Here is a 52581-nt window from a genome sequence, read left to right as displayed (position 1 = left end):
CCAAGAACATTTTTAGCACCTAGTATTCTATCTACAGAATTTGTCCCTCTAAAAATTTCATCAATTAAAAAGATAATCTTTTTATTTTCATTTGCAGCATCAATGATTCTCTTAATTCTAAGTAGTTCAGCATAAAAAGTTGATACTCCATTTTTCAAATCGTCTGTTACTCTCATAGATGTATATATATCCAATATTGGACAGGACATCTCACTAGCATATACGGGGCCTCCACTATATGCTAATACTAGATTTATACCTATAGTTCTTAAAAATGTTGTTTTCCCCGACATATTTGACCCAGTAATAATAAAAATACTATTATCCATTTCTATATTGTTTAATATCCTATCATTACTGCTTATAAGTGGATGTCCTAAACCTTCTGCCACTACTCTTAACTTTGAATTATCAATAGTTGGAAATGAAACTCCTTTATCTATTTGCATCAAAACACTTAAACTCATTAGAGCTTCAATTTCTCCTATGACTTCAATCCACTTCTTCACTTTTACCCCATATTTATTTTTCCAGTTTTCTAATAAAAAAACACATTCATAATCCCATAAGAATAGCCCATTAAATACTAGATATATTAAAGCATTGTTATGTCTTAAATTAATTTTTTCTGTAATCTTATCCAGCTCTTTTATTGCCAATATAGATGAATACTTTTCATTAAATAATACTTCTTTAATATCATTTAACTTTTTAGATTCAAACTTTTCCTTCTCCAATAGCTTGAGCATATCTACATAGGTTTCTAGATTATATCTAAAACTCCCTACTGGTCTTATGATCTCATTGATTTTTGCAAATCTTATCATCCATAATAAAATTTGAAGCAATATTAAAAACGGAATTAATATATATATTCTTTTAATTTTAAATATTATAATTATCCCTGATAATAGTATAAAAAATACTGGAAAAAAATGAATTAACGCTCTTATTTTTTGTGATTTTATCAAAACTTCTTTGTTTTCTGCATATTTTATTATCTTTTCTGGGTCTTGCAATTCTTTTTTATGCTTACCCCCTAAATATTCCAGTTCTTGACAGAAGTCTAGTTTTTTGCTAAGTTCTTTTATCGCTTCTTGTCTTAGATATATTTCATCTTTACCATATTTAGCTTCCAATAAAGTTTCTGCTAATACCTTTCTGCCGTTCCATGTATTAGCTATATTTATAAACTGAAACAAAGACTTTTTGTCTACTATATCTAAATCAAAAGAATATCTATGTTTCTTATTTATAAACTCTTCTCCAATATCATTAAAATCCACCCAATTTCCATCAATTCTAGCTAAATATTTATTATTTATATTTATAATTTCTTTTGAAAAATTTAATCTATCTTTAATTACATTGTGATATACGACCAACGCAATAAATAGCATTGCCAAAATAAAATCTATACTTACATAAATTGATTTATAACTAATTTTAATAATTATATAAGTAAGAAATATAATTCCTACAAATACTATAAATCTAGCAATGCTAATCAAATTAGATATTCTACTGTATTTTTTAATATTTTCATTTTGCTTCTGTATTCTCATTATAAATTTATCTTCAACCATTGAATTAACCTCTTCTTTTTATCTAGTTTCTAAATTTATATATAACTCATTAGTTATTTTTAGAATTTTTATCTCTAATATAAACACTCATTCTTTCTTCCCAGTCCTTTTCTTCCTCTCCTTTTTCAACTACATTATCATTCTTATAATCTTTAGCTTGTTGAAGCATATTTACCAAATCACCACTTTCAATATCCTCTGAAGTAACTCCATTAACCATTACAAGTATTTCATCATTTTCAATAAATAATCCATATTTTTTAAAATAACAGTTATTTTTTATAAAAGCCTTATGTGCATCAATTAAAATCCTTGCTATATCCTCTAAGGATGTATTCTCCGCATCAATATCAATAGTAACTTCTGTATCTATAGGTAATGATTTATCAAATTTCATATCAAGTTGCAAAGCATCTTTACCATTTTCATAAACAGTCTTATCATACATTACTCTCGTATTATTTTTTTCATATCCAAGCTCTTTGGCAATAATTCTTTTTGCAAGATCAGTATATTCATCTGAGAATCTTTCAATTGTATTGAACATTTTTAGAACAGAGCTTTCGTAATTATCATGATGTACCTTACCATTTCGATAATAAATATTAAACTTAGTATCTATACTTGTTCTTGATTTAGCTTTTGATATATATTCATTAAACTTAAAATTATAAATTGGCTTTTCTACTTCTAAATCAAGAAAAGAATAATTCTCTTTTACATATTGGTTGACTGTTTTTTCTGCAATCTTTGCAGATATCGGATTCCCCGCAAAAGCATTGGTAATAAAAAGTATTCCACTAATCAAAATTATAGCTATTAGTCCTGCAAATATTTTTAATATCCTCGTCTTTGTATTTTTCACTTTCTTCACCTCTCTTTCCTAAACGCAAATTCTAAAAGTACTGCAATGATTAATCCTAATCCTACTAAAACGGCATATATTGTGCTAAAGAATAATCCAGCATAAAGAATTTCCCAAACAAATTCACCAGATAGTATGCAGTCTATAATTTGCCATATATAACTTAAGATAAAGACTACAATTGGCATGAAATACCACTTTCTCCTTAGTGTTATAAATGAAACACCACCTATAATAGGCATTATTATAAAATTATAAAACATCCCCATCGAATTAGTAAGCCCCACTCCTACAACGGTACCCACTATCAAAATAATAATTTGAGTTACAACTATACTACGTTTTATAGCAAATATTATTTTTTTATCCTCTATTAATGATTGCTTAAACTTAATGGGTTCAAATATTTCAAACTCAGCTTTACAACTATTACAATATTTAAGATGTTCATTTACTATTTTTTCGCTATCCTCACTTGCTACACCATCTTTTACAAGTGGAATTAAATCTAGTATTATATCACAAGAAATATTTTTCAATATATTCCCTCCTTTTCTAAAACAGACTTAATCCATTTTTTAGTTCTAAAATCAATAACTCTTGCTGAGCTCTCTGATATTTTTACTTCCTCTGCAATTTCTATAAAACTATAACCCTCTAATCTCATGTTTATTATTTTTTGTGTTCGATTATCTTTTTCTAATAACAAGTTTCTTATCCTATTAGCTGCTTCTTTTGTAATCAATTTTTCATCTATTGTATCTGCTACGTATAATTCTAAAAGCTCGTTATATTCAACCATTGTTTTTTCTTTTCTAATATTTTGTAACCATAAATTTCTAGCTATGGAAAATAACCATGTTTTTATTGAAGAATGTCCTTTAAAGTTCACGATGGTTTTAATTGCATTTATAAAAGTTTCTGACAGCAAATCCTCTGAAAGGTCAGAATTATGAGTCAAAGAAAGTAGATATCTATAAATATCATCTTTATAAAGTCTATATAGTTTTTCTATTTCTCTCATCAAAATCCTCCTTTCATATAATTAGTCGCATTTTTTATGAGAATGTTACAGATATCCTAAAATAATTTTATATTTTATAAAAATAAATCCTTTACCCCCTATTTTTAAGTATACATTATAACGAAAATATATACTAAGCATGATTTATAAAATAAATTATATTGACAACCCCCTATATAAGGTATATTATATATGCATCATATATAATATACCTTATATGGTTATTTGAATATTAGTGAACATAAAAGGAGGCCTATAATATGGATGCTTTAGAATTTAAAAATCAATTGATGGATTTAATGAGAGATGTATCTGTAAACATGGGTACTACTTTCATTCCTATAATTAATAAATATGATTTAACTATTATACAAACTCGAATCCTTAGAGAAATAAAGGACAATAAAGATCATAGCATTGGTAGTTTAGCAAAGATTATGAGTATACAAAGTGGAAATACTTCATCTATGTGCAAACAATTAGAGAAAAAAGGATATCTACAAAGACATAGAGATAAATCAGATGAAAGAGTTGTAAAAATAGAGCTTACTGATAAAGGTTTATCTACTATTGATGAAATTGATAATACTTTAAAAGAAAGATATTCTCCCATATTTTCAAATGAAGACCCTGATAATCTCCACGCCATTATATCTGGTCTACAAGATTTAAAAGACTTGTTAATAAGAATGAATCAAGTATAAAAACTTTTAATTAGAAAGGTTGGAATGTTTATGAATAGAAAAAAAAATCCTAAAAAGCCTTTAATTTACTATTATACCATTGCGATGATAGTATTGATGCTTCTAAATACATTTGTATTTCCATCATTATTAAAGAAGCAAATAACTCAAGTTGATTATGGAACATTTTTAAAGCAGATAGAATCTGGAAATATTAAAGAAGTTGAGGTTCAACAAAATCAAATTGCCTTTATTGCACCAGATGATAAAGGAAAAGATAGTGTATTTATAACTGGTAAAATGGATGACCCTGATTTAGTAAATCGTTTGTATGAGCTTAATAAGCATAAAAAAATTGAATTCTCAAAGTTAATTCCAAAGGAAAGATCACCTCTTGCTAATTTCTTATTAACATGGATTATTCCTATATTATTTTTTATAGGAATTGGACAGTTATTTTCCCGTAATTTACAAGGAAAATTCGGAGGTAATTCTATGACCTTTGGCAAAAGTAATGCTAAGGTATATGTAGAAGCTCAAACTGGAAAAACTTTTGCTGATGTTGCTGGACAAAATGAAGCAAAAGAAGCTCTCACAGAAATCGTTGATTTTCTTCACAATCCAGAAAAGTATAAGGAAATCGGTGCACAACTTCCAAAGGGTGCTTTACTTGTAGGGCCTCCTGGAACTGGTAAAACCTTACTGGCTCAAGCAGTTGCAGGAGAAGCTCATGTTCCCTTCTTTTCCATATCTGGTTCTGAATTTGTTGAAATGTTTGTAGGGATGGGTGCTGCACGTGTACGTGATTTATTTAAACAAGCACAGGAAAAAGCTCCTTGTATAGTATTTATTGATGAGATTGATGCTATTGGTAAAAAACGCGATAATTCTGGTATGGGTGGTAATGATGAACGTGAACAGACACTTAATCAGTTACTTACTGAAATGGATGGATTCGATGGCAGTAAAGGCGTTGTCATACTTGCAGCAACTAACAGACCAGAAACTTTAGATAAAGCCCTTCTACGTCCTGGAAGATTTGATAGACGTATTCCAGTAGAACTTCCTGATTTAAAAGGTCGTGAAGATATTCTTAAAGTTCACTCTAAAAAGATTAAAGTAGAAAATAACATTGATTATAATGCTGTTGCTAGAGCTACTTCTGGTGCGTCAGGTGCAGAACTTGCCAATATCGCCAATGAAGCAGCACTACGTGCAGTAAAATGTAATCGTACTAAAGTAAATCAATCCGATTTTGACGAGTCAGTTGAAACAGTCATAGCCGGATATCAGAGAAAAGGTGCTGTAATATCTACTAAGGAAAAACTAATCATTTCTTATCATGAAATAGGACATGCTCTAGTTGCAGCAAAGCAGAAAAATTCTGCTCCTGTTCATAAAATCACTATTATTCCAAGGACTTCCGGTGCATTAGGATATACTATGCAAGTGGAAGAAGGAGAAAGATTTTTAATGTCCAAAGAAGAAATCTTCAATAAAATAGTTACTCTAACTGGTGGCCGTACTGCTGAAGAAATTATCTTCAATTCAATCACTACTGGTGCATCTAATGATATAGAACAAGCCACTAAAATGGCAAGAGCTATGGTAACTCGCTACGGAATGAGCGATACTTTCGACATGATGGCACTGGAAACAGTATCAAATCAATATTTAGGCGGAGATGCATCTCTAGCTTGTTCGGCTGAAATGTCATCTAGAATAGATGAAAAGGTTCTTCAAATAATCAAAGATGCTCATGAGAAAGCAAAAAGTATTCTTACTGAAAATATTGATAAACTTCATGAACTCTCTGAATATTTATTAGAACGTGAAACTATTACTGGTGAAGAATTTATGAGAATATTAAATGCACCTCCAAAACAATATAATAATTAATCTTTAAATTGAAAACAGGATACAATTATACAATTTATATAAATTGTATAACTGTATCTTTTTAATATAAATAATATTCATTAAAATTTAGTCGAATAGGGAAAGTTGTTCTAATTCTGAGGTCATAAGATTTGATGAAGTTATTCCAATTAATCTAATTTTACAATTTATTTCAATTTCATCTAAAAGCTCAAGAGCTATATCAAATATCTGAGAGAAATTGTTAATATATTCATTTAAAGTCTTACTTCTTGTTTGAACTGTAAAATTCTCATCTTTGATTTTTAAGGTAATTGTCCGCCCTTGTATACCTTTATTCTTTAAATCATATGATAATTCTTCTGAAAATTTTTCTATATATCCTACAAGTGTAGTTCTATCATTTGTGGCTTCTTGAAAAGTACGCTCTACCCCTAAAGACTTTCTCTCACGTGTAGTATTGATTTTTCTATAATCTATACCACGAATTCTACTATATATCTCCATACCAGCTTTTCCAAAAAGTTCTATAAGAAAATCCTCCGAAAGCTCCAGCAAGTCTTTAATGTTATAAATACCTATATCATTTAGTTTTTTGGCAGACTTTGGACCTATGCCATGAACTTTTCTTATATGTAATGGCAATAGTATTTCAGGTATCATATCCTCAGTTATTACCTTTATACCATTTGGTTTATTCCAGTCTGATGCAAGCTTAGCTAAAAATTTATTATATGAAATCCCTACAGACATGGTCAATCCTGTATTTAGCATTACTTTTTCTTTTATCTTCATAACTATTTCTATAGGTTCCATAGCTATCTTAGAAATATCTAAATAAGCCTCGTCTATGGATACCTGCTCAATTAAATCTATAAAATCATATAATATACTAAATACTTCTTTAGAAACGTCCCTATATCTTTTCATCCTTGGAGGAATAAAACATCCTTTAGGACATTTTTTCTTAGCCATAAATATAGGCATAGCAGAATGAACTCCATATTTTCTAGCTTCATAATTAGCAGTAGTGACAATACCGTGATTACTTAAACCTCCTACTATAACAGGTAATCCTTTAAGTCTAGGATTATCCTGTTCTTCTACCGATGCATAAAAGGCGTCCATATCCACATGAATAATATTCAGTTTTGTTCTATTCTTTGAGTCTTGTAAATTCATGATTTTATCACTTCTCTGTCTCAATTGTAATATTTGAAAATTGAACAGAATTAAATGCTCTTATTGGCTCAACACTATTTCCCAGACCACTATCAATATAAAGATTTATATCCTTTATTTTAAAAATTCCTTTATCGTACTTTGGAAAAAGTTCTTGCCCAGGAGCTACTATTGCCCCTATAAAAGGAATTCTAACTTGTCCTCCATGTGTATGTCCTGATAATATCAAATCTTCTTCTCCATTTAAAATTCCTTCTATATTATTAGGAGAATGTCTTAATAATATATTATAGCAATCTAAATTTAAGTCCTGTGTAGCTTCCTGATAATATATAATTTCTTCATCTTCTCTTGATTTAGGATAAAATTTAAGGCCTATAAGATTTATTTTCTGATCCTTTACTATAATTGTAGTAGAACTGTTTTCCAAAATGTTTATTTCTAATTTTTCCATTTCATTCTTTAAATCCTTATATAATTCCTGTCTAGCTTCATGATTGCCTTGCACAAAATAGATATCCTTATTTAATTCTAATAGAGTTTTAAATAGTTTAATTACAGTATCTAATTTTATATCATTATGATCTATAATATCACCAGTTAACACTATGAAATCTGGGTTAAACTCTCTTATCTCGTCTAGCATCTTTTCTAAATTAATTAAGTAATTAGAATGAAAATCAGATATCTGAGTTATTTTTAGACTATTTCTTAATTTTTTAGAAGTTATCCTTATATCTCTCACTCTAAATATACTTATCTGATTTAAATTATAAAAATATAGAAGTATTATAGCAGTTATAATAATAAATAAAATCTTCAATAATTTCACTTTTACCCTCCTATTACTAGAATAATATATCTATAATATATTGATTATGTCGTGAACTATTCATCACTTATAGAAGTGGATGCATTGGAACACCACTATATACATTTCTTTTATTATTTTTCTACAAACATATTATATCATAGAACTAGAGTTTGCTCAATGTATATATTACCTATCATGAAATTCATCATAATATAACAAGTTAATATATTACCTATTTTTTTATAATATTTTTAGCATTTATTACCTCTTTAGCATAATATGTAGTGACTATACTTTAGAAAGGAAATGTGATTATTATGAATGATGATTATCAAATAGAACAAGTATGTCCTCCTGGAAGTTTTCAATATACAATAATGGCAGGAGATACCTTATTTGCACTTTCTCAAAGGTTTAACGTAACTGTGCAAGCAATCATAAATGCTAATCCAGGAATTGATCCAAACAGATTGCAAATAGGTCAGATAATATGTATTCCTAGATCAACACCTCCATGTCCTAATGGATTTCTCTATACAGTAGTGGCAGGAGATACTTTAATAGGAATTGCTCAAAGATTTAATGTAAGCTTGCAGGCAATCATAAACGCAAATCCAGGAATTGATCCAAACTTTTTGCAAATAGGTCAGGTAATATGTATTCCTAGATCAATACCACCCACTCCTCCATGTCCTAATGGATTTTTGTATACAATAATGCCTGGAGATACTTTATTCTCACTTGCCCAAAAATTTAATGTAACTGTTCAAGCAATTATAAACGCGAATCCAGGGATAGATCCAAATAGGTTGCAAATAGGCCAAGTAATATGTATTCCTAGAAGATGTATTGTAGTTTGCTTTTAAGTACTTTTCAATAATATAATTCAAAAAACAAAAGCCCATTAATCTGAGCTTTTGTTTTTTATTGTAGAATTTTTTAAGATGGATAAATTACACCGCAAGCTATTCTCTTACCAGAGTTACCAGCTGGTTGTGATCTATAGTCATCTGGATTAAGATGTATAATTACGGATTTATCTATAACATCTTCAGGTTTGAATTTATTTGTAAAAAAACTCATTCTAGCATATCCATTATTTGAAAATAAAACAGGAAAATCTCCAGAGTGATTCCCATGAGGTTGATTTGTAGGATTGTAATGTCCTCCCGCAGATTCAAATGGATTATTTGGATCGGTAATTTGACATAATCCATTCTCATGTATATGGAATCCAAAGGGTCCTATTGGTTGTTGGTTATCCTCTGCTGGCTTATATGGAGGTAACCCCCATACCTCTACACTTACTTCTGTACCACCTTCCACATCATCAAAAAATACTACACCATGTAAATTTGGATATAAATTACCACCTTCTATTTTTGCATATGCCTTGGTTCTATTTTCAAAACACATACTATCCCTCCCTTCCAATATATAATATGAATGGAAGTTATAATAGGTGTGATATGGATATTTAAATTAAGTAAAAGGGACATATTGAAATTTTTAGGGTGTTTTTCAGTAGCCAAAAACTACTGGAGAAGATGAGAAACTAATAGACAATTTACTTTCTTGGAATCCAAAAGTCCAAGAAGTATGTAAAATCAAATAACTGAGATAGCTTAGGCAGTCAAATGGCTGCCATTATTGTATATACATGTGGTTATTAACCGGTTCTTTCCAACTTTAATTGATTTGATGGAATGATTCTAATAGGAGTAGTTGGTGTTCTTGTTGTTGCTGTAGCAGGTATTTCAACACGAGCAGGAAATAACCGAAACATATATTTTCCCACTGCCTCGGACAAGTTTTTTAAAAGATGAAATCGATCGCTGATTTGAACGGCTCCTGGATGAGCTTCTGTTATAGCCGAAGCATAAACCTGTGACCCATCTCTGGATACAATCTCAATACTTGGATAATTCCTTAACCATTCTATAACTGGCTCTTTATCTCTAGAATCAAGTATATCAATTATTCTATGGGAATCAAGATCAACCATAATAGTTCCATAAGAATATCGTTTTTTAAACGCAAAATCATCTATACAAACTCTAATGATACCATTTTTATCCATAGAGACAGGCATTTTTTTAAGCAGATTACATATTGTACCTTTACTTACTATGGTCATATCTGATTTTAATATTTGTGCTGCAGATACTGAGCTTACCATAGTAGATAGTCTTAGAATTTTCCCAATTAATCTATTAGTCTTTCGAGATTTAGGAGTAATAAAATTAAATTTTTCTGCAAAAGTCCTATAGCTACAGTCTTAATTATCGCAAAAGTATTTTTTATTGTTTAGTATAATAGTAACCTGTTTATCCTGTAAAGGCAAATCCTGAAATTTTCTTCGGTAAACAGAGTGAACCCTAGATGACTTCTTTCTACAATAGGGACATACTATCTCATGTCGGCTTGACTCTACAGTAATGATAATATTATGTTCATGTGTTTCATAAGTTAAATAATTGAGTGCAGGATATAATGATTTCACAAATTCATCCATATATAACACTTCCATCCTATCTATTTTATTAATTAGATATTAGTATTCTATATAAATCAATTTATATTCATCTAAAGTTGGAAAGAACCTATTAACCGCTTACGTTTTTACTTTGTCAACAGTCTAAAAAGTGTAAAAGTGCAAGAACTATTGTCCTTGCACTTTTATAATAAATTGTGACTATTTATTAGCTATTTCAAAACTAATTACAATTTTAAAATGTAGAAATTATTTATTTAATACTATAGAACAATAAATACTTATACATATTGACTCTTTTATATTGATTTTATTTAACATTAACATACCTTTTAATAATTATTCAAATACACTCATATCCCATGTGCCATTGCCATAGAAATAATATACATGATCCATTGCAGCATATACTCCAAGAAGTACATCTGAAGTTTCCCCTGTTAGTGAAAATCTAGCTGTAGAAGGATTCGGTTTATATGATCCTGTAACTCTAACCCTTCCCCAAGAACCATCATCATATATTGACCAAGCTTTACTTCCATCATTGTCCCAGTCAGCAACATTCTTATTAAAATCACATTTAAACTTTGCACGAGAGTAATAATATCCTATTACTTTTTCAGAAGCTTTTAAAGCATAAGTTTTTGATGTCTTAGTATACATCCAATCAGAATCTCTTCGCATTAAAAAAGAGTTAACATTGTCTATAGTATTTCCATTTTTATCTAATGCTTTAAACTCTCCTATAGGTATACCATCTTCATCCAATTTATTATTCAATTGTTCTGCAAATGTAGGCATATTAAATACACTTAATAATACTAATGAAAAACTAATGTTGTAATTAATATCTTCTTAATGTTTATCATTTTTCTCCTTCTTTATTAAATAAGAAATAGCTAATAATATATTTTATAAATTGTAATTGTAAATTAATGGATCTCCATATTTATACCACTTACCGTCATAAGTAAATTCTATATTTTTTATATTATTGTTTTTTAAAATTTTTAGTAGATCCTTATTTTTCACAATTTCGTTAAAAGTTACATCACTAATATTCTTTAATTTATTTTCATACTCTTCATCATTATAGTAATATACTTTTGTCTCAAATTTTAAAGTATCTTCTTCTAAACCTAATCTATTAATTTCATATTCAGATTTTTCATTTAGGGATGAAATATTTGATTTGAAAACTTCAAATATAGTTCTATCAAATAAATTTAATTCATCTTTTTGCTTTAATGATAAGCTTTTAACATCACTATCAGTTTCTATAAACTCAATACTATTATTTAAATCTGCAGATGAATAAACTATATCTATTAATCTCACCCTTGTCAGTTCAATTCTGTTTTTATTTGAAATAGTTTCTAATAGTTTTTGTTTAAATAAATCAGATATTTTTTCCTTTTCAACATCATCTAGTTCTTCATTAATATCTAAGTAAATTTTCACAGACATATTGTTCAACGATTTTTCATAACTATCTTTTTTTAATAATAACTTATCTTCATATAAAACTATTTTCTTTAAACTTAACTCATCAAATTCTTTTAAAGTAGACTCTACATTATCTGTCATATATTTTTCAACATCGACTAAAGATAAAGAATTAATGGCCTCTATTTTTTCAGAAAAAGTAGATTTATTAACTTCATTTCTTTCACAACTTGGCAGAATAACAATATTAATCATTGAGATAATTATTAATATTATTACTCTATTTTTATAGCAACACTTTAATCTAATCACATCTCCCACCCTTTCATATTGAAATAATTAATTACTATAATGACTCTTGAAACATTCTGATATTAATTTACTATAGAATACCATTTCTATAAAATCAAGCTAAATTGTAATATAGATTTTTATCTTGTACTAAGGTTATTATTTTTTAAAACTCCTAAATTGTTATTAAGTATAATATAAAATAAATATTCTAATTTATATGTCGATTTCTGAATATTTACTAAGCTTTTTATAACAATAATAGACTTTATTTTACATAAAAACAGATTAACTATTGGCTAAATCATAATTAACCATTGCCTGAATTTTTGCAGAAAATTCGCTTATCTCATTGAATAGAGTAATTTTAATAAAAGCAGATGGATATTTAATTTCTTGTTCTTTACTGCTTTCTATGACTTTATCAATTGCTGAAATAATTATATCATAATTAATATTTTGTAATTTGCTGATGCCATCAAATCTACTTATCTTTCTGCCTCTAATTTTAGTATCATCAAAATAATACATTTCATAAATAGCCTTTTTGACAGCTTCTATCCAAGCGTTATACAGATAATCATAACATTGTTTATTATCAAGTCCTAAATTATATAATAAATCTTTATAGGAAATAAATCCTTTATTTCTTATCTGCTCATCCATATCAATCATATCAATTAATCCATCTTTTTCATTTAATAAAAGATAATATTCTTATGCAAGATTTCTCTGCTGATATGAAAAATAAAATTTGAGTTAGTGACATAACATATATTCCTACTAAAGAAGGATTTCTATATCTGATGGCTTATATGGATTTATATACTCGTAAAATTGTAGGTTGGTCTATGGATAAAAATATGAGAGAACAATTAGTAATTGATGCGTTAGAGTCCGCTATATGAAATGAATCACCCCATGAAGGCCTTGTTGTGCATACCGAATGGAAAATCTCAATTTATTGGTAAGAGGTACCACATTGAAGTTGAAAAACATGGTATTATTCAAAGTATGAGCGATGCTGGTAATCCTTATGACAATGCCATCATGGAATCCTTTAATAAATCATTAAAACAATGCTAACAAAGTCTTTGCCACACGAGAAGAGGCTAAAAAAGCCATATTTGAATACATAGAACTTTTCTATAATAGAAAGTGAAGGCACTTCTTCCCCTTGATATTTATCTCCTTTAGAATATAAAAAACTGAACCTGAGCAAATAGGCTATTCATCAAGTCCGCCTAACCGGGTCTAGTCCATGATGTGTCTTATTTAATTTTTCTTATTTCTTCTATAATAGTCAGTGCACAATAGAATATTATAAAAATGATACCAACACTAAAACTTACTATAATTGAAAAATCTGATTGGAATATTAAACCCAAAATTAGGTTTATTCCAAACATAGTCAATAAAAATATAGAAAGAGTATATAAGACAGCTTTTAATACCTTCTTCATAAATCTATCATGATCTTCTAGTATTTTTTTGTCTTTATTATCCACAGAATTCTCTCCTTCCTATTGCCCATTTTATACCGATGTACATGTGAAATATTTAGAAAATTAATTTAGATAAGTAAAAATCACATTTATAGTTTCCTCAGAAAAATTAATAGGAAAAATATCATAGTAGTATTTCCTGTCCAAATGAAAATCATCTTTATTTAGTTGTTCAATTGCTATATTTTTATTAGATGTTATAATAATCCGGTCAATATATCCATTTTCTAATCTGTTTTCCTGATTATTTGAATTCTCATAATGAAATGACATCATATAATATGGACTATTATCACTTCTCATTCTTTCATAGTTTAAAAAATCAGTAGATATAATATTTTTAATCATAATTGAATTTAGTCCCATTGTAATTTTCTTCAGGTCTTCAGGTGATTTAATTTTAATATTTGTATTTAGATTTACTGAATTCTTTCCAGACCCATTAGCATAATATTTATGAATCGAAATATATTCAGGAACTTTAACACTATCAATGAATATATTCCTTGAAGGACGCATACGAAACAATATTAACTCATATACTAAAATGCTTATTATGAAAATAGTTATTAATAAATTTCCTAATATATACAAATTATTATACTTCTTCTCATTTAGCTTTCTTTCCCTATAGCTATTTACTAACTTCTCAATTAATAAAACAAGTATTATTAAACTAAAGGTACCAAAGCACACCCAATAAGTATACTTTAAATTATAATTATTTGACAAAAATATTTTATATAAACATACATTAAACACTACTATTAATCCTATTCTTATAGTAAGTATTGAGATAACTGATTTATTCTTTAAAATATCTACTTTTCTATATTCATTTATTGGAATTACTATAAATTGTACGAAAAGAACTATGCTAATATTTATATATTGCACCAACAGAGGAGCTTCTATTAATCCAAATATAAAAAACAGAATAAGATTTATTCCTAAAATGTAATAAGCTAAATTCTTTTTTATATTTGATATATTCATAGGTTTCCCTCCCCCCTTCCATATCTTTATATGAATTTTTTGTTTCGTAATATTATTCTACTAAAAATTACTTATATGGACAGTATAACATATTTACAATAAATATCTCCATTGTTTACCTACCTTCTGAATACCTTACTTTATTTTGAGGATAACTTACCTATATATTGATTCTCAATACTTTATATTATAATTAGAACCAAACCTATAAAATTTTATGCTCAATAATGTATTTGCTTAAAATTACCTTCCAAACATCAGAATTAATTGTATTATCAAATAGATCTGATGAGAATTTAGTATAATGTATTTTATCTTGATTCACTAATAGTTCCTTCTTTACATTCGATATTTTTCCTTCAGATAATATAATATCTATATCATCTCTATTCAAAATATCTAAGGCATCATGTAACTGTGGTATTTCATAAGGCTTTATTCCGCTACATAACATCTTTATTTCCCCAATTTCAAAGACCTTTAAATTTCTTTCATTTAATGTCCCTATGTCTATAATGTTAAAGTTATAATTTTCCATTGGAATATTGCCATTGAAAAAATAATCTACCCCATTTTGTGAAAAATATTCATCATTAATAGGGATATTGAAAAAGAAATAGGAATGAATTTTTTCAAGATGATTATTTCTATTTGCTTCTGTATATGATACCTTTGCCCCTATACTAGATAGATAAGATGCCATATTCATTGCTGTAGTAGTTCCCACTCTTGTTATAGCTCCTGCTATTATAATCTTTATGTTTTCTCCTGTGAATGAGTATTGTGTAATTGTTTCTATATCAAAATCCATACTTATATTCATGGATTTTAATAAATATTCCTTATTCATTCCCTGGGGACTTACACATATACGTATTTCTTCTATTATCTTTTCGATACTTTTAGCTGTTATTATATTATAAGTTTGGGTTTCATCTACGATTCTATTTAATGAAAATTCTCCTGAAAGCTTTTTTACAATTATATCTTTTTCCTTTGTGGGAGTATCCTCTTACGAGCCTTTGAATGAGTGATTAACTTATTCAAAGCTCTATTTTCGGGCTCATATCCGACACTTAAACAAAAATAAAAAAGAAGCTATATTCTTAGATTCTCATCATCTGGAGCAATATTTTCCTTATTGAAAAAACAACTAAATTACACACTTACCTATACGGATTTATATTTAATCTGTTTAATAAGTATTTAATATCATCATAGTCTTAGTCTGTTATTCCTGCTAGAAGTAATTTCATAGTCAATAGATGTTTTGATGCTACAGGAACAATCTTTAAACTATTAACAGATTTTGAGTCACTTGAAAGCAATGTCATTGCTGCTTTAGATCTTTTGTATAGCAACTTTCCTTCTTCGTCATTATTACCATGAATTATTAAAACTGGACAATTAACATCTTCTAATAATTTATTTTGATCAATCAATTCAAAATCTTTCAAAATCCTTTTATCAATTACAATCTCTTTCCGTATTTCTTGTGGCGTATATTCAGTTAAATATCCTTTTTCCTCCAGCTCTTTCATTTGTTTTTTTGTAAAAATTTCAGACCAGTTATGGTTCATTGAATCAGTTAAAGCACCTGATAAAACCATCGTTATTATTTCAGGAGTATAGCCATGACACATTACGATTATTGATTCAGAATCAACTGAATATAGATTTCCAACTAGAGTTAAATCCCTTGAGTTCTTAAATTTAACCTTTTCTATCATAATTCATCCTAACAATTGGATTCAAAGCTTACTCCTAATATAAATATATCTTATACCATTAAAGATTCATTGCAAATTTCGACATTAGATAGCCCTTACTCCAGATTAAAGTCTGCATTGATAAGTTTATTCTGTTAGCAAATACCACATATACAGCTATTATAGGATATCAGCAACTTCTATGCCTTATTAATCAATCTTTATTTGAGTACAAATTATTTTTACAATTTATGTATAATTGATTTTAATTCAATTAAATCATCAATAACATAGTCTGCTTTTGATAGTTCTTCTTCACGTGCAAAATCGAAATTACATCCTATGGATACTAATCCATTATCCTTCGCTGCATTTATATCCGAAATACGATCTCCCACAATTGCCCCTCTCTGAATATTATACTTTCTTAAAATAAACTCAACTAAATTAGATTTATCTAATGACTCAATCTCTTCTATGCTATAGAAGTCAAATATCCAGTTATCTAATTGATAAAAACTTACAATAGTTTTTAAGTATTCCTTTAATCCATTGCTAGCTATGAATATTGACCAATTATTATCCTTTAAATAACTTAAAATATCTTCTACATGTGGATATAAAGCACCTTTACCATTTTTTATATTCTCAATCAATACTTTAAGGAAAAATGAATCTGTAAATTTTCTCACCTCTTCTGAGTGATCTGGTAATAAAACTTCCCATACTTTTGGTAATGGGGCGCCCATTATCTCACGATATTTTTCAATTGGCATTTCTCCATCCCATTCATTAATTGATTCTAAATAATTAAAAGTTTCAAGTAATGATATTTCTAAAACTTTATTCGTCTGAAAAAGTGTTCCATCCATATCAAATATAATAGATTTTTTTATTGAATTCTGTTCATTATATATAATTTCTGTCATATTATCCTCCTATTTGCAATTTATATTTCTGCTTATTTCCTATAACGTTCGAGTATTGCCAAAGTTTCTAAAGGTTGGATAGCTATTATCTTAATATGATTTTGCCAACGGCTAGTCCAATATGAAATTTGTACATATTCAAAACTATTGTAGGATTACTATTTTTCAATCAGCAACATAGCTCTCAGGTATAAATTGATATACCTTTATAAAATTACTTAAGCTTCCATATGATCTTTTATTATATTCTCTTAAATATTTCTGTCATTTTAGCATAGTCACAATTAAAAGAAGTTATACTTGCATCTATCATTTCTTCTTGTGAAACATTGTAAAATCTAATATCATATCCTGCTGCTTGTGCTAAATGTTCCATCATCATTCTCTGTGTTATTACATTGCCTTCTCTAAAAGGATGTATCACATTAATTTCACTTAAATAGTATGTAAGACTTTCGGCTATTTTTTCTCATACTATCATGTGTTTTACTATATGGTTATCCTATGTTTATCTATTAATTTTCTCGTCATCTCATCAAAACTAATCTTTTCAGTAAGACATTCTCTAATTCTTCTTTTATCTTCCTTATTTAGAAGCATGCCTTCCATAGACATTTACACAATCAACTTTTCTTATAATCTCCTATATACCTTTTATATTTTAAATCCAAATAAATTTTTACTAAAAATACTTTTAATTTCTATTTCTCCTCAATATAAAAATACCATAAGATTCTTTTATAAATAATACGGTATTTCAATGGAATATTGAGTTTTAATAATCATGATATTTAACATATATAAAACTTTAACAAGAAACTAAATTTTCACTTCTGTAAAATCATCTTTTCTATTAATTCACCTTCTTCAATCTTACCTGTTTCCATAAACCATAATGATGCATAGAGTGATTTTGCTACAACCATTAAAATTATCAAATGTAACTTTCCGTAATTCTACCATAAATAGCTACCTTAGTTAATATAATCTTCATCTTAATTTTTGCCTTCGAATTTAGAACATCTATATTTTAACTTAATCTTAAATTAGTCTGATTTGCTACTCATCTCTTTATAAATTCGCTCTAAAGTAATTAAAGCTGGACTTAAAATTCCAACAATCAAAAATAAGGTTTCATAGAGTTCATTATTAAGTACTGCTCCTATAGCAATACCTATGTATCCTCCTAGTATTGAGAGTAAAACTAAAGCCATATTTTTTTACACCTCCCTAATAAAGCATTAGTAAGTCAATATCTTTCACTACTATATTATAAAATCTCATAATTATAACAGCATTATTTCCTATGCACTAATAGAAATTAATAAATTTGTATTCTTTATTTCTTTCTGTTCTTGAATTAACCAGTCCATATTTACCTCTTGATTCCCAATATGAAACATAAGAAAGTCCTGGTTTGAATTATATATTTCTAGAACTCTCTTAATATCTTCTTCTGCTATCTCTTTTATGGTCAATTTTTTTGTCTTTAATATCATCCTATATTCTCCTATTATTAATAATCCTATTTAACAAAAATAATATTTTAATATTTATTCTATAAAATATTATTCTATATTTTTATTATTCTATATTTTTTTCAAAATCCTTCTTTTTAAATTAAATATCTCCAAAAACATAAAGCAAGTAATTTGATTGATATCTTCTGAATAAATTTAATAGCTGTTTTAAAAGAATTATCATGAAAACAATTTATGGGATTTAACTTTTTAAAATATATAATATGAATACCTAGTAATTAATGACAAAGCCCTAAGAACCTATCATTCTTCTTTCTTAAATATCTCCCTATAGTTAATATACATTTCTAATATCTTCTTATTTTCATGAAAAAATTTATATAGAATCTCTAAATTATTAATCGTACTAGATGAAATATAATGCTCTATTAGTTCTGTTTGAATTAAAGTATTTTCTTTGCATCCTATAAAATGCAAAAACCTTTCTATGATATTATGTCTATTTAATAAAAATTCTCCTAATTTTTCCCCATCCTCTGTTAAGGTTACAATTCCATATTTCACATAATTAACTAATCTTAACTCCCCTAGTCTTCTTACCATCTTTGAAGCAGATGAGTCCTTTACATTCAATAGTCTTGCCAATGTATTTATTCGAATATATGGTTCTTCTAAGCTATTTCTATATATCATTTCAAGATAATCTTCTAATGCTGGAGTAAGTAAAGTCCTGCCATACTCATTTAACTCATATCCTCTTACTGTACGAAATTTGCTATTCAATATTATCACTCCTAAAATTTAACTAATAAATTATACACTATTATTATATATACGAGTAACACATAGAAAGTATTTTACATATTTTAGTGTAGGGAAAGTTTTTTTCCCAAGACTAAAATATATTTCTTAGGGGGTTTTTTATATGGATAATATTTATATTCCACTTAACTCATTATCAATTGGAGAAAAGTGTAAGGTTAAAAAATTAATGTCTGAGGGGTTAACAAGAAGGAGATTATTGGATTTAGGATTAATTGACAATACTATAGTAGAACCTTTACATCAAAGTCCTTCAGGTGACCCTATTGCTTATTTTATTAGGGGCGCTGTAATTGCCCTTCGTTCCGATGTGGCTTCTATGGTTTTAGTAGAAAAACTTTAAATTAGGAGGGGAAGTTTATGGGTTTAACTAGCACATCCACAGGAATAGGAATTTTAGAACAAGAACTTAAAATTGAAAAAAACTCATTTGATGATAAGGTTATAGCCTTAGGCGGAAATCCTAACGTAGGTAAGTCTACAGTTTTCAACAGTCTGACAGGGCTAAATCAACATACTGGTAACTGGCCAGGAAAAACAGTTACAAATGCACATGGAAATTACTTATATAAAGATAGTAATTTTATCTTAGTAGATATACCAGGCACCTATTCTTTAATGTCAAATTCTATAGAGGAAGAAGTTGCTAGAGATTTCATATGTTTTGGAAATCCAGATGCAACAGTAATTGTTGTAGATGCCACTTGCTTGGAGAGAAATCTCAATCTTGTATTACAAACCTTAGAAATTACTTCCAAAGCAGTAGTATGTGTTAATCTTATGGATGAAGCAAAAAGAAAAGGTATAAAAATAGACTTAGAAGAACTATCTAAAGAACTTGGTGTTCCTGTAGTAGGAACCAGCGCTATTAAAGGAAAAGGATTACAAGATTTGATGGATTCCGTTTATAATATAGCCTTTGATAAAATTAAATTAAATCCTATAAAAATTCAATATGAAGAATCAATTGAAAAAGCTATATCTAACATTGAAGCAATACTAAAGCCATTAATTGGAAATAGATTAAATACTCGATGGGTTGCACTAAAACTTATAGATGGAGATATTACGTTAATCAACTCTATAAATAAATATCTTGGATTTAATTTAATGGATAAAAAGGATCTAGTAGCTCAAATTCATAACTCAAGAAAATCTCTAAATGAAGAAGGAATTACTCATAATATACTTCGTGATAAAATAGTTAGTCATTTAGTCAATATTTCAGAAAACATTAGCAACAAAGTTGTTTCTTTTAAAAATGAAAACTATAATAATTTTGATAGAAAAATAGATAAATATCTTACATCAAAGAAAATAGGAATTCCTATTATGATTTGTCTTTTAGCCTTAGTTTTCTGGATAACTATTACTGGTGCTAATTACCCATCCGAAATGATTGCTAAAGGATTATTTTGGCTGGAAGATAAAATCACGTTACTTTTTATATGGATAGGTGCCCCCACTTGGTTACATGAAATGCTAGTTTTAGGAGTTTATCGAACTCTTGCCTGGGTAGTTTCTGTTATGCTCCCACCTATGGCTATATTTTTCCCATTATTCACATTGCTTGAAGATTTAGGTTACCTTCCTAGAGTTGCCTTCAATCTAGATAACTTTTTCAAAAAATCCTGTGCTTGTGGAAAGCAAGCTCTTACTATGTGCATGGGTTTTGGTTGCAATGCCGCAGGTATAATTGGCTGCAGAATAATTGACTCCCCACGTGAACGGCTAATAGCAATTATCACCAATAACTTTGTACCTTGTAATGGAAGATTTCCTATATTAATAGCCATCATTTCAATGTTCTTTGCTGGAGCTATAGGAGGTCCTTTTGAATCTATACTATTAACATTAATTCTTACTAGTGTTATAATTCTAGGTATTATAATGACATTGATAGTATCTAAAATATTATCCAATACAATACTTAAAGGAATCCCCTCAAATTTCACCTTAGAATTACCGCCTTATAGAAAACCACAGGTAGGTAAAATAATAGTACATTCAATCTTTGATAGAACCTTATTCGTTTTAGGTCGAGCAATCGTAGTAGCTATACCTGCTGGTCTAGTTATATGGATTATGGCAAATATTTATATTGGAAATTCAAGCATATTGACTCATTCTGCAAACTTTCTAGACCCATTTGGAAAATTAATTGGATTAGATGGTTATATATTAATGGCATTTATTTTAGGTTTTCCAGCAAATGAAATAGTTATCCCAATAATAATTATGAGTTACATGGCTACTGGTTCTCTACTTGAATTAGATAGTCTAGTACATTTAAAAGAACTTCTTATTTCTAATGGATGGACTTGGTTAACAGCTGTATGTGTAATGCTATTTTCATTAATGCATTGGCCTTGTGCTACTACATGTCTTACTATAAAGAAAGAAACTCAGAGCCTAAAATGGACTATTGTTTCTTTCCTTGTACCCACTATCACTGGAATTGTGATTTGTTTTTTAGTAGCAAATAGTATTAGATTAATTGGTTTAATTTAATTTTAGAGATATAAAACTAAGCTAAGAATTATCTTAGCTTAGTTTTATATTGCCATTTTATTACTCCATTTTCCACATCTATCCCCAAAACATCCAATATTACTATTATTCTCGTTGATTGTAACTACTTCACATCTATTTGCACATCCGTTACATTCAAAACTTTTAGAAATAAATTTATTTTCAGCAAGATTAAAGCCTTTAAAATTAGTTTTTCCATTTCTTTCAGCTGCTTCCCTCCCTATTATTGCTGCACCTATAGATCCCATAACATTATAATGCTCTGGAACAAATATCTCAAAGCCTAAAGCACTTTCAAATGCTGACCTTATCCCCTTATTTGCAGCAACTCCTCCTTGGAAAAACACCTTAGGCATGATTTCCTTGCCCTTCCCAATATTATTAAGATAATTTCTAACTAAAGCATCACAAAGTCCTCTTATTATGTCAGATTTATTATATCCTAACTGCTGTTTATGTATCATGTCTGACTCAGCAAAAACTGCACATCTTCCAGCAATTCTTACAGAGGTGTTTGATTGCAAGGCGTAATCTCCAAACTCTTCTATTGGAATATCAAGTCTTTCTGCCTGCCTATCAATAAATGAACCTGTACCAGCTGCACAAACAGTATTCATTCCAAAGTCAGATACTACTCCGTTTCTTAAGATAATAATCTTTGAGTCCTGCCCTCCAATTTCAATTATTGTTCTTACATACTTATCTATTTCAAGAGCTGCAACTGCGTGAGTTGTTATTTCATTCTTTATTGCATCGGCTCCTATTAATGTAGCAGCTATATGCCTGCCACTTCCCGTAGTACCTGCTGCTCCAATTTCAATATTACTATATTTATCTTTTAATATTTTCAGACCATCTTGTACGGCTTTTATTGGACTTCCTTTAGTTCGTAAATATATCTTTTCTATTACCTCCATTTTATTGTCCAAAATTACAAGATTCGTACTTACTGAACCTACATCAACTCCAAGATAATGCATATCTCCTTCTCCTTTCAAGCAAGTCTACAAATGCTTCAATCCTAGTAACAAGACCAGCCTCACCAGTCATTTCATCAACTACAAGGGACATTATAGGAAAATCTTTATCCTTTGATATTGTAGGAAGGATTGCTTTCGAAACAATTTCTGGCATACACCCCATTGGAAATATTTGAATAGCCCCATCAAACCCTTCCTCATAAGCCAAAACTGCCTCGCCGATACACTCCCTTGCATGACCTCCTATTCCAAGGTTAAGATATTCCTTTGCTCCCTTTTTTATATCAAGTGAATTTAATTTAGTAGGAACTAATATCATATCTTTAACCCACCAACTAGGAGTTAATTTTCTTGATGTTGTAACTCCATAATCCATCAACTTATCTTCAATATACAAGTTTGAAAATGGCTCAATTACAGTATAAATTTCACCAATTATAGCTATTTTTATGGGATTTTTATCTTTATCTATCTCTATACTCCTTAAACTATCTTTATAACCTTCTAGTAAATTAATCATTTCTTTAGGACTATTACATTTTAAAGCCTCTTTTTTACAGCTATTTAATATTCTTTTACATTGACCATTCACCTTTTCATATCCAGATAAATAATGAGCCTCTGATTCTATTTCATCAATTAGATTTATTACCTTCTTTGCATCAGTCAAAGCCTTTAACTTTTGATATTTTGACTTACTACTTTGGGAAGACAACTTATTTATTCTATTATATAACTCTTTAATTCCTATATCTCTTGGAGCATCAATTACTACAAAATCTAAATTATACTTAAGTTTTTTTAATAAATTTATTTGCAATTCACAGTATTCCCCAAATCTACATGGCCCACAACTTCCTGTAATTATTACTGTATCTGCTCCCTTTTCAATTGCTTGTATATAATTACCTATCATTATTTTAAATGGTAAACACATTTCTTCTGGAGAATATAAAGAACCAATTTCCAAGGCTTCTTTATTACTTAATGGGGGCATTATATAATCTATTTCCAGTCCATCAAATAATGCCTTCGCAGCTAAATATACATTCCCTAAATGTGGAGCTGTTATTTTCATCTTATTAACTCCTTTCCAACATATCTACAAAGGCTTCTATTCTTGTATCAAGACCTGCCTCACCAGTATGTTCATCTACCTTCAATATCATAAAAGGAAAATCCCCTATTTTGTCCCTAATAAGTTCAACTACTACAGAATCTATTCCACACGCAAAGGAAGATATATATATAATTCCATCTACCATCTTTTCTCTAGATACATTTGCTGTAAAACCATAGGAATTTCTTGCAAATGTCCAAAAAGGTTTTTTATATAAGTTTTTAACTTCCATATCTATTAATTTGTCATCAATAGATTCCTCTGTTATAACACCTACTCCTAACTCATTAAGCTTTTCTATTATATTCATATTGATAAATTTATCATAAATATTATATGGATGTCCTGCCAAAGCAACTCTCAATTTATAATTCTCATCTTTTATACCTTGTTTATGGTTTTTCTGCTCACTTAAAGCTATATTAAATGCTTTTCTTATTCTAGAGCTGTCTTCTGTTATTTTACTTCCTGCTTCTTCAGCCCAACTATATAGCCTTTTCTTTGATATAGCGTAAATAGGTTCTATAATTGTTTGGGGAATATCTGGTATACTATTTAAAACCATTTCAGGAAGTCCACAAAACTTTGGACATATATATTCTCTTTTCCTGACCTGCATTATTCTAGGAATTATAATAATATCAACCTTATCCTTCAATGAAGAAACATGTCCATGAAATACCTTAACTGGAAGGCAAGCTTCATCTACTGAATATTTAATACCCTCATTTAATATTTCAGTATTAGTATCAGGTGAAACAATTACTTCTGCTCCCAATTCAGAGAAAAATGTCTGTAAAAAAGGATGATATTTATAATATAACAATCCTTTAGGAATTCCTACCTTCATATTTACCTCCTCTATAAATTAAGATTACATCTGTATATTATTGGCATAATTCCAAAAAGTATTCAACTATACAAATGAATTCATAATTCTAAATAAAAAAATTATCTGCCGACGCATTATTAAGACAAATTTCTTTGAAACTCCTTTATAAAAATGTTTTAAAATAAAAAAACCTATAGACTCAATTCTTATAATTAGTCTATAGGTTTTATAAAATTATCCTTCAAGATAAGCCTTTTTAACTCTTTCATCTGCTACTAGCTTTTTTGCATTGCCTTCTATTTCAATTTCTCCATTTCTGATTATATAAGCTCTATCTGCAGCATTAAGTGCCATATTTGCATTTTGTTCTACTAATAAAATTGTAGTTCCATCTTCATTTATATTTTTTATAATAGAAAATATCTCCTTTACTATTATAGGAGCAAGCCCCATAGAAGGTTCATCTAATAAAAGTAATTTTGGTCTTGACATCAAGGCACGACCTATTGCAAGCATTTGCTGTTCTCCACCAGATAATGTTCCTGCCATTTGCTCTTTTCTTTCCAGAAGTCTAGGAAATAAGGAAAACACTTTATCAAAATCTTTCTTTATTTCTTCCTTATCATTTCTTATATAAGCTCCCATTTCCAAATTTTCCATTACACTCATTTTAGAAAATATTCTTCTTCCTTCTGGAACATGGGATATACCTAATTTAACAATATCTGGGGCATTTAAATCATTTAGATTTTCCCCATTTAGCTTTATTTCTCCACTTTTAGGTTTCTCCATTCCTGATATAGCTTTTAATGTTGTACTTTTACCAGCTCCATTTGCACCAATAAGCGTTACTATTTCTCCCTCTTCAATTTTTATACTTATATTTTTAAGTGCATGAATAGCTCCGTAATAAACATTTACATTTGAAAGTTCTAGCATTGTGCAGCCTCCTCACCTAGATAGGCCTTAATCACTCTTTCATTTTTTTGTATCTCTTTTGGTGTTCCACTTGCAACTAAATTTCCATAATCAAATACAAATATTCTTTCACAAATATTCATCACCAAAGACATATCATGCTCTATAAGAATTATCGTAAGATCAAAAGTTTCTCTTATCCATTTAATTAAAAAATTAAGCTCCTTTGTTTCTTTGGGATTCATTCCTGCTGCTGGCTCATCTAATAAAAGTATTTTAGGTTTTGCAGCTAAAGCTCTTGCAATTTCAAGTCTCCTTTGATCTCCATAAGGAAGATTCTTTGCAAATTCATCTTTCTTATCTAATAAATTAAACTTACTTAAAAGCTCTATTGCTTCATCATAAGTATTTCTTTCAGTTTTATAATATGAAGGCAGCTTAAATAAAGCTGAGGCTACTCCATATTTCAAACCATTATGAAACCCAATAAGTACATTATCAAGTACCGTCATATTTTGAAAAAGTCTTATGTTTTGAAAAGTTCTAGAGATTCCATAATGAGTAATTTTATGGGGTTTTAAATCTTTAGTAACTACTTTTTTCTCTAAATCATAAACTATTTCTCCTGATGTAGGAGTATATATTCCCGTTAATAAATTAAAAAATGTTGTCTTTCCAGCACCATTTGGCCCTATTAGACCAATGATTTCTCCCCTTTCTATGTCTAAACTCACATCGGATACTGCTTTAATACCACCAAAATTCTTCGATAGATTACTTACTTTCAATACTGACATTTTTTATTCCCCCCTTCTTTAATAACTTAAATTCTTCTTTGCCTAAAAGTCCTGTTGGTCTATAAATCATTATAGAAAATAGAATAAGTGAGTAAATTACCATTCTAAGTTCTGGTATTCTCTGAAGGAATAATGAAATCACAGATAAAGCGATTGCACCAACTATTGAACCTGCAATACTTCCCATTCCACCAAATACAACAATTACTAATATATCAATGGATTTCATAAAGCCAAAAGAATCAGGTTTTATGAAGTAAAAATAATTAGCATAAAGTGAGCCTGCTATTCCTGCAAAAAATGCTCCAACGGAAAAAGCTAATACTTTATAAAAAGTAGTATTAACACCCATAGCCTCAGCTGCTATTTCATCTTCTCTTATGGCTATACATGCTCTTCCATGATAGGAATTAATAAAATGTTTTATTAACATTATTGTAGCTACTGTCATAAAAAAAATCCAAGTCCAATTTGTATATTGTGGAATATCATTAAATCCAATAGCTCCACCTATATATTCAGTATTTAATGCTAAAATCCTAACTATCTCACCAAATCCAAGTGTAGCTATGGCAAGATAATCACCCTTTAATCTCAAAGTTGGAATTCCAATAATAACACCTGAAATTGCAGCTACAAATCCCGATGCTAATATAGCTAATATAAAAGGTTGCCCTAATTTAGCCGTAAGTATGGCCGATGTATATGCTCCTATTGACATAAAAGCTGCATGCCCTAATGAAAATTGACCTGTAAATCCAGTAATCAAATTTAAGCCAAGAGCCAAGATAATATTAATTCCAATAAGAAAAATATTTAATTGCAAATAAGAATCTATAATATTGAAATTTATTAAAATATTTACTAAAAAATAAATTGTTATTAATACACCAAAAGTTATAATATTTTTTTTGTTTAATTCTTTCATCTTTCTTCCTCCTATACCTTTTCTTTTACAGTCTTACCTAAAAGCCCATTAGGTTTTAATAATAAGACTATAATAAGTATTGAAAAGGCAACAGCATCTTTAAATACTGATCCTCCGTAAGCAGAAACAAGGGTTTCAGTCATGCCAAGAAAAAACCCTCCAAATACTGCACCAGGAATAATTCCTATTCCTCCTAATACTGCTGCAACAAATGCTTTTAATCCAGGGCCTGCCCCCATTAGAGGATTTATAGTATTGTAATAGACTCCCACAAGAACTCCTGCTGCTCCTGCTAATGCAGAACCAATAGCAAACGTAATTGATATAGTCTTATTTATATCTATCCCCATGAGCTCAGCAGCATCCTTATCAAGAGAAACCGCTCTCATGGCTTTGCCAACCTTTGTCTTGTGAACTATATATTGAAGACTCATCATCAATATTATAGTTATTAAAATAATGTATATATTTTTTATATCTATTATAATTTTGCCGTTAAACAAAGTAAGAATTCTACTCTTTAAGACTTCTGGAAACGTTCTTGTATCTGGTTTCACAAAATATACCATGATATATTGTAAAAATAAAGATACAGATATTGCAGTAATAAGGGCTGCAATCCTTGTTGAATTCCTTATAGGTTTATATGCTACTTTTTCTATTACTACTCCTAGAATACTACAAACTAACATAGAGATTAACAATGAAGGAAGAAAACCTAATTTTAGAAAGGTTGTTAAAGCAAATCCCACATATGCCCCCATCATATAAATATCTCCATGGGCAAAATTAATTAAATTTATTATCCCATATACCATGGTATAACCTAATGCTATTAGAGCATATATACTTCCTAGCGATATCCCATTTATTAATTGCTGTAATAGTTGTTTCATTTATAACTTCCTTTCTATAAAAGTATATAAGAACAATGTCTTTAAATTTTCAACCATTTAAAAACATTGTTCTTTATTCTTATTTTGGATCTAATTTTTTTAAGAATGTTGGAACTCCGTCTTTCATTTCTATAATAGTTACAGATTTTACTGGATTATGGTTTTCATCTATGGATATAGTTCCCGTTACTCCCTTAAAGTCTTTGGTTTCTGCAATAGCATCTTTTAATTTCTCTGAATTTGCTTCACCAGCTCTCTCTAAAGCATCTTTTAGAAAATAACCTAAATCATATCCTAAAGCATTAAATGCATCTGCATCTTTGCCATATTTCACTTTGAAATTTTCTTTAAATTTAACTACTTCTTCTGCATCGTCCATTGGAGAATAGTGGCTTGAGTAATACACCTGATTTAAAACATCTTTCCCTGCTATTTCAGTAAGCTTTGGAGACTCATATCCATCTCCTCCAAGTATTGGTACATTTAATCCTAATTCTCTTGCTTGCCTAACTATTAACCCTGTTTCTTCATAATAACCAGGAACAAATAATACTTCTGGGTTTAATCCCTTAAGATTTGTTAAAACTGCTTTAAAATCTGTATCCTTTGCTTGATAAGCTTCTTCTGCTAATATTGTTCCGCCTTGAGATGTAAAGGTTTCTTTAAACGCTTTTGAAAGTCCCTTTGCGTAATCAGAAGTATTATCAGCTAAAATTGCAGCATTTTTAAATCCTAAATCCTTTAAGGCAAACTCTGCCATCATAACTCCTTGAAAAGAATCACTAAAACAAGTTTTAAATATATATTCTCTAACTTTCCCATTGCTATCTACTGTAACATCATCAGCTGTAGCTGAAGCGGATATTAGAGGAATTTTATTTTGCATAGCTGCTGGTGAAGCAGCTTTTGTATTTCCAGATGTAGCTGGTCCAAGTAATACTACAACCTTATCTCTAGTAGCTAACCTAGTAGAAACATTGGCAGTTTCTGTATCTTCAGACTTATTATCAACTTTGATTGGCTCTATTTGTTTTCCAAGTACTCCTCCATCTTTATTTATTTGCTCAATAGCCAATAATACTCCATCACTTAAATTTTGACCGTAAGTTGCAACAACACCTGATAACTCATAATTTAATCCAACTTTTATTGTATCTCCACTAGTTTGATCACTTGAAGTTTTAGATGTACATCCAGCAACAAGACTTAATATAAGAACAAATGATAATACTCCTAATAATTTTTTATTCATTTAAAACACTCTCCTTGTAATTTTAATATTTTATTTTAGCCTAATACCATCTTCATCTATATTAATAATCATATAAAATAAACGCCTCCTTTAAAATTTCCATTAAAAAAGCCTCTACATGTATATTTAATACATGTAGAGGCCAATTATAGCGTTACCACTCTACCTTATAATTATCTCACGATAATTAACTCATTAGGTTCAATATTAAACCCTGACCTTTTAACGGGGTCTACCACCGATATAACTTACTTAGTTCAGCTATATAACTCCGAAGTGATTGTTCCCTATTATATCAATACTGGCTCTCATCCACCCCAGTTTTCTGTAATTGATGACTTTAATAGTTCACTCTTCATCTTAGTTTTATTATTTATTTTAATATTAGATTGCAATCTTTTTATATTTAAGAACTAATATAGCATGATAAAGTATAGCTGTCAATAAGATTTTGAAAAAATTTTTGAAAAAATTTCAATTAACCAAATTTTCAGCATTATTTTAAACCATAAATATTTATATTTTATATGCTTCCTAAGGCTTTGAATTAATTCGCTTTACATAAATTGGAACATAAGTCAATTTACCATCTTTTCTTGTACTTTCCATTATAGAAACTTTATCTACAATCATCTCCACCTTATGAATTTTAGCTAACTTTTCTATCTTATTGAGTTCTTCTGTAAGGATTATTTCTCTCCCTAAAGTTATATGTGGAACAAATCCTCTTTCTTCCTTTTGATATCCATAAATCTCCAATCTCTCTTCTAAATTGGAATATAGTAAATCTAATTCCTTATTGGATTGCAATCCTATCCAAATTATTTTTTTGTTTTTCCTAGTAAATTCTCCAAGCTGGTTAAAGACTAATTGAAAGCTTTCCTGATTTAATAATATATGATCAAGAACTTCTTTTAACTTGTTTAATTCATCATCCTTCACTTCACCAATAAATCGAAGTGTCAAGTGAAAATTTTCTTTATTAGTAAAATTACCTGTAGTGCTATGTTTTTTTACTATCTGTTGAATTTTATATAAATATTCCTTTATCTCTCCTGTAAATTCTATGGCTAAAAAAACACGCATATTTTCCCCTCCTAGTAAAAGATTATATTAATTATTATATGCAAAAATTTCAATTTTTTTAATTAATATAGTATTTTATTCTAATATCTTATATATCTATTTTATAATAAGTGCAACTCTTATATATAACCATATTGTAATCCCTTAGAAATCAGACTCAACTTATTTTTGAAATATTTCTATTAAATACAATGCTTTTTCTAAATTCCAGTTATATTTTCCCGACTACAATCTTAAATTCATGATTTAGTCTTTTTTCAAGAAAATCCAAAGATTAAAATTATTAAGCTTGATGTTTTATTTATTATTTGATAATATTAAATAATAAATATACCCTAGGGAGGTTTGTTTGTGAAAGAAAAATTTCTTAGTATATTGTCAATTTTTACAGCTTTTGGTGCAGCTTTTTGCTGAAGTGGAGGATTAATATTAGCATCCCTAGGTCTAGGGACAATAGGTACCGCTTATTTATCTAGTTTTACAAAATATAAGCCTATTTTTGTTATAGCCACTGCTGCTTTAATATATTGGTCCTATAGATTAATTGAAAAAAGAAATTCTAACAAAACAACTAAAATAATATTCTGGACTGCTACCATTATTTCAATTTTAATTTTATATTCTCCAACTATATTAAGATTGTTTTTTAATTATTAAAAAAGGTTTATTAAGTACTAATCACTTAATTTTAAGATACTATATTCTTATAACCATGATTAAATAACACTTTTAAGAATCATGTTTGAATTTGCCTTTTTCTTCTCTCTTATATATTTAGTAAATACATTTAAACAATAAACAGATGTTTTAAGAATTTAATTTGCTTATTAAATATCTTTGTGGTATTATTTTCATATAATCAAAATATTAAATAAATAGTTAGTCACTGGGAGTGCTGGAAAGGCCAGCTGAGAAAAAGACCCTATTAGTCTTTTATCCCCTAACCTGATCTGGATAATACCAGCGTAGGAAAGTGTACAAATACTTATAGAATTTATTTATATGTACATTAAGCACAAATCCTGCATTGGGATTTGTGCTTTTTTATTTTTTCACTAAGGGGGTGACAATGATGAATTTACGAAAGTTAACTCTATCATCTTTATTAACAGGAGTTGGTGTTATTAGTGCTCATATTATTTATATCCCTATAGGAATATCAAAGATTTTTCCAGTCCAACATGGAATTAACTTAATAATGGCTATATTACTTGGCCCTTGGTATGGAGTTGCAGTGGCATTTCTTATTTCATTAATAAGAAATATATTAGGAACTGGCTCATTTCTTGCCTTTCCTGGTAGTATGATTGGTGCATTTTTAGCTGGTATACTGTATAAAAAAACCAATAAATCAATTTATGCAATGGCAGGTGAAGTATTAGGCACTGGTATTATTGGCGCATTAATTTCATATCCAATAGCAAAATATTTTTTAGGAAAAGAAGCTACCTTGTTTTTCTTTGTAGGTCCTTTTATTCTAAGTTCTTTTGCTGGAACTATTATTGGATATTCTTTACTGAAGATAATCTCAAAAACAGGAATTTTAAATACTTATATTAATAAAAATGAGGTGAAATAAAATAAAAAAATTATTAACTATAGCAGGTTCAGATAGTTGCGGAGGAGCTGGAATACAAGCTGATTTAAAAACATTTTCAGCTCATAGAGTTTATGGAATGAGCGTTATTACAGCAGTAACAGCACAAAATTCTCAAGGTGTTTTTGCTGTACAAGATATTTCAGTTGATATTATTCAAAAACAAATAGAAGTAATTTTTGATGATATATTTGTAGATGCGACAAAAATTGGTATGGTTTCTAAAACTGAAACAATAAAGACAATAGCTGATACTCTCAATAAATATAAAATCAATAATTTAGTTGTTGACCCTGTAATGGTATCTAAAAGTGGATTTCATCTCTTACAACCTGATGCTAAAGAGGCTCTAATAAATCATTTGTTTCCTATAACAACAGTAGTCACACCTAATATTCCAGAGGCAGAGGTTATAACTGGGTTGGAAATACAGAATCTTAATGACGTTGAAAAAGCTGCTAAAATCATCTATAAAATGGGTCCTAGATATGTATTAGTTAAGGGTGGACATATGGAAGGTGAAGCTTTAGATATACTATATGATGGACAAAAGTTTACTCACTATAATTCACCTAGAATTAATAGAAAAAATACTCATGGAACAGGCTGTACATTATCATCTGCAATTGCTTCTAATCTTGGGAAAGGTCTTTCTGTTACAGAGTCTATAGCAAAAGCCAAAGCATATATAACTCTTGCTATAGAAAACTCTTTTCCCATAGGTAAAGGAGTTGGTCCTGTCCACCATTTTTATGAACTATATAAATAATTTTAATAGGTGAAAAATATGAACTGTTATAATGAAATATATAAAATTTTAGAAAAAATAAAAGAAAAAACTCCCCTTGTACATCATATAACTAATTATGTTACTGCCAATGATTGTGCAAATATTGTATTAGCTTTAGGGGGAAGTCCAGTTATGGCAGATGATCCAAAGGAAGTCGAAGAAATGGTATCAATAGCTTCTGCCTTAGTATTAAATACTGGTACATTAAATGAAAGAACTATAGAATCCTTTATAATAGCTGGAAAAAAAGCTAATAAATTAGGTATTCCCGTAGTATTGGATCCAGTAGGTGTAGGTGCTACTAACTTAAGAAATAAAACTGTAGAAAAAATTCTTAAAGAAGTAAAATTATCAGTTTTAAGAGGTAATATGTCAGAAATAAAAAATATTTACGGTCTAAATAGCTTAACTAAAGGGGTAGACTCTACAGATAATCCTCTAAATGGTGGAAAAGAAATATCTATAAGTTTAGCAAAGCAATTAAATTGCATAGTGGCAATAACAGGTTCCGTAGATATTATCTCTGATGGCAAAAAAGTTTTTTATATTAAAAACGGGCATGAAATATTATCAAAAATAACTGGTACTGGATGTATGAGTTCGTCTTTAATAGGACTTTGTTGTGGGACTGGGAAAAGTCCTTTGTATGGAGCTATCTCAGGAATAATGATAATGGGTATTGCTGGGGAAAAAGCAAATAAACGTTTAAAAAACTTTGAAGGCTTAGGAAGCTTTAAAGTTTACTTACTAGATGCTGTAAGTACATTTTCAAAAAATGATATTAAAGAAAGGGGAAATCTCTGTGAAATCCTATGAAAATATTAACTATAAACTTTATTTAGTAACTGATAGAGATGTTTTAAATGGGAGAGATTTTTTAAAAAGCTTAGAACAAGGAATATTAGGTGGAGTATCTGTTGTTCAACTTAGAGAAAAAAATACTAACTCACTCGAATTTTATAATCTTGCAATTGAAGTAAAAAAATTAACTGAAAAATATAATATTCCTTTAATCATTAATGATAGAGTAGATATTGCATTAGCAGTAGATGCTGATGGTGTTCACGTTGGACAAACCGATTTACCAGCTAATATTGTAAGAAAAATTATAGGTAAAAATAAGATTTTAGGTGTATCTACTGCCAACCTAGAAGAAGCCAAAAAAGCTGTAGATGATGGAGCTGATTATATTGGAGTAGGCGCTTTATTTCCAACAGTTACCAAAACAAATACTCGAAAGGTAACTTTAGATCAACTTAAGTATATTAAAGAAAATACTAATATTCCTATTGTTGGAATAGGTGGAATTAATGAAATTAATGTGAGATCTATAATAGAAACTGGTGTAGATGGGGCAGCCATAGCTTCTGCCATATTATCAAAGACAAATATAAAAGAAACGGCTGAAAGTTTATATAATGAGATTCAGTTAAGTTTTAAAAACAGAAGATAAATACTAAGATAAAGGGACTAATTAGTCCCTTTATTTTTTCCTAAAACTTTCGTCCTCCTCCACCATGAGTATTTCCACTAGAAGAAGTATGAGTTGTACTTCTTCCGCTGGAAGAATTGGAATTATCAGTAGGTTTTGGAATGATTCTATGTGTTACAAAAGTATCTATTAGTTTATCTTCATTCAAAGTTAAATTTACAAAACTATTCTTTTTATAGGCAAAAGAATTCCCTTTTCTTCGAGTTTTATTTCTTGATTTTGTCTTATATGTTGATTTTATGGTAAAGTAAAATATGCTGCTAATCAATAGCCCTCCCATTATACTATCTCCTATTAAATCAGTAAATATTAATTTCTTTTTAGGTTCTTCAGGTTTATTATATTGATTTGATGGGATTCCAGACTCAAGATAACCCTTAGTCCCTTTTAAAAATCCCATGGCAGCCCCATAGTAATCTCCATCACCTAAACCACTGTCAAATACATTATCTAGTATTTTTTCAATTCTTTTATCTGTTAAATATCTAATACCTATGCCAGAAGTAGATATATAAGCCTCCCTATTATCCATATCTATTAAAAATAATATTCCATCATGGTTGTCTCCTACTCCAAATCCTCCATAATCAAAAAAGTCATCTGCATATTCCCTAGATGTTTTCCCTTCAGTATCATTAGTGGTTACAATAACTATATCCATATTATAAGCATTAAATAAACTATTTGCCTCAGTTTCTAATTTAATTCTCTCATCTTCGCTAAATAGCACAGCGTCATCAAATACTAATGATTTTTCAGCCGATACAGTAACTGGATTAAAAATAAATATGGTTAATATTAAAGATAATATTAAACTCATTAATCTTTTAGCTATATTAGCCACATCAATATCCCTCCTATTAGACTAGCAATAACAGTTGCTATAAAAACTATTATACAGACATTAAATGCCTTTTTCTTACTAAATGGAAGTTCTCCAAAAGCTTTACCTGTCTGACCATTTACCGCATATACATAGGTCTTTCCCTCGTAAAGATAGGTCAATATCCACATAGGCAAAAGGGTATAGTTCCAATTTTTATAGTTTATCTTAGAATTATTTCTGACAACATTTACTCCATTAAATCCAGATATAGTTTCATTTATCAAAGATTTTGAATATTTATTAACTCTATCCTCTACTTTAGGACTAATATCTTCTTTTGGTATATCGTATTGCTCTGCAAAAAAACCCGAAAGATATGGCATAGAAAAATCTATAGCCTCATCTTCATTATATGGAGCTATTCCATCTAAGAGGTTATCATCTATTTTAGCAAATGCCAATTCGCCTACATTCCTTATATCTATCTGACCCTTTCTCACAATTTGATATTTCTTGGTTTCCGTAAATTCCATATCTCTGCTTCTCCATATTCTAATAGTTCTTCCTTCTCCCATATAATCTATATCAACTTCACAGTCAGCCCACCAATATGGCAAATATATTCCTGTTATCTTTTCCAATTGTGAATCACTATAAAAATCATTAGGAACAAATTTCTTGTTCCCAGCCCAATATAAAAACATCTTTTTCGCCTTATTTTTATCAACAGAAAATGGTATCAATTTATTTGGCTGAAAGTCACCTGTTAGCCTATCTGATATTATAACTGGATTATGACAATAATAACAAAATGTAGCAGTAGTAGTATCATCAGTGACTACTTTTGCACCACAACTATTACACTCATAGGATAATAGTTTGTCATTTTCCTTGTGGCTGTCATATGTTTCTTCATTTTCACTTTTATCTGTTTCTTTATATATATCTTCAATTTCTTCTTCAGTATATTCACTTAAACAAAAGTCACATTTAAATTTTTGCAATGCAGGTTTAAAATGTATGCCTGCACCACAACTTGGACATTTATAACTATAAGTCGCCATAGTCCACCTCTTTTCAAATTGCCGAATATTTAATTTTAATCCTATTAAAACTTATTTCCACACTCTGGACAAAACTTTGGATTTTCTCCTGTTGGCTTATATCCACAGTTGGAACATTGTGCTGGAGTTTCTCTCTTTGTTCCACATTCTGAGCAGAAATTACCTGAATTTTTTGCACCGCAATTTGTACAGAACCAATGACTTTTCGGCATATTTTGGGCTTGATTTTGTTGACTTTGCCCTTGAGCCATTTGATTGTAATTAGATGCCGATGCGGCACCCATAAAACCACCTGCCCCTTGAATTCCTATTCCCATACCCATAAAAGCAGTAGCAGATCCTCCTTCATTTGAACCAGCCGCTTCCAATCCTCTAGCAATAGATCCCTGTACATATCCTTCTCTCACAGCTGGTTCACCTAACATAGCTCCTTTATTTCTCATATTGATTAATTCTTTAGACTCATCATCATAAGAAATACTTGCTATACCTACAGATTGGATTTCCATTCCTCTCATTCTCTTCCAATCATCATCTAGAATATTTGCCATATATTGGCTTAACTCCCTACCTTTTGAAGGAACGTGGGATATACGGATTCCATCAACTGACATTTGATTCATTGCTGACTGTAACGCTTCTAAAAACTCTGATAAATATTGCTCATTAATATCTTCTATATCTACTTTATCCTTATTTCTTGGTATTGCTTCCATATAAAACAGTATTGGATCTGTTATTTTTATAGAATAAGTCCCAAAAGTTCTTAGAAATAACTCTGAATTATAAAAATTATCAAAATAATTTAAAGGATTAGGTGTCCCAAATTTTATTCCCTTTATCTCTTGTAAATTAATATAGTATACTTTTTGAGAAGTAGGTGTAACTCCACCGTATTTTACACGCTGGAAAGATTCTTTTAAAGAATCCTTGAAACTTCCATTAAATAAAGATGGTAAAGAAGAATTATCTACTTTATAATATCCTTCTTCAGCAGTATAATCTACTATTTTCCCTCCATCTACTAGAATCATAAGTTGATTTGAATATACATGAATTATTGATCCATTTGAAACTGTATTTTCTGTTGCTCTTTTATTGGATCCCCTTCTAGAATCTTTTCTAACAGTTATACCAGATGTAAATACAGTGCTGTCACTCATATCATTAGGTTCAATTACTTCTAACCATTGATCTGCAAGTGAGCCTCCAATGGCAGAACTAATTGCTTTTATTAATCCCATTTTCTTTACCTCCTCATAGAATATATTTAGTATTATACTATAGATTTTATACCCTTTGTATAATTTTTCAATTTAATATCCATACATTAATTATAAGATATAGAATATTATGGGATATGAAGACAAAAATATTTTTGAAAAAATCCTTGACAATTAGATTTATAATTCATATAATAGTCTTTAAATAAATATTTAGCTATGATGAGGACTAGTAAATAGAAAGATTCTAAAAGGAAGGAAGATCCACCGACTGAAAGATCTTCTAAGATTATTTCTTTTGAACCCACCCTCTAGGCTGCAAATGATAAAATTTGTCCGTTTCGCCAACGTTATGGGCTTCAAGGGGATTAGGCTTTGTTTTCATTGCTTAATCAATTTGGGTGGTACCGCGAATTACCTTCGTCCCAGTATTGGGATGAAGGTTTTTTTATGACCTAACACAACGAACGTTAAGTGAGTTGATGTAGGTCAAACGCAACGAACGCCAAATTCATGCGAATGATAATGAGCCCTAAAGGACTACTGAATTATATCCTGCGGAGCAAATTAAGGTAGCAAATGAATTTGTGCAGTAAGACTGCGGAAAATGACCTAACACAACGAAGATATCCAGTAAGTAAGTTTTAGTTTAGGCAATAGGAGAATTTATTTAAATTGTCAATTAGTGAAAGGAGAGTTTAAAATGGAAGTTAATAAATTAAAAAATAATAATTTATCTAAAAATATAGTATTAAAAAAAGTTGAACAAGATAAGCATGTCCCTGACGATTTTTATTCGACTACAAATTATAAAACTTTAGTTTATCATAATCATAAATGGATAGAGGTAAAAAAACAAAGAATGGATGCACTTATAGTCATAGATGAAAATGATGCCTCATGTAAAAAATTAAGAGATATTAAAAAGGGTGATATGATAGTTTGCGGGGATTCAGGTGTTAAGATAGTAAATGATAATGAAATAAAAGTGGAAAACTCTTTTAACTTTATGAATAGTTCCATATCTTCAGAAAGAAAAAATAATATTCTTATAAAAGATCTAGCTTCTGAATTATTCTATAATAATAAAAAATTAACCATAGTTGCAGGACCTGTTGTAGTCCATACAGGGGGAGATTATTATCTCTCAGAACTCATTAGACAAAATTATGTTTCCAGTTTATTAGCTGGAAATGCCCTTGCAGTTCATGATATAGAAAAAAATCTATTTGGCACTTCTTTAGGAGTATGTGCAAAATCAGGTAAAGTAGTCAATAATGGCTATAGAAATCATATGAGAGCTATAAATCAAGTTATGAAATACGGCTCTATAAGAGAAACTGTAAAAGCTAAAGCATTACATTCAGGTATAATGTATGAATGTGTAAAAAATCATACTCCTTTTGTCCTGGCAGGGAGTTTAAGGGATGATGGTCCATTGCCAGATACCATAACTGATATGATAGAAGCTCAAGAAGCCTATAATAAGTATCTGCAATCTTCAGATATAGTATTAGTCCTTGGCTCCATGCTTCATGGAATTGCTAGTGGAAATATGCTTCCTGCAAGAATTAAAATGATGTGTGTAGATATTAATTCTGCTGTAGTTACAAAACTATGTGATAGAGGAAGTAGTCAAACTACAGGTATTGTAACAGACGTAGGTTTATTCTTAAATCTATTGGTCTATGAAATTGAAAACTTAAAAAATAACTTAGGCACTAGATTAGCAACCTAGTGCCTGTTAACCCTATAATTAACTATTCATTGCATGATCTTTTTGCAACTAATTCTATTTCCACATCTGCACCAAGGGGTAATCCTAAAACAGATATACATGTTCTAGCTGGATATGGCTCAGAAAAATTCATTTTATATACTTCATTCATTTCAGAGAAATTATTCATATCTGTTAAATATACATTTACCTTTACTACATCATCTGAAGTAAGATTAGCCGCTTCTAATACCTTAAACAAATTAACAAAACATTGTTTAGTTTGCTCTGTTATATTCCCTTTATTTATTGTTTTTGACTCTGAGTTCATTGCAGTTTGTCCTGATAAAAAAACTAATTCTCCAGCATCAACTGCATGTGAATATGGTCCTGAGGCTGATACTCCTTTTGCATTATAAGCTTTTCTTCCCACAATATTCCTCCTTATTTTATATTCTATTATAAGATTATATATTAATTTCCAATTTAATTAAAGCATTCTATCCCTCTATCAATTATTTAAATAGGCTATAGTAACTAGAGTAACTTTATCAAAGAAACATTTATTTTTTCCGCGCTTAACTTATAGATAAATTAGTTCTAGTTAGAAATCGTATTTATAATAAAAGAATCTTATGAATATATAGAACAAAAAAATTCTTGGAAAGCTAAAGAGTATCTTTAGCTTTCCAAGAATTTTACTATAAAACAAGCTATTTTATTTCAAAAAGGGGAAGATGTTCTAAGAATATAATATCTTCTCTATCTGCTGCTTCACCTTCTGCTAATATAGCTGCTTTGGCAGCAACAATACCTCCTACAGAGTCTATAAGCCTTTCCAATGCTTGAATTGAACCTCCAGTACTTATAACATCATCAATAATAGCTACTCTTTTTCCTTTTATATACTCCACATCCTGCTCATCTAAACATAATAATTGCTTCTTTTGTGTAGTGATGGAAATAACTTCATCAACAATTGGTGAACTCATATATGGTTTAATACTTTTCCTCGCTACAATATATCTTTTCATCTTTAATAGTCTTGAGATTTCAAATACTAAGGGAATTCCCTTTGCCTCTGCAGTTACTAATATATCAACTTCAGGTAACTTCTTTACAATTTCAGAAGCTGCTGCACAAACCATTTCAGTATCTCCTAATATTACAAAACTTGCAATACTAAGATTATCACTAATTTGTATAATAGGTAACTCACGTTTTACTCCAGCCACTTCAATAAAATATGTTTTTTTCATTATTTAAACTCCTCCTTATACATTAAATTCCTAATATACTAGCAAATCCTTTAAAAATAATCCCTGCTAACATACCTAAAAACGGATCAGTTATTGCTGTTACAGTCATAGTTATTCCTCCAACAATAGAACCTCCTGGTATGCCTGTTGCAGTTAAAGCAGCTGTAGCATTGACAGGTGCTGTTACAATTGCTCCCAATACAAACAAAAATCCAGCAATTGACTCACTAGGTATATATTTGCCCATTTTAGGAAGTAATCCTGCAAATAAGATAATTGCCATTAAACTCATCATTAAAACGCCTGACATCAAAGGATGTGGTGCACCTCCTGTTGCAGAAATAATAGACTCAACAGGTCCTCCTCCAAACATTGCAGATGCTAAGTCTGCCAAACTGCTTACGATAGATAAATGGTCGATATTTACATTAGTGTTCGCAATACTTCCAGTGATTTTTCCAAAGGCAATATTTGCTCCAATATTTAGACATATCATTGCCAAAGCACCACGAACAACAGAAATATTTATAACAGGCTTTTGAAAAACAATCTTTTCCCTCTCAGTAATATTGATATTAGATTTTTGTTTTAATATCATTGCTATTACACTTGTGATAATCACTGAAATTGCAATTGTATATACTAGATCTTTTGTAATCATATAGGTAATGAAACTAATAGCAATAGATCCAAAACCAACAATCTTATTTTTTCTTGCCATATCAATAGCTACACGTGTCAACATAATACCTACACCTGCCATCATTCCATTTGTAATTGCAGGTCCTATAAAGGTTACAATTCTTTCAAGAAGACCAAATATGCCTATAATAGTCATACCTACTCCACCTAAAATAACCATAGATATTCGTTCTCTCATATCTTTTCCCATTGTTCCTGCTAATGTAATAGTTTCTGCTTGGAATGAAACTGGAGCTACTACACCTAAAACTAAACATCCAACGGCACCAACAATAAATGCAAAAGCTGTAGGAACCGATGCAAATCCAAATGATAATGCCAAAAGTCCTTGAGGTAATCCATTAAGAATAACACTAAGTGCTGCAAGTAAATCTTTTAGTAAATCCATTTATGTCTCTCCTTTACTTTGCCCTCAAACAATGGAATACATGAATACAACAAAGGACTGATTCTTTCCTATAGGAAAGAATTCAGTCCTTTGAAAACGAAAACAAAGGTTAGAAATTATATCCACCTTTGTAGTTTTATCTGTTATCCTGACCCATAGTAGGATAGTTTACGGTTATCCTGTAGAAACTCCCGAACCATATTATCGAGATTATATGAAAGCAAATATTTTATTTTAACGTAATAAATATACCAGATTTTTCGACATTTTGCAACATTTTTATTCTTCATATCAAAACTCCAATCAAATGTTGTTTTTATAGGCAGATGGGTATTATTATATTATCATAGCATTAAAAGGAGGAATATTTTTGAAAGCATTAATTACTTTTAGATATAAAGATGATGAAATGAAAAATCTGGAAAACTTAGGTTTTGAAATAATATTCAAGGATGAAAGAGATATGAACTTTTCCAAGGAAATAAAGGATATAGATTTGATGGTATGCTTTGATCCATTTAATAAAATAGATATTGAACTTTTCCCAAATCTTAAATGGATACAACTTTTAAGTGCAGGTATCAACCAAGTACCAATAGATAAAATTCTAGCTCAAGATATTATTCTTACAAACAACAGAGGTGGATATAGTATACCTATAGCTGAATGGATAATTCTTAAAATATTAGAAATGATTAAAAATAGCAGAGAGTTTTATGATAAACAAAATAAAAAAATATGGAAAATGGATACTTCAATTTTAGAGCTTTTTGGAAAAACTATAGGATTCGTTGGAACCGGCTCTATATCCCAAGAAACAGCTAAAAGACTAGAAGGATTTGGGGTAAAGATACTGGGTATTAATTCTAGTGGAAAGAGTGCAAAGTATTTTCATCAATGTTTTAGTATAGATAAAATAAATGATATAGTTCCTCAATGTGATTTTTTAATAATAGCTGCTCCATATACAGATAATACTCATCATCTAATAGATGAAAATATATTTTCAAGTATGAAAAATGGAACTTATTTAATAAATATTGCTCGTGGAAGCATCATAGATGAAAGCGCCCTTATTAATAATTTAAAATCTGGTAAAATCAAAAAAGCTGCCCTTGATGTTTTTGAAGTAGAGCCTTTATCAGAAGATAGTCCTTTATGGGAAATGGATAATGTAATTATATCTCCTCATAACTCTTGGGCTTCAGAAATGTACAGTAGAAGAAGATACGAGATAGCCTATGAAAATATGAAAAGATATATAAATAAGGAAGAACTTATTAATGTGGTTAATTTAAAAATGGGATATTAATTAATGTAAGTGAAATCTGTGTCTAAAGAAGATAAAGACACAGATTTCACAATACTACTTTTAATATCTTTTAGCACTATAACTATTATAAAGTACGTCTCAAAAACTCTCTTGTACGTTCCGCAAGGGGATTATTTAAAATCTGCTCTGGACTTCCCTCTTCTGCAATAACTCCTTTATCCATAAATACTACACGATCAGCTACTTCCTTTGCAAATCCCATTTCATGAGTCACTACTAACATGGTAAGTCCTGTTTCAGCAAGTTCCTTCATAACTTTAAGCACTTCTCCTACCATCTCTGGATCAAGAGCAGATGTAGGCTCATCAAATAGCATAACATCAGGCTCCATAGAAAGTGCCCTAGCAATAGCTACACGTTGTTTTTGACCTCCTGATAATTGTTTTGGCTTTGCATTAATATATTGATCCATTCCAACTACTTGTAAATATTTCATAGCTACCTTTTCTGCCTCTTCTTTAGAGCGTTTTAACACTTTCATTTGCCCCACAATACAGTTGTTTAAAGCATTATGATTATTAAACAAGTTAAATTGTTGAAACACCATTCCTAGCTTTGTACGATATTCGTAAATATCATGCTTATCATCTAAGATATTTTCTCCTTTATAAAGGATTTTACCACCACTTGGTTTCTCTAGAAGGTTTACACAACGAAGAAGGGTTGATTTTCCTGAACCAGATGAACCAATAATACAAACTACTTCTCCTTTGGTTACTGAAAAATTAATATCTTTTAACACTTGATGATTTCCAAAGGATTTACTTAAATGTTGAATATCAATAACCTTTTCCATATTTGCCTTCCCTCTCTAATATTGATTAGCATTGCACTCTTTTGTCCTACCAATCATAGCTTTTTTTACTTGTATTTCATTAGCATACTTAACATAATTCTCAGGACCATCTAATCTTCTTTCAATATAACGTAAAATCCTTGTTATAGTAAATGTCATTATAAAATAAAGAACACATGCTATAAAAAATGATTCATAATATTTAAAGTTATTTCCAGCCACGGATTTTGTTTGAAAATATAATTCAGTTACAGAAATTACATTAAGAACTGAAGTATCTTTTATATTAATTACAAATTCATTTCCCATTGCTGGTAAAATATTACGTATTGCTTGTGGTAATATGACATTGACCATAGTTTGAATATGGTTCATACCTATAGCTTGAGCAGCTTCAAATTGTCCTTTATCTATGGAAACAATGCCCCCTCTAATGATTTCTGACATATAGGCTCCCGTATTAATAGATACTATAAATATAGCTGCAAAAATTCGATTCATATCTACACCAAATGCGGCAGCAGATCCATAATAAATTACCATAGCTTGTACAATCATAGGTGTCCCACGAAATATCTCTATATAAATCGAAAAAATAGTATTTACAAATTTAAGAATAACTTTCTTTGCTCCATTTTCAGGAATAGGAATTGTGCGTACAACCCCTATTAATAAACCAATAATAAAACCCACTACGGTACCGATCATGGAAATCAAAAGTGTCATACCAGCTCCACGGAGAAACATTGGTCCATTAGTTGAAGCAATTTTTAATATCGACTCAAAATTCATCTTTCTCCTCCTTTTACTCAGCTGATGGTTGATTTTTAATAACAGTATCCATAATAGCTGTTTGTTCTTCTTCTGTAATACCTTTTAATATTTTATTGATCTTTTCAGTTAAATCACTGCCTTTTGCTACACCTACAGCTATAGCTGTATCATCATCTGATGTATTAAATCCATCTTTAAACTCTATCATTTTAAAGTTTTGATTGGCAGTTTCAGCACTAATACCTTCTGGTCGCTCAGAAACATATCCATCAATTATCCCAGATTCAAGAGCAACTCTAATTGCTGTAAAATTATCCATAGCTGTCTGCTTGTCTACATCTTTAATCTGATCAATCACTGAGTAATGGAATGTATTTAATTGACCAGTTATCTTAGCTCCTTTAAAATCTTGGATAGAAGTAGCATTTTCATATTTTCCACCTTTTTTAACAACCATGACTAAATTGGATTTATAATAGTTATCCGTAAAATCAATAGCTTCCTTACGTTCATCTGTTGGTGACATACCTGCAATGATTGCATCTATCTTACCAGAAGTCAATGCTGGTACAAGACCATCCCATTCAGTTTTAATTATAACTAATTCTTTTCCTAAGCCTTCTGCAATTTTCTTAGCGATTTCTACATCATATCCACCTGCAAATTCTTTAGCACCATCTATCTTAACACCACCATTGGAGTCATCCATTTGAGTCCAATTAAATGGTGCATATCCAGCTTCAAGACCTACCTTAAAAGTTCCATCTTCATTTGCTATTGCTTTTGAATCTTTTATTTTACTACTTGTCCCACATCCTGTTAAAATCGTTACTGTTAATAAAAAAATAATCATTAATACTGATAGTTTTGTTCTCATGACTAGTTTTTCCTCCTGTTGTCTTCATTTTAATTAGTATTTTATCTTAAAGTCAAACTTGCCACTTGTACGAGTTATGCTATTTTTGATAACAAAAAGACCTGAGATAGACTCAGGCCCTAATAGACATAGTAATACCTAATTCCCCTCCTTTTCCCAAAATGAGATAGCACAACTCAATAAACTGGGAAAGTTTATTGAGACAGTCCTACAGCTCTTAACCGCAGACCCAGCAAGCAATACTGAGAATATTACAAGCTTCGGCGACATTTCCTTCTCCTTAGTATCATTGTTTTCTCATACTCCACTAAAGACTGTTAAATACCGCGCCTCTACCTCACTTGTAAAAGTGAGGCATTATTAAATTGTCTAATATAGCTTACAATATATTTATCTATATGTCAACCCTACTATGAACCTTTTTAAAAATCTACTTTCCAATATTAATAAAAACTCCATCTTATTCACTATAAATGGAGTTTTTTAAAAAACTTTAATTAAATGTATTAATTAAAACAATATATGCATAAACAATGCAGCAAATGGCATTGCAATAATCGTTCTTTCTAAGAATACAATCATCAATTCTTTAAACTTTATTGGCAGTCCAGTATTCATAATTACTACAACAGATTCTGCTAAGAATATTATTTGTACCATTGATACTACTGTTACAAAAAATCTTGTTTTAACATGTAATTGAGCTACCTTATCTGCAATAGTCAATACAGGTATAAACATTTCTGTAATTCCTGTTGGAATAGCAGCTGCTGCAACTTGGGCATCTGGCACCCCTAATATTTTGGTTAATGGTAAAAATGCATAACCTACTATATCAAATACGGGAGTATATTTAGCAACTATCATTCCCAATATACCTATTGAACATAACAATGTAATAACTTTTGGTAATACAGGAAATGAATCTATAACTGATGCAATAATTCTTTTAAGCATACCACCAGAAGTATGAGCTCTTACTACAGCTCTATTTACACCTGCTTTAAACATTGATGGACCAAATTTTAATGAAGCTTCCTTCCTCTCCTCATTTGTTTGTAATTTTCCATTTGCAAATACATCTTGCTTTCTGCTTATTGGCGGAATTCTGCTGATAATTGCAGCCAATACAAAAGCTAAAAAGAATGATACAAAATATGTTATTATAAAGTACTCTCCTATACCTGCTGTTTGCATAACTAATAGTGCATACCCTACGGATACTGCACTAAAACAAGTAGCTACTATAGACGATTCTTTTTCAGTATAAATATTTCCCTTATACATTCTACTTGTAATGATAATACCCATAGTTGTTGAACCTACAAAGGAAGCACATGCATCAACTGCTGATTTACCAGGAGTTTTAAATAAAGGTCTCATTAAAGGCTCTAAAATAACTCCAAAAAAGTCTATGCAACCATAATCTGTTAAAAATGGTATAAAAAATGCCCCCACTGGAATAATAAATGCTACTCCTATAACTACTCCAGGTATTACCATCTCTCCCGTTGAGGGACCAACTATCATTTCTGGAGCAGCATAAACACCAATTTTATTAAGAAAATAAAACAGTATAAATATTCCACCTGCTAAATATAAAAATGGATGTATAACTGAATCTGCTTCAAAATATTTATAAAGTTTACTATCTTTCTTTGAAAAGAATTTTCCAATAACACTTGAAATACCAGTACTCATTAATACTACTGTACATATAAGCAAAGCTCCTACATCTTGCCCATTAATAACTATTAAAGAACTAACAATATCTATAGCCTTCTGATAAATAAACCCAAAAGGAATTCCTCCATTAATGGGTATAAAAAATACAAATATAGCTATTGCAGTAATTATAAATGATTTTATAAATCCTTTAATCCAATCTGATTTATTAAGTTCAATTGAGTCTAAAACTTTGGGATCATTTAAATCTAATTTACTTAAATCATAATCTTTATTTTCACTTAAGTTTATTTTTTCCAAGTTGGCACCTTCTTCTTTCTGTCATATAAGCTTATATCAATAATCATCTTCTTTGCATTTCAATGTATTATTCTTTTCATTATAAGACTGTCCATTCAATTACTTGATATGGACAGTCTCATGACAAATTAAAACATTAAATGTGTTTCTAGTATTTGTTCTTGCTTTAATCCCTGTAATCCCAAATAATGAGTTAAATTATTTAATAAATATTCTAACTTAACGGGTCCTACAAGTTCTGATCCTGTTACTGCTACACCGTATTTTTGAGCTTCAAGCTTAACTAATTCAAAGGCTCTGTAAAGTGGGGTATTTGCACAGTCAAACATATTGATAGATACAACTACTCCTTCTCTTTCCGGGAACTTTATTCCTACTGCTCTAGTTGTTGAGAATCCACCACTTGGTCCTCTTACTGCCTTAGCTATTTGTTTAGCTATACTTACGTCTTCAGTTGCTAAAAATACATTATAAGCTGTTAATCCTTCTTTATCTGCTGATACAATAGTCGCACCATATTGTGGACTTAACTTGCCATCTACTGATAAGTCAGGTTTTCTAGACTCATAATCAGGGTTATTGCTATCTTCTAATAAAGCTTTTAAGCCTTCATATTGTCCTTTTCTGATAAATGAAATGCTCTTCTTATCTTCCGTTCTAGCATTTTCCCCTGAAAAGAAGATAGGAACTTGATGTTTTTCAAATAACTCTTTACCTATTTCTTCAGCTAATTCTTTACATTCTTCTAAGCTTATATTAGCTAATGGAAATAGTGGAATAGTATCTTGTCCACCAATTCTTGGATGTGTTCCTTGTTGTTCTCTCATATCAATTAATTCATATGATTTTGCTGCCATTTCTAATAATGCTTCTTTAAGTGGTGCTGGTTCACCTATTATTGTTAAAACAGTTCTATTAAAATCATGTTCTGGTTCACAAGTAACAAGCTTTACTCCTTCTCTATTTTTAATAGTACCAGAAATTGCATCAATTACTTCTTGTCTTCTACCGTCACTAAAGTTAGGTACAGCAAGTATATATTTCTTTTCCATATTATTCTCTCCTCACTAAATTAATATTAAAAACCAAATTATCCATTAAGTCTTTCATACACGATTGCTAATGACTTTTCTTTTAAATCCTTAGCAGAACTTAGTAGCCTTGAAACCTTTTGAGAAATAACTTGTTTGTATTCTTCATCTTTTATACTTCCTAAATTAATTGTTACATTTAGCAATGCACCTTCTAATCCTGAATAAGCAAGTAATACACCTACTCCAATATCAGTTACTGCATTTACGTTTCCATACTTTGCAAATACATCTTGTAATTCTAAAACTCTGTGACATTTTTCAGCACATTTTAAAGGAACCTCTAAAGCAACTTTATATCCCTCTTGAATTGCTTGGGATCTAGATCTCTTCTCTTCATCAGTATCCTTTGGCATTTTAAAAGCTTCCATTACCTTGTCAAAAGCATTGGTATCTTTATCTACATCATTTGCTAGGTCTTCAAATAATTGTTCTAACTCTTTAGCATTAGACTCCATTTTAGTCCTTACATCTTCTGACAACTCTGAATAATTTTTCTTAGAAAATGTTAATCCTCCTACCATGCTTGTTAAAGCTGAACTTAATGTTCCAACATAAGCAGATACACTTCCACCACCTGGTGTAGGATCACTACTTTTGGTATCTAATGCATATTGTTTTAAGCTTTTGTCTATAAACAATTTTGACACCTCCATATATATAATATATAATGTAGCTTAATAATATTTTTCAGGGGTATAATTTACTTTATATTCTTCTACTTAATCATAAATTCAAGAAAAATATTAGTAACTACATCTTATATAATAAGCAAATAACATGCCAAAAAACAAAGCTTACTTATAACTTCTAAAAAGATAGTTAAAAGTAAGCTTTGTTCTTCACTAAACAACCTTAATTCACGAGAAATTATCAATTTAAAACAATAAATCTTTTTAAGTTCTCTATATCAAATTTTTAATAATAAATGATAGTAATGAATTATATTTTATTATATATGATGCTAAATAGGTTGAAAGATGATTTTTTTCCTCTTTGATAAATTAAATACATTATTAAAACTTCTCTAATATAGGTCGAAACTATTTGAAACTATTTGAAGATTTTTTTCCTCTTATTTAGGATTTTTTTCTTTTTTGAAACTTAAGATCAATTCCCAATTTTTTTGCCTTTTTTCTTAATGTGCTAGCCTCTAAACCCGTCTTTTCACTTAGTTCATGTATGTCACTTACCCTACAAACATAATCCTCAAGTAAAATTTTTTCATATTCATATACATTTTCTTTAAATAACATATTCTCATCTACTTCCATTGACCTTACTTTTCCAATATCACCATCTAAAATATCTTCTTCAGTAATTATTTCAAATTCTGATGTTACAACTAGTCTTTCAACCTCATTTTGCAATTCTCTTACATTTCCTGGCCAATCATAATTAATCAATAATTTCATAGCACCTGAAGAAATAACTTTTTCATAATTATAATGTTCATTGAGCTTTTTAAGAAAAAAGTTAGTCAAAGGTACAATATCCATCTTTCTTTCCCTAAGTGACGGAATCCTTATAGGTATGACTTTTAGTCTATAGTATAAATCCTCACGAAAAGTTCCTTCTTCTACCATGGCATATAAGTCTCTATTAGTTGCAGCTATAATTCTTGTATCAATAGATATGTTTTTTGTTCCGCCTACCTTTTGAAACACCTTATCTTGAATTACATTTAAAAGTTTTACTTGTAAATTTAGGGGCAACTCACCAATTTCATCTAAGAATAAAGTTCCCTTATTGGCTAGTTGAATTAATCCTACCTTTCCATCTTTTCTAGCACCGGTAAATGCTCCTTCTTCATATCCAAATAATTCTGATTCTATTAGACCTTCAGGTAAAGAGGAACAATCAACCTTGATAAATGGTCCATCTTTTCTATTACTATTTTCATGTATGTATTTGCTAAAAAGTCCCTTACCAACACCTGACTCTCCCTCAATCAATACAGTAGAATCCACATTTGCAATTCTAAGTGCTAAAGTCTTTATCCCTTCTATCTTCTCACTTTTAGTTATAATAGAATCCTTTTTTCCATCCTTTGCATTAAGTATGTTCAACTCTTTTTGTATTCTCATATTTACATTTTTCAATTCATTAAACTGAGTTTTCAAATTTTCAAAACTAGTCATATCCATAACACTTACAACAATATTTATTAATTGTTCATTTTCATAAATAGGTACAGCTGTTGAAAAAATATGTCTTCCATTTACCTTCTGTGTTTTTGCAACTGTTTCCCCTTTTAATATAGCTTCCAAGGCAACGGATTCAGAATAGACTCCATCATAAACAAGCTTATTCATATCCTTTCCTACAATCCACTCTTCTGAAATTCCCTCTATTTCTTCGCAAGCTTTATTATATAAAATTGTTATTCCATCAACATCCATTATATGAACACCAATATCTAATGAATCAAAAATGTCTTTAATCTTTTCTAAACTTAAACATATACTAACTTTGTTTTTATCTGGACACTCTTCCATATTAGCACCTCTTTTTATACAAGTTAATTATTTCTTATATATAATGTCAAATAATATTATATCATATTTATTATCCTATGTTTAATTATGGATTTTCTTTATATGTCTTAATAAAAAACAGTACTAATTACTTTTAAAATAATTAGTACTGTTATTATATTTAGTATTCCTAAATATATTGAGCCATATAAGTTTATCTATTTAATCTCTATCCCATCTCCTTTACATATGTTCTCAGAAATAATCGCTATACCTTTTACAACTGAACCTTCCTCTACTTCTGATGCCATTGAAGGATTAGAAGGATATTTCTCTCCATCAAATCCTAATTTAGCGTAGAAAGATTCTACTCCTCCCCCTGATACATTCATTATAATATTATTCCACCCATTTGTCTTTTCTTCACTTATTATAATAGGATTTTGTACTAATGTAAAATTAGATATTATCTTGTGACTTTCTTTATCAATTATTAAAGCTGTAGAACCACCTGAACCTGATACACTTTTTCCTATTAAATAAACAAATATCTCTTCTTTTTCATCCCCATTAAGGTCTATATAGTTATAAAAATATTCCAATTCCTCATCTTCTTTTTTATCGTATTGCAGATAATCTATTATAATTTTTTCTAATTCTTCGCTTTTTTCCGTTTCAGAAGGTTTATATTCAATTCCCGAAAAATCTATTTTATCAGATTCAATCTTTATTATATTATTTTCTTTACCATTATCCATTCCAACAGTTTTTGCAATAGCTGGATTATTATCTAATTTAATGTCTTTCACCTCTTCTTTTTGACAACCTACATTTATAGCTAAAGCCACTACTAAAGTACCACATAATATCAATCTCTTATTCACTTATATCGCTCCCTCTTAAATTATATTTGGTATTTATAGGAAAAGTATAACATATAAGGAATACCAATTTAGTTAAAAAACATTTACAAATTAATGTCAATTTGATTAAAATATCAAATATAAAAATCCTCTAATAGTACTATTAGAAGATTTTTTATTAGGTTAAATCATCAAATTTATTTGTAATATGCTCTTTTTATACTAATATAATGGATATTTATCACATAATTTAGATACTCTAGCTCTTATTTCATCTCTA

The 52581-nt window shown here is 29.5% G+C and carries 56 protein-coding genes, 2 pseudogenes and 3 riboswitches; of the genes and pseudogenes, 13 read left to right on the top strand and 45 right to left on the bottom strand.

Features of this window, described 5'->3' with window-relative positions:
- The 4 genes from RT714_RS09450 to RT714_RS09435 form a co-directional block, all read right to left on the bottom strand.
- Nucleotides 1-1586: MutS-related protein (locus tag RT714_RS09450; protein WP_313757322.1), on the bottom strand; the 1586-nt coding region annotated here is incomplete at its 3' end.
- 49 nt (nucleotides 1587-1635) lie between these two features.
- Entirely contained in the window at nucleotides 1636-2451 is an 816-nt protein-coding gene (locus RT714_RS09445; protein ID WP_313757321.1) for a hypothetical protein, read from the bottom strand.
- 5 nt (nucleotides 2452-2456) lie between these two features.
- On the bottom strand, nucleotides 2457-2990 hold the full coding sequence (locus tag RT714_RS09440) for a zf-HC2 domain-containing protein (protein WP_313757320.1): 534 nt from the start codon (nucleotides 2988-2990) through the stop codon (nucleotides 2457-2459).
- The gene (locus RT714_RS09435) at nucleotides 2987-3475 is read right to left on the bottom strand and encodes an RNA polymerase sigma factor (protein ID WP_313757319.1); all 489 of its coding nucleotides are present in this window, start codon (nucleotides 3473-3475) and stop codon (nucleotides 2987-2989) included. The genes RT714_RS09440 and RT714_RS09435 overlap by 4 nt, the downstream gene beginning before the upstream one ends.
- A 260-nt stretch (nucleotides 3476-3735) precedes the next feature.
- On the opposite strand from RT714_RS09435, the gene RT714_RS09430 reads away from it, so the two are divergent.
- Both RT714_RS09430 and ftsH read left to right on the top strand, forming a co-directional pair.
- Nucleotides 3736-4179: a transcriptional regulator, SarA/Rot family gene (locus RT714_RS09430; protein ID WP_313757318.1), complete on the top strand. Its 444-nt coding sequence runs from the start codon at nucleotides 3736-3738 to the stop codon at nucleotides 4177-4179.
- Nucleotides 4180-4209: 30 nt separating this feature from the next.
- Nucleotides 4210-6057, top strand: a complete 1848-nt coding sequence (gene ftsH, locus RT714_RS09425) for an ATP-dependent zinc metalloprotease FtsH (RefSeq protein ID WP_313757317.1) — start codon at nucleotides 4210-4212, stop codon at nucleotides 6055-6057.
- An 87-nt stretch (nucleotides 6058-6144) separates the two neighbouring features.
- On the opposite strand, the gene RT714_RS09420 is transcribed toward ftsH, so the two are convergent.
- Nucleotides 6145-7218 (bottom strand): DNA polymerase IV, encoded by a 1074-nt coding sequence (locus RT714_RS09420; protein WP_313757316.1) that lies wholly within the window; start codon nucleotides 7216-7218, stop codon nucleotides 6145-6147.
- A 7-nt stretch (nucleotides 7219-7225) separates the two neighbouring features.
- Entirely contained in the window at nucleotides 7226-8050 is an 825-nt protein-coding gene (locus RT714_RS09415; RefSeq protein ID WP_313757315.1) for a metallophosphoesterase, read from the bottom strand.
- Nucleotides 8051-8349: 299 nt separating this feature from the next.
- Here RT714_RS09415 and RT714_RS09410 point away from each other — a divergent pair, with 299 nt between their 5' ends.
- A complete protein-coding gene (locus RT714_RS09410) occupies nucleotides 8350-8898 on the top strand; it encodes a LysM peptidoglycan-binding domain-containing protein (RefSeq protein WP_313757314.1) in 549 nt (182 codons plus the stop codon).
- 73 nt (nucleotides 8899-8971) lie between these two features.
- Here RT714_RS09410 and RT714_RS09405 read toward each other — a convergent pair whose 3' ends face one another.
- The 6 genes from RT714_RS09405 to RT714_RS09385 all read right to left on the bottom strand — a co-directional run bounded on the left by RT714_RS09405 (nucleotide 8972) and on the right by RT714_RS09385 (nucleotide 12938).
- Entirely contained in the window at nucleotides 8972-9448 is a 477-nt protein-coding gene (locus RT714_RS09405) for a superoxide dismutase family protein (RefSeq protein ID WP_313757313.1), read from the bottom strand.
- Nucleotides 9449-9701: 253 nt separating this feature from the next.
- Nucleotides 9702-10211: a transposase gene (locus RT714_RS09400; protein WP_313757312.1), complete on the bottom strand. Its 510-nt coding sequence runs from the start codon at nucleotides 10209-10211 to the stop codon at nucleotides 9702-9704.
- A 99-nt stretch (nucleotides 10212-10310) separates the two neighbouring features.
- The gene (locus tag RT714_RS15940; RefSeq protein ID WP_399326511.1) at nucleotides 10311-10547 is read right to left on the bottom strand and encodes a transposase family protein; all 237 of its coding nucleotides are present in this window, start codon (nucleotides 10545-10547) and stop codon (nucleotides 10311-10313) included.
- 318 nt (nucleotides 10548-10865) lie between these two features.
- On the bottom strand, nucleotides 10866-11327 hold the full coding sequence (locus tag RT714_RS09395) for a hypothetical protein (RefSeq protein ID WP_313757311.1): 462 nt from the start codon (nucleotides 11325-11327) through the stop codon (nucleotides 10866-10868).
- A gap of 111 nt (nucleotides 11328-11438) precedes the next feature.
- The gene (locus RT714_RS09390; protein ID WP_313757310.1) at nucleotides 11439-12284 is read right to left on the bottom strand and encodes a hypothetical protein; all 846 of its coding nucleotides are present in this window, start codon (nucleotides 12282-12284) and stop codon (nucleotides 11439-11441) included.
- A 267-nt stretch (nucleotides 12285-12551) separates the two neighbouring features.
- Complete coding sequence (locus RT714_RS09385) at nucleotides 12552-12938, bottom strand: hypothetical protein (RefSeq protein ID WP_312668298.1); 387 nt, start codon at nucleotides 12936-12938, stop codon at nucleotides 12552-12554.
- A gap of 83 nt (nucleotides 12939-13021) precedes the next feature.
- Between RT714_RS09385 and RT714_RS09380 the strand changes: the two are divergent.
- Nucleotides 13022-13166, top strand: a pseudogene (locus RT714_RS09380) (DDE-type integrase/transposase/recombinase); the annotation flags it as partial.
- A 190-nt stretch (nucleotides 13167-13356) separates the two neighbouring features.
- Nucleotides 13357-13425: pseudogene (locus tag RT714_RS15935) on the top strand (IS3 family transposase); the annotation flags it as partial.
- A gap of 109 nt (nucleotides 13426-13534) precedes the next feature.
- On the opposite strand, the gene RT714_RS09370 reads toward RT714_RS15935, so the two are convergent.
- From RT714_RS09370 to RT714_RS09325, 10 genes are all read right to left on the bottom strand, one after another.
- Complete coding sequence (locus RT714_RS09370; protein WP_313757309.1) at nucleotides 13535-13771, bottom strand: hypothetical protein; 237 nt, start codon at nucleotides 13769-13771, stop codon at nucleotides 13535-13537.
- Between the two features lie 60 nt (nucleotides 13772-13831).
- The gene (locus tag RT714_RS09365; RefSeq protein ID WP_313757308.1) at nucleotides 13832-14764 is read right to left on the bottom strand and encodes a hypothetical protein; all 933 of its coding nucleotides are present in this window, start codon (nucleotides 14762-14764) and stop codon (nucleotides 13832-13834) included.
- Between the two features lie 205 nt (nucleotides 14765-14969).
- The gene (locus tag RT714_RS09360) at nucleotides 14970-15614 is read right to left on the bottom strand and encodes a hypothetical protein (protein WP_313757307.1); all 645 of its coding nucleotides are present in this window, start codon (nucleotides 15612-15614) and stop codon (nucleotides 14970-14972) included.
- 373 nt (nucleotides 15615-15987) lie between these two features.
- On the bottom strand, nucleotides 15988-16494 hold the full coding sequence (locus RT714_RS09355) for a hypothetical protein (RefSeq protein ID WP_313757306.1): 507 nt from the start codon (nucleotides 16492-16494) through the stop codon (nucleotides 15988-15990).
- A gap of 221 nt (nucleotides 16495-16715) precedes the next feature.
- Nucleotides 16716-17402 (bottom strand): HAD hydrolase-like protein, encoded by a 687-nt coding sequence (locus RT714_RS09350; RefSeq protein WP_313757305.1) that lies wholly within the window; start codon nucleotides 17400-17402, stop codon nucleotides 16716-16718.
- 241 nt (nucleotides 17403-17643) lie between these two features.
- On the bottom strand, nucleotides 17644-17865 hold the full coding sequence (locus tag RT714_RS09345; protein ID WP_313757415.1) for a Fic family protein: 222 nt from the start codon (nucleotides 17863-17865) through the stop codon (nucleotides 17644-17646).
- Nucleotides 17866-17891: 26 nt separating this feature from the next.
- Nucleotides 17892-18017: a hypothetical protein gene (locus RT714_RS09340; RefSeq protein ID WP_312667177.1), complete on the bottom strand. Its 126-nt coding sequence runs from the start codon at nucleotides 18015-18017 to the stop codon at nucleotides 17892-17894.
- A 431-nt stretch (nucleotides 18018-18448) separates the two neighbouring features.
- The gene (locus RT714_RS09335; protein WP_313757304.1) at nucleotides 18449-18616 is read right to left on the bottom strand and encodes a hypothetical protein; all 168 of its coding nucleotides are present in this window, start codon (nucleotides 18614-18616) and stop codon (nucleotides 18449-18451) included.
- A gap of 90 nt (nucleotides 18617-18706) precedes the next feature.
- Nucleotides 18707-18901 carry a hypothetical protein gene (locus RT714_RS09330; protein WP_313757303.1) on the bottom strand — a complete coding sequence of 65 codons (195 nt, stop codon included), beginning with the start codon at nucleotides 18899-18901 and terminating at the stop codon, nucleotides 18707-18709.
- 285 nt (nucleotides 18902-19186) lie between these two features.
- Nucleotides 19187-19666, bottom strand: coding sequence for an iron dependent repressor, metal binding and dimerization domain protein (locus RT714_RS09325; protein ID WP_313757302.1), 480 nt, complete (start codon nucleotides 19664-19666; stop codon nucleotides 19187-19189).
- A gap of 142 nt (nucleotides 19667-19808) precedes the next feature.
- Here RT714_RS09325 and RT714_RS09320 point away from each other — a divergent pair, with 142 nt between their 5' ends.
- Nucleotides 19809-20048: a FeoA family protein gene (locus RT714_RS09320; RefSeq protein ID WP_072977369.1), complete on the top strand. Its 240-nt coding sequence runs from the start codon at nucleotides 19809-19811 to the stop codon at nucleotides 20046-20048.
- A gap of 17 nt (nucleotides 20049-20065) precedes the next feature.
- Nucleotides 20066-22216, top strand: a complete 2151-nt coding sequence (gene feoB / locus RT714_RS09315; protein ID WP_313757301.1) for a ferrous iron transport protein B — start codon at nucleotides 20066-20068, stop codon at nucleotides 22214-22216.
- Nucleotides 22217-22260: 44 nt separating this feature from the next.
- On the opposite strand, the gene RT714_RS09310 is transcribed toward feoB, so the two are convergent.
- The 9 genes from RT714_RS09310 to thpR all read right to left on the bottom strand — a co-directional run bounded on the left by RT714_RS09310 (nucleotide 22261) and on the right by thpR (nucleotide 31046).
- Entirely contained in the window at nucleotides 22261-23217 is a 957-nt protein-coding gene (locus RT714_RS09310; RefSeq protein ID WP_313757300.1) for an acyl-CoA dehydratase activase, read from the bottom strand.
- A complete protein-coding gene (locus RT714_RS09305; protein WP_313757299.1) occupies nucleotides 23198-24295 on the bottom strand; it encodes a CoA protein activase in 1098 nt (365 codons plus the stop codon). The genes RT714_RS09310 and RT714_RS09305 overlap by 20 nt, the downstream gene beginning before the upstream one ends.
- 4 nt (nucleotides 24296-24299) lie before the next feature.
- Entirely contained in the window at nucleotides 24300-25187 is an 888-nt protein-coding gene (locus RT714_RS09300) for an acyl-CoA dehydratase activase-related protein (protein WP_313757298.1), read from the bottom strand.
- Between the two features lie 216 nt (nucleotides 25188-25403).
- The gene (locus RT714_RS09295) at nucleotides 25404-26108 is read right to left on the bottom strand and encodes an ABC transporter ATP-binding protein (RefSeq protein WP_313757297.1); all 705 of its coding nucleotides are present in this window, start codon (nucleotides 26106-26108) and stop codon (nucleotides 25404-25406) included.
- Entirely contained in the window at nucleotides 26102-26884 is a 783-nt protein-coding gene (locus RT714_RS09290; RefSeq protein ID WP_313757296.1) for an ABC transporter ATP-binding protein, read from the bottom strand. Before RT714_RS09290 ends, RT714_RS09295 begins: the two co-directional genes overlap by 7 nt.
- On the bottom strand, nucleotides 26862-27812 hold the full coding sequence (locus RT714_RS09285) for a branched-chain amino acid ABC transporter permease (protein ID WP_313757295.1): 951 nt from the start codon (nucleotides 27810-27812) through the stop codon (nucleotides 26862-26864). The genes RT714_RS09290 and RT714_RS09285 overlap by 23 nt, the downstream gene beginning before the upstream one ends.
- Before the next feature lie 11 nt (nucleotides 27813-27823).
- Nucleotides 27824-28708 carry a branched-chain amino acid ABC transporter permease gene (locus RT714_RS09280; protein ID WP_313757294.1) on the bottom strand — a complete coding sequence of 295 codons (885 nt, stop codon included), beginning with the start codon at nucleotides 28706-28708 and terminating at the stop codon, nucleotides 27824-27826.
- Nucleotides 28709-28787: 79 nt separating this feature from the next.
- Nucleotides 28788-29960: an ABC transporter substrate-binding protein gene (locus RT714_RS09275; RefSeq protein WP_313757293.1), complete on the bottom strand. Its 1173-nt coding sequence runs from the start codon at nucleotides 29958-29960 to the stop codon at nucleotides 28788-28790.
- 534 nt (nucleotides 29961-30494) lie between these two features.
- Nucleotides 30495-31046, bottom strand: a complete 552-nt coding sequence (thpR, locus tag RT714_RS09270; RefSeq protein WP_313757292.1) for an RNA 2',3'-cyclic phosphodiesterase — start codon at nucleotides 31044-31046, stop codon at nucleotides 30495-30497.
- A gap of 878 nt (nucleotides 31047-31924) precedes the next feature.
- Nucleotides 31925-32035, top strand: a riboswitch (TPP riboswitch).
- An 83-nt stretch (nucleotides 32036-32118) separates the two neighbouring features.
- Here thpR and thiW point away from each other — a divergent pair.
- The 4 genes from thiW to thiE are packed head-to-tail and all read left to right on the top strand — an operon-like array spanning nucleotide 32119 to nucleotide 34886.
- Nucleotides 32119-32625 (top strand): energy coupling factor transporter S component ThiW, encoded by a 507-nt coding sequence (thiW, locus tag RT714_RS09265; RefSeq protein ID WP_132984453.1) that lies wholly within the window; start codon nucleotides 32119-32121, stop codon nucleotides 32623-32625.
- Between the two features lies 1 nt (nucleotide 32626).
- On the top strand, nucleotides 32627-33412 hold the full coding sequence (gene thiD / locus RT714_RS09260) for a bifunctional hydroxymethylpyrimidine kinase/phosphomethylpyrimidine kinase (protein WP_313757414.1): 786 nt from the start codon (nucleotides 32627-32629) through the stop codon (nucleotides 33410-33412).
- An 18-nt stretch (nucleotides 33413-33430) separates the two neighbouring features.
- The gene (gene thiM / locus RT714_RS09255) at nucleotides 33431-34249 is read left to right on the top strand and encodes a hydroxyethylthiazole kinase (protein WP_313757291.1); all 819 of its coding nucleotides are present in this window, start codon (nucleotides 33431-33433) and stop codon (nucleotides 34247-34249) included.
- Nucleotides 34236-34886: a thiamine phosphate synthase gene (thiE, locus tag RT714_RS09250; protein ID WP_313757290.1), complete on the top strand. Its 651-nt coding sequence runs from the start codon at nucleotides 34236-34238 to the stop codon at nucleotides 34884-34886. Before thiM ends, thiE begins: the two co-directional genes overlap by 14 nt.
- 40 nt (nucleotides 34887-34926) lie before the next feature.
- On the opposite strand, the gene RT714_RS09245 is transcribed toward thiE, so the two are convergent.
- Genes RT714_RS09245 through RT714_RS09235 form a run of 3 tightly spaced genes read right to left on the bottom strand, consistent with a single transcriptional unit; the run spans nucleotide 34927 to nucleotide 38059 of the window.
- Nucleotides 34927-35769 (bottom strand): TPM domain-containing protein, encoded by an 843-nt coding sequence (locus RT714_RS09245; RefSeq protein WP_072977408.1) that lies wholly within the window; start codon nucleotides 35767-35769, stop codon nucleotides 34927-34929.
- Nucleotides 35757-36815, bottom strand: coding sequence for a hypothetical protein (locus RT714_RS09240; protein WP_312908578.1), 1059 nt, complete (start codon nucleotides 36813-36815; stop codon nucleotides 35757-35759). Before RT714_RS09240 ends, RT714_RS09245 begins: the two co-directional genes overlap by 13 nt.
- A gap of 44 nt (nucleotides 36816-36859) precedes the next feature.
- On the bottom strand, nucleotides 36860-38059 hold the full coding sequence (locus RT714_RS09235; RefSeq protein WP_313757289.1) for an SPFH domain-containing protein: 1200 nt from the start codon (nucleotides 38057-38059) through the stop codon (nucleotides 36860-36862).
- Between the two features lie 682 nt (nucleotides 38060-38741).
- Between RT714_RS09235 and RT714_RS09230 the strand changes: the two genes are divergently transcribed.
- Nucleotides 38742-39776, top strand: a complete 1035-nt coding sequence (locus RT714_RS09230) for a TIGR00300 family protein (RefSeq protein WP_313757288.1) — start codon at nucleotides 38742-38744, stop codon at nucleotides 39774-39776.
- A gap of 22 nt (nucleotides 39777-39798) precedes the next feature.
- On the opposite strand, the gene RT714_RS09225 is transcribed toward RT714_RS09230, so the two are convergent.
- The 3 genes from RT714_RS09225 to RT714_RS09215 form a co-directional block, all read right to left on the bottom strand.
- Nucleotides 39799-40188 (bottom strand): Rid family detoxifying hydrolase, encoded by a 390-nt coding sequence (locus RT714_RS09225; protein ID WP_313757287.1) that lies wholly within the window; start codon nucleotides 40186-40188, stop codon nucleotides 39799-39801.
- 280 nt (nucleotides 40189-40468) lie between these two features.
- On the bottom strand, nucleotides 40469-41014 hold the full coding sequence (locus RT714_RS09220) for a phosphoribosyltransferase family protein (protein WP_313757286.1): 546 nt from the start codon (nucleotides 41012-41014) through the stop codon (nucleotides 40469-40471).
- 22 nt (nucleotides 41015-41036) lie between these two features.
- A complete protein-coding gene (locus RT714_RS09215; protein ID WP_313757285.1) occupies nucleotides 41037-42104 on the bottom strand; it encodes an NCS2 family permease in 1068 nt (355 codons plus the stop codon).
- 136 nt (nucleotides 42105-42240) lie between these two features.
- A riboswitch (purine riboswitch) is annotated at nucleotides 42241-42342 on the bottom strand.
- A 132-nt stretch (nucleotides 42343-42474) separates the two neighbouring features.
- Here RT714_RS09215 and RT714_RS09210 point away from each other — a divergent pair.
- Nucleotides 42475-43416 (top strand): phosphoglycerate dehydrogenase, encoded by a 942-nt coding sequence (locus RT714_RS09210; protein ID WP_313757284.1) that lies wholly within the window; start codon nucleotides 42475-42477, stop codon nucleotides 43414-43416.
- A gap of 85 nt (nucleotides 43417-43501) precedes the next feature.
- Here RT714_RS09210 and RT714_RS09205 read toward each other — a convergent pair whose 3' ends face one another.
- From RT714_RS09205 to RT714_RS09170, 8 genes are all read right to left on the bottom strand, one after another.
- Nucleotides 43502-44233 (bottom strand): amino acid ABC transporter ATP-binding protein, encoded by a 732-nt coding sequence (locus RT714_RS09205; RefSeq protein WP_313757283.1) that lies wholly within the window; start codon nucleotides 44231-44233, stop codon nucleotides 43502-43504.
- Between the two features lie 15 nt (nucleotides 44234-44248).
- Entirely contained in the window at nucleotides 44249-45025 is a 777-nt protein-coding gene (locus RT714_RS09200) for an amino acid ABC transporter permease (RefSeq protein WP_313757282.1), read from the bottom strand.
- Nucleotides 45026-45038: 13 nt separating this feature from the next.
- A complete protein-coding gene (locus RT714_RS09195) occupies nucleotides 45039-45884 on the bottom strand; it encodes a transporter substrate-binding domain-containing protein (protein WP_313757281.1) in 846 nt (281 codons plus the stop codon).
- Nucleotides 45885-46043: 159 nt separating this feature from the next.
- A riboswitch (Lysine riboswitch) is annotated at nucleotides 46044-46227 on the bottom strand.
- 167 nt (nucleotides 46228-46394) lie between these two features.
- Complete coding sequence (locus RT714_RS09190) at nucleotides 46395-47870, bottom strand: nucleoside recognition domain-containing protein (RefSeq protein WP_313757280.1); 1476 nt, start codon at nucleotides 47868-47870, stop codon at nucleotides 46395-46397.
- A gap of 128 nt (nucleotides 47871-47998) precedes the next feature.
- Nucleotides 47999-48922: a glutamate formimidoyltransferase gene (ftcD, locus tag RT714_RS09185; RefSeq protein WP_313757279.1), complete on the bottom strand. Its 924-nt coding sequence runs from the start codon at nucleotides 48920-48922 to the stop codon at nucleotides 47999-48001.
- Between the two features lie 38 nt (nucleotides 48923-48960).
- Nucleotides 48961-49602 carry a cyclodeaminase/cyclohydrolase family protein gene (locus RT714_RS09180; RefSeq protein ID WP_313757278.1) on the bottom strand — a complete coding sequence of 214 codons (642 nt, stop codon included), beginning with the start codon at nucleotides 49600-49602 and terminating at the stop codon, nucleotides 48961-48963.
- 438 nt (nucleotides 49603-50040) lie between these two features.
- A complete protein-coding gene (locus RT714_RS09175) occupies nucleotides 50041-51459 on the bottom strand; it encodes a sigma 54-interacting transcriptional regulator (protein WP_313757277.1) in 1419 nt (472 codons plus the stop codon).
- Nucleotides 51460-51656: 197 nt separating this feature from the next.
- Nucleotides 51657-52322, bottom strand: coding sequence for a hypothetical protein (locus tag RT714_RS09170; RefSeq protein WP_313757276.1), 666 nt, complete (start codon nucleotides 52320-52322; stop codon nucleotides 51657-51659).
- Between the last annotated feature and the right edge of the window lie 259 nt (nucleotides 52323-52581).

It is taken from the genome of Tissierella sp. (genome assembly GCF_032104385.1).
In the GTDB taxonomy this organism is placed as follows: Bacteria; Bacillota; Clostridia; order Tissierellales; family Tissierellaceae; genus Tissierella.
Note: the sequence above shows the minus strand (reverse complement) of the source record. Positions and strands in the feature narration are given on the sequence as shown.

Coding starts and splice junctions, on each gene's coding strand:
- RT714_RS09195 (WP_313757281.1), bottom strand. CDS start 45,884: ATGAGAACAAAACTATCAGTATTAATGATTATTTTTTTATTAACAGTA.
- RT714_RS09405 (WP_313757313.1), bottom strand. CDS start 9,448: ATGTGTTTTGAAAATAGAACCAAGGCATATGCAAAAATAGAAGGTGGT.
- RT714_RS09240 (WP_312908578.1), bottom strand. CDS start 36,815: ATGGCGACTTATAGTTATAAATGTCCAAGTTGTGGTGCAGGCATACAT.
- RT714_RS09365 (WP_313757308.1), bottom strand. CDS start 14,764: ATGAATATATCAAATATAAAAAAGAATTTAGCTTATTACATTTTAGGA.
- RT714_RS09310 (WP_313757300.1), bottom strand. CDS start 23,217: ATGCATTATCTTGGAGTTGATGTAGGTTCAGTAAGTACGAATCTTGTA.
- RT714_RS09285 (WP_313757295.1), bottom strand. CDS start 27,812: ATGAAAGAATTAAACAAAAAAAATATTATAACTTTTGGTGTATTAATA.
- RT714_RS09295 (WP_313757297.1), bottom strand. CDS start 26,108: ATGCTAGAACTTTCAAATGTAAATGTTTATTACGGAGCTATTCATGCA.
- RT714_RS09385 (WP_312668298.1), bottom strand. CDS start 12,938: ATGATTGATATGGATGAGCAGATAAGAAATAAAGGATTTATTTCCTAT.
- RT714_RS09175 (WP_313757277.1), bottom strand. CDS start 51,459: ATGGAAGAGTGTCCAGATAAAAACAAAGTTAGTATATGTTTAAGTTTA.
- RT714_RS09300 (WP_313757298.1), bottom strand. CDS start 25,187: ATGAAGGTAGGAATTCCTAAAGGATTGTTATATTATAAATATCATCCT.
- RT714_RS09335 (WP_313757304.1), bottom strand. CDS start 18,616: ATGGCTTTAGTTTTACTCTCAATACTAGGAGGATACATAGGTATTGCT.
- feoB (WP_313757301.1), top strand. CDS start 20,066: ATGGGTTTAACTAGCACATCCACAGGAATAGGAATTTTAGAACAAGAA.
- RT714_RS09360 (WP_313757307.1), bottom strand. CDS start 15,614: ATGAATAAGGAATATTTATTAAAATCCATGAATATAAGTATGGATTTT.
- RT714_RS09340 (WP_312667177.1), bottom strand. CDS start 18,017: ATGTCTATGGAAGGCATGCTTCTAAATAAGGAAGATAAAAGAAGAATT.
- RT714_RS09350 (WP_313757305.1), bottom strand. CDS start 17,402: ATGACAGAAATTATATATAATGAACAGAATTCAATAAAAAAATCTATT.
- thiM (WP_313757291.1), top strand. CDS start 33,431: ATGAACTGTTATAATGAAATATATAAAATTTTAGAAAAAATAAAAGAA.
- RT714_RS09290 (WP_313757296.1), bottom strand. CDS start 26,884: ATGTCAGTATTGAAAGTAAGTAATCTATCGAAGAATTTTGGTGGTATT.
- RT714_RS09275 (WP_313757293.1), bottom strand. CDS start 29,960: ATGAATAAAAAATTATTAGGAGTATTATCATTTGTTCTTATATTAAGT.
- RT714_RS09280 (WP_313757294.1), bottom strand. CDS start 28,708: ATGAAACAACTATTACAGCAATTAATAAATGGGATATCGCTAGGAAGT.
- RT714_RS09400 (WP_313757312.1), bottom strand. CDS start 10,211: ATGGTAAGCTCAGTATCTGCAGCACAAATATTAAAATCAGATATGACC.
- RT714_RS09395 (WP_313757311.1), bottom strand. CDS start 11,327: ATGCCTACATTTGCAGAACAATTGAATAATAAATTGGATGAAGATGGT.
- RT714_RS09230 (WP_313757288.1), top strand. CDS start 38,742: ATGGAAGTTAATAAATTAAAAAATAATAATTTATCTAAAAATATAGTA.
- RT714_RS09330 (WP_313757303.1), bottom strand. CDS start 18,901: ATGATATTAAAGACAAAAAAATTGACCATAAAAGAGATAGCAGAAGAA.
- RT714_RS09235 (WP_313757289.1), bottom strand. CDS start 38,059: ATGGGATTAATAAAAGCAATTAGTTCTGCCATTGGAGGCTCACTTGCA.
- RT714_RS09410 (WP_313757314.1), top strand. CDS start 8,350: ATGAATGATGATTATCAAATAGAACAAGTATGTCCTCCTGGAAGTTTT.
- RT714_RS15940 (WP_399326511.1), bottom strand. CDS start 10,547: ATGGATGAATTTGTGAAATCATTATATCCTGCACTCAATTATTTAACT.
- ftsH (WP_313757317.1), top strand. CDS start 4,210: ATGAATAGAAAAAAAAATCCTAAAAAGCCTTTAATTTACTATTATACC.
- RT714_RS09215 (WP_313757285.1), bottom strand. CDS start 42,104: ATGGATTTACTAAAAGATTTACTTGCAGCACTTAGTGTTATTCTTAAT.
- RT714_RS09435 (WP_313757319.1), bottom strand. CDS start 3,475: ATGAGAGAAATAGAAAAACTATATAGACTTTATAAAGATGATATTTAT.
- thiW (WP_132984453.1), top strand. CDS start 32,119: ATGAATTTACGAAAGTTAACTCTATCATCTTTATTAACAGGAGTTGGT.
- RT714_RS09200 (WP_313757282.1), bottom strand. CDS start 45,025: ATGAATTTTGAGTCGATATTAAAAATTGCTTCAACTAATGGACCAATG.
- RT714_RS09205 (WP_313757283.1), bottom strand. CDS start 44,233: ATGGAAAAGGTTATTGATATTCAACATTTAAGTAAATCCTTTGGAAAT.
- RT714_RS09220 (WP_313757286.1), bottom strand. CDS start 41,014: ATGAAAAAAACATATTTTATTGAAGTGGCTGGAGTAAAACGTGAGTTA.
- thpR (WP_313757292.1), bottom strand. CDS start 31,046: ATGCGTGTTTTTTTAGCCATAGAATTTACAGGAGAGATAAAGGAATAT.
- RT714_RS09355 (WP_313757306.1), bottom strand. CDS start 16,494: ATGATAGAAAAGGTTAAATTTAAGAACTCAAGGGATTTAACTCTAGTT.
- RT714_RS09430 (WP_313757318.1), top strand. CDS start 3,736: ATGGATGCTTTAGAATTTAAAAATCAATTGATGGATTTAATGAGAGAT.
- RT714_RS09420 (WP_313757316.1), bottom strand. CDS start 7,218: ATGAATTTACAAGACTCAAAGAATAGAACAAAACTGAATATTATTCAT.
- RT714_RS09305 (WP_313757299.1), bottom strand. CDS start 24,295: ATGAAAATAACAGCTCCACATTTAGGGAATGTATATTTAGCTGCGAAG.
- RT714_RS09320 (WP_072977369.1), top strand. CDS start 19,809: ATGGATAATATTTATATTCCACTTAACTCATTATCAATTGGAGAAAAG.
- ftcD (WP_313757279.1), bottom strand. CDS start 48,922: ATGGAAAAGAAATATATACTTGCTGTACCTAACTTTAGTGACGGTAGA.